The organism is Photobacterium sp. WH24, assembly GCF_019204055.1.
Lineage (GTDB): Bacteria > Pseudomonadota > Gammaproteobacteria > Enterobacterales > Vibrionaceae > Photobacterium > Photobacterium arenosum.
In genome coordinates this window covers 1-57274 of sequence record NZ_JAGSOZ010000010.1, presented here as the reverse complement: position 1 = coordinate 57274, position 57274 = coordinate 1, and the positions used below count along the sequence as shown (strand labels likewise).

55 protein-coding genes, 1 pseudogene and 1 riboswitch are annotated in these 57274 nt (G+C 48.5%); of the genes and pseudogenes, 33 read left to right on the top strand and 23 right to left on the bottom strand.

What is annotated here, in order from left to right; genetic code table 11:
* Positions 1-45: 45 nt before the first annotated feature.
* Together KCG43_RS13300 and KCG43_RS13295 are read left to right on the top strand one after the other, a co-directional pair.
* On the top strand, positions 46-951 hold the full coding sequence (locus KCG43_RS13300; protein ID WP_192013933.1) for a phosphotransferase: 906 nt from the start codon (positions 46-48) through the stop codon (positions 949-951).
* 148 nt (positions 952-1099) lie between these two features.
* Positions 1100-1648: a RimK/LysX family protein gene (locus tag KCG43_RS13295; RefSeq protein ID WP_311568221.1), complete on the top strand. Its 549-nt coding sequence runs from the start codon at positions 1100-1102 to the stop codon at positions 1646-1648.
* Positions 1649-1722: 74 nt separating this feature from the next.
* Here the strand turns inward: KCG43_RS13295 and KCG43_RS13290 are convergent, their stop codons facing one another.
* The 3 genes from KCG43_RS13290 to KCG43_RS13280 form a co-directional block, all read right to left on the bottom strand.
* Positions 1723-2544 carry a DUF2797 domain-containing protein gene (locus KCG43_RS13290; RefSeq protein WP_218385508.1) on the bottom strand — a complete coding sequence of 274 codons (822 nt, stop codon included), beginning with the start codon at positions 2542-2544 and terminating at the stop codon, positions 1723-1725.
* 165 nt (positions 2545-2709) lie between these two features.
* Positions 2710-5106 carry a fatty acid cis/trans isomerase gene (locus tag KCG43_RS13285; RefSeq protein ID WP_218385506.1) on the bottom strand — a complete coding sequence of 799 codons (2397 nt, stop codon included), beginning with the start codon at positions 5104-5106 and terminating at the stop codon, positions 2710-2712.
* Positions 5107-5268: 162 nt separating this feature from the next.
* Positions 5269-5721, bottom strand: coding sequence for a DUF3069 domain-containing protein (locus KCG43_RS13280; protein WP_192013929.1), 453 nt, complete (start codon positions 5719-5721; stop codon positions 5269-5271).
* Positions 5722-5987: 266 nt separating this feature from the next.
* Between KCG43_RS13280 and KCG43_RS13275 the strand changes: the two genes are divergently transcribed.
* The 5 genes from KCG43_RS13275 (at position 5988) to KCG43_RS13255 (ending at position 9167) form a co-directional block, all read left to right on the top strand.
* Positions 5988-6935 carry a diguanylate cyclase domain-containing protein gene (locus tag KCG43_RS13275; protein ID WP_192013927.1) on the top strand — a complete coding sequence of 316 codons (948 nt, stop codon included), beginning with the start codon at positions 5988-5990 and terminating at the stop codon, positions 6933-6935.
* A gap of 150 nt (positions 6936-7085) precedes the next feature.
* Positions 7086-7763, top strand: a complete 678-nt coding sequence (locus KCG43_RS13270; protein WP_218385504.1) for a YceH family protein — start codon at positions 7086-7088, stop codon at positions 7761-7763.
* The gene (locus tag KCG43_RS13265; protein ID WP_218385502.1) at positions 7756-8070 is read left to right on the top strand and encodes a GIY-YIG nuclease family protein; all 315 of its coding nucleotides are present in this window, start codon (positions 7756-7758) and stop codon (positions 8068-8070) included. Before KCG43_RS13270 ends, KCG43_RS13265 begins: the two co-directional genes overlap by 8 nt.
* Positions 8071-8121: 51 nt before the next feature.
* Positions 8122-8586, top strand: coding sequence for a hypothetical protein (locus KCG43_RS13260; RefSeq protein WP_192013923.1), 465 nt, complete (start codon positions 8122-8124; stop codon positions 8584-8586).
* Positions 8587-8621: 35 nt separating this feature from the next.
* A complete protein-coding gene (locus KCG43_RS13255; RefSeq protein ID WP_218385499.1) occupies positions 8622-9167 on the top strand; it encodes a YaeQ family protein in 546 nt (181 codons plus the stop codon).
* A gap of 150 nt (positions 9168-9317) precedes the next feature.
* Here KCG43_RS13255 and KCG43_RS13250 read toward each other — a convergent pair whose 3' ends face one another.
* The gene (locus KCG43_RS13250) at positions 9318-9932 is read right to left on the bottom strand and encodes a glutathione S-transferase family protein (protein ID WP_218385497.1); all 615 of its coding nucleotides are present in this window, start codon (positions 9930-9932) and stop codon (positions 9318-9320) included.
* 104 nt (positions 9933-10036) lie between these two features.
* Between KCG43_RS13250 and KCG43_RS13245 the strand changes: the two genes are divergently transcribed.
* Positions 10037-10639: a TetR/AcrR family transcriptional regulator gene (locus KCG43_RS13245; RefSeq protein WP_218385495.1), complete on the top strand. Its 603-nt coding sequence runs from the start codon at positions 10037-10039 to the stop codon at positions 10637-10639.
* On the opposite strand, the gene KCG43_RS13240 is transcribed toward KCG43_RS13245, so the two are convergent.
* The 7 genes and pseudogenes from KCG43_RS13240 to thiD form a co-directional block, all read right to left on the bottom strand.
* Positions 10636-12003: a TrkH family potassium uptake protein gene (locus tag KCG43_RS13240; RefSeq protein WP_218385493.1), complete on the bottom strand. Its 1368-nt coding sequence runs from the start codon at positions 12001-12003 to the stop codon at positions 10636-10638. The genes KCG43_RS13245 and KCG43_RS13240 overlap by 4 nt on opposite strands.
* Positions 12000-12662 carry a TrkA family potassium uptake protein gene (locus KCG43_RS13235; protein WP_192013911.1) on the bottom strand — a complete coding sequence of 221 codons (663 nt, stop codon included), beginning with the start codon at positions 12660-12662 and terminating at the stop codon, positions 12000-12002. The genes KCG43_RS13240 and KCG43_RS13235 overlap by 4 nt, the downstream gene beginning before the upstream one ends.
* Positions 12663-12839: 177 nt before the next feature.
* On the bottom strand, positions 12840-13502 hold the full coding sequence (tenA, locus tag KCG43_RS13230) for a thiaminase II (RefSeq protein ID WP_218385491.1): 663 nt from the start codon (positions 13500-13502) through the stop codon (positions 12840-12842).
* A gap of 42 nt (positions 13503-13544) precedes the next feature.
* On the bottom strand, positions 13545-14486 hold the full coding sequence (locus KCG43_RS13225; RefSeq protein WP_192013907.1) for an ABC transporter substrate-binding protein: 942 nt from the start codon (positions 14484-14486) through the stop codon (positions 13545-13547).
* 27 nt (positions 14487-14513) lie between these two features.
* Positions 14514-15260, bottom strand: a pseudogene (locus KCG43_RS13220) (ABC transporter permease); the annotation flags it as partial.
* 61 nt (positions 15261-15321) lie between these two features.
* Positions 15322-16113, bottom strand: a complete 792-nt coding sequence (locus KCG43_RS13215) for an ABC transporter ATP-binding protein (RefSeq protein ID WP_192014530.1) — start codon at positions 16111-16113, stop codon at positions 15322-15324.
* Entirely contained in the window at positions 16113-16994 is an 882-nt protein-coding gene (thiD, locus tag KCG43_RS13210; RefSeq protein WP_218385487.1) for a bifunctional hydroxymethylpyrimidine kinase/phosphomethylpyrimidine kinase, read from the bottom strand. The genes KCG43_RS13215 and thiD overlap by 1 nt, the downstream gene beginning before the upstream one ends.
* A 100-nt stretch (positions 16995-17094) precedes the next feature.
* Positions 17095-17192: riboswitch (TPP riboswitch) on the bottom strand.
* 193 nt (positions 17193-17385) lie between these two features.
* Here thiD and KCG43_RS13205 point away from each other — a divergent pair.
* A complete protein-coding gene (locus tag KCG43_RS13205; RefSeq protein ID WP_192013901.1) occupies positions 17386-17736 on the top strand; it encodes a VOC family protein in 351 nt (116 codons plus the stop codon).
* A 73-nt stretch (positions 17737-17809) separates the two neighbouring features.
* On the opposite strand, the gene KCG43_RS13200 is transcribed toward KCG43_RS13205, so the two are convergent.
* Positions 17810-20398 carry a family 20 glycosylhydrolase gene (locus KCG43_RS13200; RefSeq protein ID WP_218385485.1) on the bottom strand — a complete coding sequence of 863 codons (2589 nt, stop codon included), beginning with the start codon at positions 20396-20398 and terminating at the stop codon, positions 17810-17812.
* 613 nt (positions 20399-21011) lie between these two features.
* Here KCG43_RS13200 and KCG43_RS13195 point away from each other — a divergent pair.
* On the top strand, positions 21012-21500 hold the full coding sequence (locus tag KCG43_RS13195; RefSeq protein WP_192013897.1) for a hypothetical protein: 489 nt from the start codon (positions 21012-21014) through the stop codon (positions 21498-21500).
* Between the two features lie 306 nt (positions 21501-21806).
* On the opposite strand, the gene KCG43_RS13190 is transcribed toward KCG43_RS13195, so the two are convergent.
* Both KCG43_RS13190 and KCG43_RS13185 read right to left on the bottom strand, forming a co-directional pair.
* Positions 21807-22448: a hypothetical protein gene (locus KCG43_RS13190; protein WP_218385483.1), complete on the bottom strand. Its 642-nt coding sequence runs from the start codon at positions 22446-22448 to the stop codon at positions 21807-21809.
* A gap of 230 nt (positions 22449-22678) precedes the next feature.
* A complete protein-coding gene (locus KCG43_RS13185; RefSeq protein WP_225444991.1) occupies positions 22679-23140 on the bottom strand; it encodes a hypothetical protein in 462 nt (153 codons plus the stop codon).
* 250 nt (positions 23141-23390) lie between these two features.
* On the opposite strand from KCG43_RS13185, the gene KCG43_RS13180 reads away from it, so the two are divergent.
* The 7 genes from KCG43_RS13180 to KCG43_RS13150 all read left to right on the top strand — a co-directional run bounded on the left by KCG43_RS13180 (position 23391) and on the right by KCG43_RS13150 (position 28737).
* Positions 23391-24155: a DUF3450 domain-containing protein gene (locus tag KCG43_RS13180; protein ID WP_192013893.1), complete on the top strand. Its 765-nt coding sequence runs from the start codon at positions 23391-23393 to the stop codon at positions 24153-24155.
* Between the two features lies 1 nt (position 24156).
* Positions 24157-25491, top strand: coding sequence for a MotA/TolQ/ExbB proton channel family protein (locus KCG43_RS13175; RefSeq protein WP_218385481.1), 1335 nt, complete (start codon positions 24157-24159; stop codon positions 25489-25491).
* Positions 25491-26039, top strand: a complete 549-nt coding sequence (locus KCG43_RS13170) for a MotA/TolQ/ExbB proton channel family protein (protein WP_218385478.1) — start codon at positions 25491-25493, stop codon at positions 26037-26039. Before KCG43_RS13175 ends, KCG43_RS13170 begins: the two co-directional genes overlap by 1 nt.
* Positions 26036-26440, top strand: coding sequence for a biopolymer transporter ExbD (locus tag KCG43_RS13165; protein WP_027251132.1), 405 nt, complete (start codon positions 26036-26038; stop codon positions 26438-26440). The genes KCG43_RS13170 and KCG43_RS13165 overlap by 4 nt, the downstream gene beginning before the upstream one ends.
* Positions 26440-27060, top strand: coding sequence for an energy transducer TonB (locus tag KCG43_RS13160; protein WP_218385476.1), 621 nt, complete (start codon positions 26440-26442; stop codon positions 27058-27060). Before KCG43_RS13165 ends, KCG43_RS13160 begins: the two co-directional genes overlap by 1 nt.
* A complete protein-coding gene (locus KCG43_RS13155) occupies positions 27060-28220 on the top strand; it encodes a lipopolysaccharide assembly protein LapB (RefSeq protein ID WP_192013885.1) in 1161 nt (386 codons plus the stop codon). The genes KCG43_RS13160 and KCG43_RS13155 overlap by 1 nt, the downstream gene beginning before the upstream one ends.
* 169 nt (positions 28221-28389) lie before the next feature.
* Positions 28390-28737: a hypothetical protein gene (locus tag KCG43_RS13150; protein WP_192013883.1), complete on the top strand. Its 348-nt coding sequence runs from the start codon at positions 28390-28392 to the stop codon at positions 28735-28737.
* Positions 28738-28783: 46 nt separating this feature from the next.
* Here the strand turns inward: KCG43_RS13150 and KCG43_RS13145 are convergent, their stop codons facing one another.
* Complete coding sequence (locus tag KCG43_RS13145; protein ID WP_192013881.1) at positions 28784-29260, bottom strand: hypothetical protein; 477 nt, start codon at positions 29258-29260, stop codon at positions 28784-28786.
* Positions 29261-29575: 315 nt separating this feature from the next.
* The gene (locus KCG43_RS13140; RefSeq protein ID WP_192013879.1) at positions 29576-30244 is read right to left on the bottom strand and encodes a MaoC family dehydratase; all 669 of its coding nucleotides are present in this window, start codon (positions 30242-30244) and stop codon (positions 29576-29578) included.
* Positions 30245-30786: 542 nt separating this feature from the next.
* On the opposite strand from KCG43_RS13140, the gene KCG43_RS13135 reads away from it, so the two are divergent.
* From KCG43_RS13135 to KCG43_RS13110, 6 genes are all read left to right on the top strand, one after another.
* A complete protein-coding gene (locus tag KCG43_RS13135) occupies positions 30787-31839 on the top strand; it encodes a serine hydrolase (protein ID WP_237795923.1) in 1053 nt (350 codons plus the stop codon).
* Between the two features lie 120 nt (positions 31840-31959).
* Positions 31960-32175, top strand: a complete 216-nt coding sequence (locus KCG43_RS13130; protein ID WP_218385474.1) for an alternative ribosome-rescue factor A — start codon at positions 31960-31962, stop codon at positions 32173-32175.
* A 131-nt stretch (positions 32176-32306) separates the two neighbouring features.
* Positions 32307-33068 (top strand): molybdate ABC transporter substrate-binding protein, encoded by a 762-nt coding sequence (modA, locus tag KCG43_RS13125; RefSeq protein WP_192013874.1) that lies wholly within the window; start codon positions 32307-32309, stop codon positions 33066-33068.
* A 32-nt stretch (positions 33069-33100) separates the two neighbouring features.
* A complete protein-coding gene (modB, locus tag KCG43_RS13120) occupies positions 33101-33799 on the top strand; it encodes a molybdate ABC transporter permease subunit (protein WP_192013872.1) in 699 nt (232 codons plus the stop codon).
* Positions 33799-34884: a molybdenum ABC transporter ATP-binding protein ModC gene (gene modC / locus KCG43_RS13115; RefSeq protein ID WP_192013870.1), complete on the top strand. Its 1086-nt coding sequence runs from the start codon at positions 33799-33801 to the stop codon at positions 34882-34884. The genes modB and modC overlap by 1 nt, the downstream gene beginning before the upstream one ends.
* Before the next feature lie 416 nt (positions 34885-35300).
* On the top strand, positions 35301-35969 hold the full coding sequence (locus tag KCG43_RS13110; RefSeq protein ID WP_192013868.1) for a CAP domain-containing protein: 669 nt from the start codon (positions 35301-35303) through the stop codon (positions 35967-35969).
* A gap of 65 nt (positions 35970-36034) precedes the next feature.
* Here KCG43_RS13110 and KCG43_RS13105 read toward each other — a convergent pair whose 3' ends face one another.
* From KCG43_RS13105 to KCG43_RS13090, 4 genes are all read right to left on the bottom strand, one after another.
* Positions 36035-36622 (bottom strand): hypothetical protein, encoded by a 588-nt coding sequence (locus KCG43_RS13105; protein ID WP_218385472.1) that lies wholly within the window; start codon positions 36620-36622, stop codon positions 36035-36037.
* Between the two features lie 183 nt (positions 36623-36805).
* The gene (locus tag KCG43_RS13100; protein WP_218385470.1) at positions 36806-37594 is read right to left on the bottom strand and encodes an alpha/beta fold hydrolase; all 789 of its coding nucleotides are present in this window, start codon (positions 37592-37594) and stop codon (positions 36806-36808) included.
* Complete coding sequence (locus KCG43_RS13095) at positions 37591-38643, bottom strand: M14 family zinc carboxypeptidase (protein ID WP_218385468.1); 1053 nt, start codon at positions 38641-38643, stop codon at positions 37591-37593. Before KCG43_RS13095 ends, KCG43_RS13100 begins: the two co-directional genes overlap by 4 nt.
* 177 nt (positions 38644-38820) lie before the next feature.
* Complete coding sequence (locus tag KCG43_RS13090) at positions 38821-39501, bottom strand: DUF4336 domain-containing protein (RefSeq protein ID WP_218385466.1); 681 nt, start codon at positions 39499-39501, stop codon at positions 38821-38823.
* A 545-nt stretch (positions 39502-40046) separates the two neighbouring features.
* Here KCG43_RS13090 and KCG43_RS13085 point away from each other — a divergent pair.
* On the top strand, positions 40047-41168 hold the full coding sequence (locus KCG43_RS13085) for an efflux RND transporter periplasmic adaptor subunit (protein ID WP_218385462.1): 1122 nt from the start codon (positions 40047-40049) through the stop codon (positions 41166-41168).
* Between the two features lie 2 nt (positions 41169-41170).
* Positions 41171-44347 (top strand): efflux RND transporter permease subunit, encoded by a 3177-nt coding sequence (locus KCG43_RS13080; RefSeq protein WP_218385459.1) that lies wholly within the window; start codon positions 41171-41173, stop codon positions 44345-44347.
* A 95-nt stretch (positions 44348-44442) separates the two neighbouring features.
* On the opposite strand, the gene KCG43_RS13075 is transcribed toward KCG43_RS13080, so the two are convergent.
* Both KCG43_RS13075 and KCG43_RS13070 read right to left on the bottom strand, forming a co-directional pair.
* Complete coding sequence (locus tag KCG43_RS13075) at positions 44443-45918, bottom strand: Na+/H+ antiporter NhaC family protein (RefSeq protein WP_192013856.1); 1476 nt, start codon at positions 45916-45918, stop codon at positions 44443-44445.
* A gap of 26 nt (positions 45919-45944) precedes the next feature.
* A complete protein-coding gene (locus tag KCG43_RS13070; RefSeq protein WP_218385456.1) occupies positions 45945-47291 on the bottom strand; it encodes a glutamine synthetase family protein in 1347 nt (448 codons plus the stop codon).
* Between the two features lie 201 nt (positions 47292-47492).
* Here KCG43_RS13070 and KCG43_RS13065 point away from each other — a divergent pair, with 201 nt between their 5' ends.
* Genes KCG43_RS13065 through gabT form a run of 8 tightly spaced genes read left to right on the top strand, consistent with a single transcriptional unit; the run spans position 47493 to position 56376 of the window.
* Positions 47493-48257, top strand: a complete 765-nt coding sequence (locus KCG43_RS13065) for a gamma-glutamyl-gamma-aminobutyrate hydrolase family protein (protein WP_218385454.1) — start codon at positions 47493-47495, stop codon at positions 48255-48257.
* On the top strand, positions 48247-48801 hold the full coding sequence (gene puuR / locus KCG43_RS13060; RefSeq protein ID WP_027251152.1) for an HTH-type transcriptional regulator PuuR: 555 nt from the start codon (positions 48247-48249) through the stop codon (positions 48799-48801). The genes KCG43_RS13065 and puuR overlap by 11 nt, the downstream gene beginning before the upstream one ends.
* A gap of 24 nt (positions 48802-48825) precedes the next feature.
* The gene (locus KCG43_RS13055) at positions 48826-50313 is read left to right on the top strand and encodes an aldehyde dehydrogenase (RefSeq protein WP_218385451.1); all 1488 of its coding nucleotides are present in this window, start codon (positions 48826-48828) and stop codon (positions 50311-50313) included.
* 12 nt (positions 50314-50325) lie between these two features.
* Positions 50326-51603 (top strand): FAD-binding oxidoreductase, encoded by a 1278-nt coding sequence (locus KCG43_RS13050; protein WP_192013849.1) that lies wholly within the window; start codon positions 50326-50328, stop codon positions 51601-51603.
* Between the two features lie 22 nt (positions 51604-51625).
* Entirely contained in the window at positions 51626-52495 is an 870-nt protein-coding gene (aguB, locus tag KCG43_RS13045) for an N-carbamoylputrescine amidase (protein WP_218385448.1), read from the top strand.
* Between the two features lie 30 nt (positions 52496-52525).
* Positions 52526-53629: an agmatine deiminase gene (gene aguA / locus KCG43_RS13040; RefSeq protein WP_218385445.1), complete on the top strand. Its 1104-nt coding sequence runs from the start codon at positions 52526-52528 to the stop codon at positions 53627-53629.
* Positions 53630-53658: 29 nt separating this feature from the next.
* Positions 53659-55092 carry an NAD-dependent succinate-semialdehyde dehydrogenase gene (locus KCG43_RS13035; protein WP_218385442.1) on the top strand — a complete coding sequence of 478 codons (1434 nt, stop codon included), beginning with the start codon at positions 53659-53661 and terminating at the stop codon, positions 55090-55092.
* Positions 55093-55104: 12 nt separating this feature from the next.
* Positions 55105-56376 carry a 4-aminobutyrate--2-oxoglutarate transaminase gene (gene gabT / locus KCG43_RS13030; protein ID WP_192013841.1) on the top strand — a complete coding sequence of 424 codons (1272 nt, stop codon included), beginning with the start codon at positions 55105-55107 and terminating at the stop codon, positions 56374-56376.
* A gap of 142 nt (positions 56377-56518) precedes the next feature.
* Here the strand turns inward: gabT and KCG43_RS13025 are convergent, their stop codons facing one another.
* Positions 56519-56974, bottom strand: coding sequence for a hypothetical protein (locus KCG43_RS13025; protein WP_192013839.1), 456 nt, complete (start codon positions 56972-56974; stop codon positions 56519-56521).
* Positions 56975-57274: the final 300 nt, after the last annotated feature.

Below are 57274 nucleotides of genomic sequence, written 5' to 3'. Positions count from 1 at the left end.
TTGCAGATTAGCTATTTATTGATGTGGCTATAAGAAAGGATATCTATGCAAGAACCTCAACTTAACAGAATTGCGGTTAACGCTTTTCGTGCTCTGTTTAGCAGTTGCCCTGATTTTTGTAACCTGCAATCTACTTTTTATGGTTGGGTTGCATTTCTTGCTACAGAGAAACGACGAGTGGTTATCAAATTTTGCCGGCAGGCTGGCCGGCTGAGTCAGGAAATTAATTCTCTTAATCGCTTAAGATCAATGGTCGATTGTAAAGTGCCTGAAATTTTATTTTTTGGCTGTGAAGAAGGGCATGAATTTATTGTTATGGAGTGGGTGGAGGGTGTCCCGGCAAATGAACTACCGAATGAAGCACATGCACTGAAGGTATTTTCTGAACATTTTACAGACATTCTTATTAATATGCACAATCAACCCCATGATGAGGGGTTTGAAATAGCAGAGAATAAGTATGATTCCCAGATAATACCTGCATTTGAAATATGGATGGACCCGGTATTTCAGTACGTATTAGACAGAGAATCCCCTTTCTCAGCGGAGCTGAAAAATCATTTCGAAAAACTCTGGGATGACCGTCAGCATGTATTGGAACCCATGAATGAAAAGCCATCTTTTGTGCATGATGATTGTCATTTAGCGAATGTCCTTTTTGATGCAAAGACGTTTAAAGTGGCGGCAATTCTTGATCCTGCCGATGCCGGCATAAAGCATCGGGAGTTTGATGTGTTCCATTTAAATGATATTCGTCCTGAATTGGATCTCATTGCTCGTTATGTGGCGAAATATCCCCTTGCCGAAGGTTATGAAATGCGGCGCTGGTATTTAAGCCTCTGGGACGATGCAAAACATGCATCAAATATCGGCTGGTATGATGAGCAAAGCTTCATGTATAAACTGCAGGAATACCATGTCTTATCTAAAAGGACTGGCAGGATATTTTGAGAGATGTCGCCAAATTGTTTACAATATGCGCGTATTCTCGACCTTTAGTGGCAGCCGTATGAAAAAATTGCTCTTTTTGTTTGTAATATCTCTTCTGTCGGGTTGTGTGTCTTCTCCTTCGACTCAGACCTCAGATCAGAGTGTGGACGTGGCTCAAACTGATAAATCCATAACGTCAGTGCCGGAGAAGCAATCTGAATCAGCTAAGGTGGTTCCGTCCGCACCGGTTGTTGTCACGCCTGCGGAAACCACGCCTCAAACAGCTAACACTCAGCCCCCTGCCGTTAAGGCGCAGCCAAAGAAAGTGAAAACGCGCGATGGCAAGTTGATCCTGGGTCAGCACGAGTGGGTGTGGCTGAGTCCGGCAAAGCAGTTCGTGAAAGTACGGATTAACCAGGAACAAAAAGCATCGACTCTTGGTGTGACCTCACTGGTTCCTTTCGAGCGTGATGGCAATGAATGGGTCAAATTTACTGCTCGCGGTATGGACTTCGAATTACCCGTGACCCGGTGGTCGGGAAAAGAGGACACTAAATCAGCCATTGTCCAGGTAAGAACCATTCTGGGTGATCTTAACGCACTAACCGATTTTGCATTAGTGGAAGGCAAAGATGTTGTGCTTGGTGAGAATTTCACAAAAGACGTGGCGATTGTCGATTCAACCCGTGACTTTGTTCAGCCTAAAAAGAAGAAATGAAGATGTGCGGTTAGACACAGTCTTGATGACAGTGAGCCAGGCAGCCATACCATAAACTGCCTGGCTCAGTGCGATTACGCAGATCTTGTCTGAACTGAGACTTCATAGCTGGTGAATTTACGCACATTGATAACACCAGTGTCGAATATCAGATATTGCCCTTTGATACCAAGTAAAATCCCTTCAACAACAGGTTCTTTGTCGAAATTGTGCGACTGTATTTTCTTTGGATACAAGCTCACCGGGTAAGCAATCTCGACTATGTCCTGATTAAGACGTTCAATGGAATCTGCTCCAAAATGCAGTAACAAATTCTGTAGCTTTTCCTCAATCGCTGGCAGCAGTTTTTCTGCTTCCGCGGTCAAATCGATCGACGCTGCATCTCCTTTCAGCATTGCTCGCCAGTTGGTTTTATCGGCAATAAATTCAGCTAAGGCAACTTCAGCTAACCCGGAAAGATGACGGTTTTTCACTTTTAGTATAGGTAAAGCCTGTGTGGCCCCCTGATCAATCCAACGGGTCGGAATTTGGCTATGACGGGTGATCCCAACTTTAAGGCCTGAAGTATTGGACAGGTAAACATAGTGAGGCACCATACAGTGTGAATCACCCCATTCAGGCTCCCGGCATGTGCCTTGCGCATAGTGGCAGGTTTCAGGCTTCATTACACACATGTCACAGCGAGCCAGTTTTTTCATACACGGAAAGCAATGGCCTTGCGAATAGCTCTTTTTCGTCTTTCTTCCGCAGGCATCACAGAAAATATTGCCGCTGAACGTGAGTTGCAGGTGCTGACCAATCAACGGGTTCAGGTCGAGGGTTTGGTCTCCAACCAGCAGTTGATAACTGACGACATCGCCAAGCGATGAACGCATTTTACTTAATGTACCTTGCATGATAATTCTCTGCTTACATTGCTTAATATGGGATCTTTGCCCCTGTAGGGTGAGTGTACCATTTCAGGCTTCAACAAGAAAAACCGGCCCAGGTGAAGTGAGCCTGCAGCGTTGTGGATCAACGTTAGGGCGCTTCACTTGGGCCGGTTCAGAAACCGTATTGAATTAACGGTTTTCCAGGCGGTTATAGTCCAGCAAGCCACTTTCAATTGGCCTGTACTGGCGATTGATTTGATTTAACTTATCGCTGAATGCCCAGAAGGCAGGATTAGTTCGACGTACGGCGACGTTATTCAACAGTGCCCGGTAATCCTGCTCACTGTAGATTCTCTTCGCTTGCGAAACAATATCCGGCAGATCGGTTTCTCTGATATGCCAGAAAGCGCTTGGATAACTGCCAAGCAAACCGTTAACCAGTGTCAGATTATCGTTAGACGGTAATCGGTTTTTCTCCTCGTCGAACAGACTTGAAATGTTTTTGTGCGCGCTGTTACGCACAAGGGTCAGCAACTGCGGTGGTGTATTTGGCTCTGCTGGCTCAATCATGATAAAGGTCAGTTCAGGAAATAGCGTGGCCTGGCGACCTTGTATCCGGGCTAAAGCACGTAACTGATTGAGACTCACTTTACTGAGTTGCACATTGTCCAGTGAATAACGGGTGTTATTCTGATCGACATCTTTGAGCTTGGTCTGCAGCATTCCCAACAGCTCGGCTTTGGGATTTGACGTTTTATACTCAATACCCGACGGCTGTGAGAAGTCGTTGATATCACCTTCAAGATAATGCAACAGGCTCTGGTTCGAATCCTGATACCAGTTGGCAAGTTCCGCACGACGCGTTGCAGGAGGGAGGAGCGACAGGAAGTTTGACTCACCTTCCATACGCAGGAAATCCATATACATCCTGGTCAGTAACTGGTGGCCAAAATTGCCGTACACATCAAACCCGGCAACGAGAAGATAATGGATACGCTCAATCAGTGAATAGTCAAGCACCCAAGCGGTTTTGGGTTGTTCACCCACCAAGCCTTTAACTACGGTTGCGCTGTCAAAATGGCGGAAAATAGTAAGGGCAGCATTGTCGTTGGTGCCATCTCCATTCCAGATCAAATCGGTCGTCAGATGCTGGCCATTTTTCAAAGCATCATTGAGATAGGCATTTTTTGCCTTAAGAAACCGTCCTTGTTGCTTTGAGTATGTCACCCAATTATGCAGTGGCAGGGTGGTGCTGTTTTTCTCTGCCGGCAAGCGAAGATTATCGGCCTGAGTGGCATAAAAGGCTGCCACTTGCGGTGAGTCAGCGATATCTGGATCGACGAAGACAACCCAGAACCTGTCATTGATGACATTCAGAGCTAATTGACCCCGACAGACAGGACCTTTGATAAACCCCATGATAGTGTGCTGAGCATTGTCGATCATATACCGGTAACGGGCACCAACAGGCAACTGCTCAAAGGCGAGCAAGGGGTTAGCAGCAAGCTCCGGGGTATAACCGGGCAAGGCGCTCACTGTATAGTCTGGTTTAATGAAGTGTGCTTTCAGGCGAGCCATACGTTCGCCGGTAAGGGCAAATGGCATATGGGTTTTGTCTATAATGGTTTCCCGAACCGGCAGGATTCGATAATAAACGCGCTTAACGCCAGGATCATCAAAGGGACGACGGGTGGCTATGATATCTACCGGTTTTCCTGGTGCTGTGCGTGAACGTACAATCCTGAAAAATGGGGGGTGCTCAGCTGATTGCTCAGCATCGGGAAAATAGAGATGCGAAACAAACCAGTGCTCATACAGATAGCGCGCGGTAAGCTGATGTTTTAAATCATCTGCATTGAGAAAAGCTTCCCACTCCGTTATTTGAGGTTTTACTGCCTGAGGCGTCTCATATTGCGTTGCCATCGGCGCACCGGCAGCAATCCAGTCCATAAGAATCTGGTTTTCATCATCTGCTAGCTTAGGTAGCCCGTACGGCATGCCCCATAGAGGATAACTCTGCTCGTAAGCTGACATTTCTTCAATGGTCGGACATTGCTCATTTCTGTCCAGGGAGAAATCCCAGTTGCCAGACAGTACCTGCTCATCAGGCAGGGGATGGGTTTGTTTCAGCATTAACATTCTGGAGATTACACTGAGCTGCGTATTGGCCTCTGAGCTTTGCACTCTTTCGTTAAGTACTGCTGTAAATCCTTTCCTGCGCCATTCTTCAGTGCTGTGGGCGTCCACGAACATACGGGTTGTGTTAGCAGCAATCAGACGGGTGCCCTGATAGACTTTTTCTTTGTTTGCCCCTCTGTTTATGCCTTCGGCGGAGGACATTTTTAACTGGCAGGGCGCATCGTAACAGGCATGGCAAACTACGCAGCGATTCTCCACCAAAGGTTTGACTTCATTGAGATACCGTTGAGCCAGGCTTGTTTCAGCAGGCAGAATTCTTTTCTGAGGCGCAGGCTTGCCGTACATCTGGTCGAGATTAAACCCGGCATAGGTTGCACAACCGGATACGATCAACCCCAGGAGAAGTAACAACGGACGTCGGGTCAGTTTGGATAAATGAACAGTCATATGAGATAAATATCTGCCATAAAAGCAATAAGTATAAGCAAAGAGTCGGTTATCTCAAGAACTCATATAAACAACGTTCGATTGATAAGGCTGTTGATGGCCGTCAGTTTTGCACTTTCTGGGAGAACAGGAAAGGGCAGGGAGCATGATGCTCCCTGAATGTTACTGATTGAAAATAGCTTGGAACTCTTTTTTCATTGGCGGATGACGGCGAGCCTGTTTTAATTGCTTGCACAGGTCTTTAACACAATTGCGCAGCACTTTATCAAGAAGCACTGCTTTGTATTCACTTTGCTCTTCTTCGCTCATGTGATCCGGCAACTGTGTTTCTTGCATTTCGGTCAGAAAATCAACACCGGCATAGCTTTGGCTTAATGCAACAAGCGCATGAAATTGTTCAAAGTTGTCTAAAATATTTTGCGCGCTGCCAGGCAGCTCATCCCACGCTTCACGTGATGTCGTCTCTGAGACTTTATACACATTGATCAGCATGTTGAGCAGTTCGTCAGGCACTTTTTCGAATTCAACAACCTGACGCAGTTCAGGTGAACAATCGTCCAGTGTATATTCTGTGTTTTCAACCTGATCCAGGTCTTGTTTTTCAATCTCAGACATACAAATTCCTAAGCATGTAAAAAGTAAAGGAAGCGAATCCTAATGACATGGCACCAAAAGTCAATATAGATGACTTTTTCCTGTTGGATGTAGAGATACTGACCAAGGTATTTACAATGTGATGTTAAGGCCAAAACTGGCAAGCACAGATGCGGAAGTAAATTGAGAGGTTGTGACCGGTGTTGAGTAATGATAAATCACGCAGCCAACTCTGTGTGCTATAAATGGATAAAGCCAATGCTAAATAAATTCAATAGGATAACCTGATGGATGCAATGCGGATATTGCTGGTGGATGATGTTCAGGTTGAGCGCCTGCAATTGGCAATACGTTTGCAACGACTTGGCCATAGCGTGGAAGCCGTTGGGTCTGGTGTCGAAGCGATTGCGCGCTATCCTGCTTTTGAACCTGATCTGGTACTGATGGATATCAGCATGCCCGATATGGATGGGGTGGAGGTTGTCAGGCAGCTTCGTATTCAGCATACCGAATGGGTGCCGATTATTTTTTTGAGTGGTCATGAAGAACCTGAAATGATTGCAAAAGCCATTGACATGGGGGGAGATGATTACTTGGTGAAGCCAGTCGATAAAACCGTACTGGTCTCGAAACTCAAAGCTATGCAACGTATTGCGAATATGCGGCATCAGTTGAAATCAGCGTCTGAACAACTCAGGCTGGCAAATGAAAAACTGTCTGAACAAGTTAATGAAGACGGGCTGACTAAGATTGCTAATCGCCGGTACCTCGATCAGAAACTGGCCGAATTTATTGCGCTGCATGGCCGAAATAATCAAGCGCTGACCATGATTATGATCGATGTCGATCACTTCAAATCTTATAACGACCACTATGGGCATTTAGAAGGCGATCGCTGTCTGCAGTTAGTTGCGAAAGAGCTTAAAGACAACTTTAGCCGGGCAGGTGAGCTGGTTGCCCGTTATGGCGGTGAAGAGTTTGTTGTTTTATTGAGTCATTGTGAGCAGTCTCGGGCAGTGAAAGAATGCGAACGGCTGAAACAATGTATAGAAAGTTTGGAAATTCCGCATCAGTATTCCCCGACAGCAAAGATAATCACAGTCAGCCAGGGTATGGCTTCCTGGACGCCAACCGGGCTGGAGTCACCTGAATATGTTTATCAAATTGTTGATAAAGTTCTTTATCAGGCAAAAGAGCAAGGCCGAAATTGTTACATTGCCGCTGAATTTACCTGATCATGCAACGGCTAACACATTGACTCTGGTCACCATCTGACCTGATGGCGACGTTTCCGCTTGTCGGATTATTTGACCATGCTAATCTCTCTTCACATCATGCCTGTCGGCATAGTTGCCAGATATTGATAAGAAGAAAGGATAAAAAGTATGGATATGTCTCTTACCCACATTGAAGCCCGAGTGATTGGCTGTCTGCTGGAAAAAGAAGTCACAACACCGGATCAGTATCCATTAACCCTGAATGCGCTTACGACTGCCTGCAATCAAAAAAGCAATCGTGACCCTGTCATGTCGCTTGATGAAGCAGTGGTCATGGACACGCTTGAGAGTCTGAAATCAAAGCGTTTAATTCAGGAAATAACAGGGTTTGGCAGCCGTGTGGCTAAATACCAGCACCGATTTTGCAATACTGAATTCAGCACACTGCAGTTCTCTGAACAAGAAAAGGGCATTATCTGTGTGTTGCTGTTGAGAGGTCCGCAGACGGCAGGAGAAATTCGCACCCGCACTAATCGCTTATGCCACTTTGCTGATGTGAAGGAAGCTGAGAATGTGCTTACTGCGCTGGCTGAAGGTGGTAAAGGGCCTTTTGTACACAGGTTGCCACGTGAAGCCGGGAAGCGCGATAGCCGATACATGCACCTGTTTAGTGGTGATGACTTTGTGGGTGTCTCTTCCGATGTCGCAGACAGCGTTGATCATGTGTCGGACAGTTCATACAGTGATGTTGTAGAAGACAGGCTAGCGTTGCTGGAGAGCGAAGTTGTCGCATTGAGAGAAGAAGTATCAGCACTGAAAGATAAAATCAGAGAGTTATGTGAATAAGCGTGATCCTGCACCAATCTGGTCTGTCTATTTAATACGTACACGCTGTAATCGCCTATATTGTGGAGTAACGACGGATGTTTTCCGTCGTTACTCCGAACACCAATCCGGTAAGAAAGGGGCGCGTTTCCTTAAAGGAAAAGGCCCCTTGACACTTGCCTGGTACTCACGGGTTGGGGATAAACGCAATGCGATGCAGCTTGAATATAAAATAAAGCAATTGCCTAAATCGACGAAAGAGGCGCTGGCTGCTGAAAAAATCGCCATTGCTGAGCTATTCCCCGACTACTTTGTTGGTGCGCTCTGATTAAAAGAGCGTGCCGAGATTATTGTCATTGCGTAGAAGTAGGGGATTTTCGTGAAATCATCATGGATTTATCATAGATTGCTGGGCGTCAGCCTGCTGACGGCAACCATTACTGTTCCTTCCTATGCGGCAGGTATTACCGCACATCCGGTACCTGGCCAGCCACTGAGCGAAAATGCACAACGTTTAATCAATTTGTACACGACTTTTATGTTAAAAGACGCAGTGTTGCAAGCATGCACTCGGAGCATGGAACAAACGCGAACGCAGGTTAATCATCAATACATTGAATATTCCCGCCTTGCCTTAGAATATATTCAGGCCGGGCGATTAGTAGTGAAAAAGCAACTACCTAAAGTCGATTTGATTGCCTGGCAATCGAAACTGGCCAATTCGCAAGAATATTATGTAAATGGGTTTAGTGAATTCTCTGATGAACGTGTAACATTGGAATGTCAACAGGTTGCCAATGCCCTTGAAGCGATGAATCAACGCTTTGCAGCATTGCGATACTGAATATTTCATTTTGATTTTTACTGAGAAGCCCAAATATGGCTCTGAAAGCCACCATTTACAAAGCACATATCAATGTCGCCGATCTCGATCGGGGTCGTTATCTCGACGGTTCGCATACGCTGGCCTGCCATCCTTCAGAAACGTTGCAACGCTTAATGCTGCGTTTAGTGGCGTGGGGTTTACATGCCGATGAGGCGTTGGTTTTTACAAAAGGCTTATGTGACACAGATGAACCCGATCTATGGGTAAAAAACCTGCATGACGGCATTGAGCTTTGGCTCGAACTCGGGTTGCCTGATGAAAAAAGGCTTCGCCGTGCCTCGCAGAAAGCAGATCAGGTTGTGATTTACGCTTATGGTGATAACGCTGCCCCTGTCTGGTGGCAGTCGATGAAATCCAAGGCGGCCCAATTAAAAAATGTATCCGTGGTTTTCATTGAAGATGACGTACTCGAATGCCTGGAAGGCATGGTAGAACGAACCATGCAGCTCCAGCTAACCATCGAAGGTGAGCTCTGCTGGCTGTCGAGTGAAACAGCCAACTGTACAATAGTACCGCAGTGGTGGCAGCGCGGGGAATGAACCTGCTGACGAGCAATGAGTGGCACTTCGCCACTCATTGCTCGGCATAAGAACAGGTACGTTCTCATACGTCGATTTCAACTCTTTCCAAGTGATGCTGACTTGTACGTTAGTTGTGCTGGCGGCAGAAAGCCCAATGATAACCGTCTCTTATTGCTGGCTCACAGAAGGCCGCTGGCTCACTGCCTGCAACCAGGCCTGTATGTGCGGTAGGGAACCATCCACGGTAATATGTAATTTTTCCATGAAGTGACACATAACGAATGCCGTAATGTCGGCAATGGAAAATCTCTCTCCGGCAACAAACGCCGACTCAGACAGCCGTTTATCCAGTACAGGCAGAAATGCGATTAACCGCTGACGTGATACCTCTCCCCATGATTCCACACAGGTCTCTCTGTCCTTGTAGACGCCGGTAATATTTCTGAAAGCTTGCAGGGCAACAAACAAGCCCTTCAATTCCACGATTCTTTGCCACATTTCCACTTGCGCTTTTTCCAGCGGGGTATTGCCAAACAATGAATTTTCGCTGGGATGAGTTTCATCGAAGTACCGGCAAATGGCGACGGACTCGCTAATCGTGGTGCCGTCATCGAGTTCAAGAACAGGTATCAGTCCATTCTGACTCTTAGCCTGAAAAGCGTCCGATAAGTTTTCACCGCCGCGAATATCAATTGAAATCCGTTCAACGTCAATGCCCATTTCCGCAAGGAAAATACTGACACGGCGAGCACTTGGGGATGGGGCTAGTTCATAGATTTTCATGGTTTTTCCTTTAACGGAATGATCAGTTAGAATAGAATCTAAGTTATTGAAGTGCTTTACGTCAAGTGTGACAGTACAAAAATAGCACCCTGAGAGATAAGAAGATGGCTAGGACCAAAAATTTTGATAGAGAAGAGAAGCTTATTCAGGCCATGGAGCTTTTTTGGCTGAAAGGCTATGCGGATACATCCGTATCGGATCTGGTTGAGTGTCTGGGAATTAACCGGTTCAGTCTCTACAACACTTATACAGATAAAGCGAGTTTATTCAGTGAAGCATTAGAATATTACCTGAAGAAAGTGTCATTTCCTCCACTTCATAAACTGCTGCATGAAAATGCAGGGTATGAGGACATTGTGGCTTACCTGAAGCGGTTTGCGTCATTGCAGCGCGAGCAGACTTGCGGTTGCTTTATGCAAAATGCCTTACTCGAACGTGCGCACTGCGATGAGACTGTACTGGCAACGGGCGGAGTCTTGTTCAATACACTGGCCGGGCGGTTTCAGACTGCTATTCAAAACGCGCAGGAACAGGGCGAATGGAGCATGAGCACAGATGCGAAGCAATTCAGCCATTTTCTGGTGATGCAAATGCAGGGTATCCGTGTATTGGGGAAAGCCCGTCAGTATGAGCTGGTTGATAACGGCGTCAGTGTGCTGCTTGGTCTGCTGACATTGCAGAATCAGGCAGGTAACAAATACCATTAACCCGCATAGACGTTATCTTCCGGGTATTTCAGTTGTGTTGTCGTCGGTCTTGCAAGCAGATAAGCCAGCGTAAGCGGACCGATACGGCCAGTTATCATCACAACAACCATAATGACCTTCCCCGGTTCCGACAGTGATCCGCTCAGTCCTGCGCTTAACCCCGCGGTTGAGAAAGCAGAAATTGTTTCAAACATTACCCGATCAAAGGAAGCCTTCTCAGTCAGCATTAGTAAAAACATGGCAAGTATGAGTATTAAGCCGCTGACAACAATGATCGCCAGGCATTTGAGTACTGTGCTCCAGGCAATTGTTCGTTTAAACAGTACAACATTGTTCTGCTGACGCAGAAAGGTGATCGTCGCCACTATAGCCACGACGAAAGTGGATACTTTGATCCCCCCGCCTGTTGATGTCGACCCGGCGCCAATCAACATCAAGGCCATCATGACCAAAAGTGCTGGTTGCGAAAAGTGCGAGATGTCCACAGAGTTAAATCCGGCTGTTCTGGCGGTTGCTGACTGGAAGAATGCATTCATCCACTGCAAACCGGTTGGTAAGTGACCCAGTGTGGCGGGATTATTCTTTTCAAGTAGCCAGAACAACATTGTACCGGACAAAAGCAGAGTCGGGGTCGCAACCAGCATGAGTTTAGAATGCAAACGCAGCTTGTGATGTCGTGTTTTTGACCACCTGAACAAGTCAGCAACCACAGTGAAACCCAGGCCACCACAGATAAACAGCAGAGAGACAGTCATCAGAAGCAGGGTATCGTTCTGATACCTTGTCATGCTGTCAGGAAACAGTGAAAAGCCGGCATTGTTAAATGCAGAAATGGTATGAAATACAGCAGTAAAAAGCCCTTCGGACCAACCAAATTCAGGCACCCATCTGATAGCCAGAATGAGGGTTCCTACCGTTTCAGCAACTAACGTAAAAAGTATGATGAGGATGACCAGACGACGAATATTGATCGAGCTTTCTTGTCCTAAAGCGCCTTTAGTGACAGCTTGCTGTTTGAGACTGAGTCGCGCGCCGAACAGGTAAAGCAACACGGCTGACAAGGTCATCTGTCCCAGTCCCCCGATCTGCATCAGAATCATCAGCAGCACTTTTCCACTGTGCGTGAAATGCGTACCGGTATCGACAACGCCTAACCCTGTGACACTGATGGCTGACGTTGCGGTAAACAGCGCATCGACAAAACTTAATCCTGTCTGAGAAAAGAGGGGTAATGTCAGCAATACCGAGGCAGGCAGCAGGATTGAAAGAAAGCTGACAATAATTATTCTAGGTTCAGACCAGGGTGATTGCTTATGCGGTGTTTTAAGGTGAAATATCCCGCCTTTGCCAGCAAAGCCCTTCATATGCGTTTAAACAATTCGCTGAGTTCTGATTCAGGACCAGCGATGATCAGAATATCGCCGATTTCCATTCTGGTGTCTTTCTCAGGCTGAGGGCGAAGTTCTGGTCCTCGTTTTAATGCCAAAAGGTGAGTGTGTTGTCCCTGGCAGCAGGGGTGGGAAGAAAGCGGATGTCCCATCATAGTGGTTAGCACCACAACTTCGGCAATGGCCAGTCCGCTGCCCAGTTCGAGGTAATGGAAAATACGGGTATCAAGCATTATACGGGCAATGCGTTGCCCCATTTCTGTTTCCGGCATAACGACACGGTCTGCGCCAATCTTATGCAGAATTTTTGCGTGATACCTGTCTTTCGCTTTGACCCAAACCAGCTTAACGCCAGATTCTTTCAAAATCAGAGTCGTCAGAATACTGGCGTTAACGTTATCTCCAATAGCCACCATAGCGATATCGTAATCATCCAGTTTGAGCTCAGAAACTGTATCTTCATTAGAGCAATCGGCGACGATAGCTTGAGTGACATGATCAGCGGCTTTACGCACGAGATCTTCATTAATGTCGATAGCCAGAACTTCAGCACCTTGCTGATTGAGTTCATAGCAAAGCGCCATACCAAACCGGCCTAGTCCGATGACTGCGACTTGCTTACTTTCTGCTGCCATGCTGCTGCCCTGCAAATAGTGTGTTCACGGAAACAAAGCATGTATACAAGATAGGCCAGATCTGTGAATCCAGCCGTCTTGTAATCTGAATTTAAAAGAGAAATTGTCGTGAAACCGAATATCCTTCACACGAGTGCATGAAAAAGGGATCGATACCAATCCCTTCCACAAACTGAGTTAGACGGCGTCCAGACCTTGTTGCCAGAAAGCAATTTCCATCCGGGTGGCCGTTCGGAAAATGTTGATGAGTTGCTGGCCTCGAGGACTTGACAGTGGTACTGGCTCAAGCAGGTTGTTCAGGTGCCGGATACTGGTTTGCACATCTTGCTGGAAGCTATCGCCACCATATAACTGAATCCAGCTGGCGTATGGGTTGTCCTGAATACGGGTGTCTGGATCTTGTATCAGCCTTTCGCCAATCATGGCATAGCCGATCGCGCACGGGGCCAGCGCAGTAAATAAATCTGTAAGATCACCGGCCATACCTGTGTCTAATACATACCGTGTGTAGGCCACTGTTCCTACATCTTCAGCTTCGGCTTCCATGTCAGACTCAGTTAACCCCCACTGCTGGCAATAGGTCACATGGTGATGCATTTCACTGCCGATAAGCGCCTGTAAACTGGGCAGAGGACGGCGCATTTCTTCCAGTGTCGTTGCTTTATAAATGGCAAGGGCATAAGCACGGGCATAATGTTTCAGGAACAGGAAGTCCTGTTTCAAATAATGTAAATAGGCCGCCGAATCTAACGACCCTTGTGCCAGTTGTGCCACGAAGTGGTGGTGAGTGTATGCTTGCCAGTCATCCTGGCAGGCTTGAATTAAATCTTGATATTTCATCTGTTATTCCATCCCTGTCAATAAGTCCGGGTAAAGGCTGAATCAAAAGGCGGGCACAAAGTCTTTTGCTGCCGGTGCATTGTCGATAATTTTGTGTTTATACATAAACGCGGAGAACTGGTTGTAGCGCTCCTGATCCACGGCAGCAGGGCGGAGAGCAAAGCGAGGTAACGTATCGCGCCAGGCCAGTTTGTTTAACTCGTTATTCAGTGTGTCAGGAGAATAGGAAATGAAAGTTTTCCAGGCTTTATCAGGGTGGTTGATGAGATATTGTGTGGCTTTCTCTATGGCGAGATTAAACTTTTTCAGATCTTCTGCGTTGTACTGGTTTTTATTGGCAACCACCACCAGTTCGTCGTAGGGAGGTACACCATGTTCTTCCGGGAAGAAAGATTTGGCTTTATATCCTTCCAGTGCCAGCTGGTTAGATTCAAAATTGCGTAATCCGCCCCATATAGCGTCAACTTTACCGGAGGCGAGCGATGAGGAAAGTGCCCATCCGACGTTAACGATTTTAACGTCAGTGAAGTTGACGCCTGCTGTTTTCAGCATAGTGCCGACGGTTGCCTCTTCATTACCGGCAATGGCGATACCAATCGTTTTCCCTTTCAAATCAGCCATGGTATTGATCTTGTTATTATCAAGTACCATCAAAGTGTTCAGCGGCGTTGCGATTAACGTTGACGCTCTGATTAGCGGCAGCCCTGCAGCCACATCAATCGTCAGGCTGGTTTGGTAAGATATCGCCAAATCCACTTTTCCTGCTGCGACCAGTTTGGCCGGCATGGAAGGGTCTGCGGGTTCCTGAATCTTAATGTTTAAACCTTGCTCTTCAAACAAACCGTTTTTTTGCGCAATAATGATAGGGCCGTGATTCGGGTTGACAAACCAGTCCAGCATTAAGGTCATTTCTTTTGCCTGAGCCTGGCTGGCAAAACTGGCAATGGCGAGCGCAATTGCACTTCGGGCAGGTAAGTTGGTCATTAATTTTTTCCTTATCTAATGCGAAATTTATTGTGACTGGCCATTCTCTGGCAGCCAGGGGATAGCGCGTTTAAGCAGGTAATCTGTCGCAAAATACAGCGACACAGAGAGCCCGGCTAAAATCAGCAAGGCGGCAAACATTTCATCAATCATCATGCGGGCGTTGGCTTGCAGCATCAGGTAGCCGAGTCCTTCGCTGGCGCCAACCCATTCACCGACAACAGCGCCAATGGGGGCAACCACCACGGCAACCCGTATACCCGATGCCAGGGCAGGCAGAGCCGCCGGCAGCCTGATATGCCACAACATTTGCCATGTTGTGGCATTCATTGTTTTCGCGAGATCTAAGTAGCCCTGAGGTGTGTGTCGCAAGCCGTCGTAACAACAAGTTGTAACCGGAAAGAAAATAATAATGGCCGCCATCACCACTTTGGATGCAATGCCATAGCCCAGCCAGAGCATAAGAATAGGGGCGATAGCAAAAACGGGAATGGCCTGACTGGCGATCAGCAGAGGTAACAGCCAGCGTTTAACCGGATTAAAAAGAAGCATCAATAGCGCGCAGACAAGACCAATGCCAAGCCCGAAAGCTAACCCCAGGATAATTTCGCTGATAGTGACACTGGCATGGCTGAGCAGAACATCATGGCGCTGAATTAATTTGCGAAATACGGCGAGCGGTTCAGGAAGAATAAAGCCGGGAAGCTGAAACAGGCTGACAATACCTTGCCAGAAACCGATCAGAAACACAGAGCTGATTGCCAGACGGCTCAGGGAATGATGAAAAAAGGGGCGGATATTCATCATTGCTACAGCAGGTTTCTCTGCGAGTTCTTTAGACATAGCGCTCACCCAGACCGGAAAGTTGCTCGATAATGGCCTGTTGTTTTACAGCCAACTCTGCATTGATTGCTCTCGGCGGTGTGCCTTCGGGAACGGACAAGCGCGTTAACCGGCCCGGTTTGCCTTGCATTAAAAAGAGGTGATGACCCAGCCTTAGTGCTTCCTGAGGGTCATGGGTAATAAGCAGCACAGTACGCTGAGCCAGCAACTCAGCGGCGAGATCCTGGAGTTTATATCTTGTCACGGCGTCCAGGGCGGAAAACGGCTCATCCATTAGAACCAGTGGCTTGTCCTGAATTAAGGTGCGTACAAGCGCGACGCGTTGTCGCATTCCCCCTGACAGTTGTGATGGACGGGCGTGCAGCTTTTCACCTAACCCGACCTGCTGGAGAAGCTGGATTGCACGCTCCTGCACGGCTTCACTGGCTTTACCTTGTTTAAGCCTGAAACTGAAGCAGACATTATCGAGTACATTTAACCAGGGCAGCAGCAGATCCTGTTGCGCCATATAGGCGACGCGATCACTCATACTCCGGGCATCCGATGTGAAGAGTTCGCCCTGCCATGCCACATCTTGAGGTAACAGATCGGCGAGAAGCCGCAGTAGTGTGGTTTTACCGCAGCCACTCCGCCCAAGAATACAATGCCATTCTCCGGCCTGAAGTGTTAAATCCAGCTGACTGAATAAAGGGGCAGTTTGACCTGAAAAAGACAATGTCAGCTGTTTTACCCTGACACCCAGGCAATGAGGCTGAGTGTCAGGTGAGGGCTTCGCTGTATTCATCATTTATTCCTTGACGGATGAAGTGCGTAGAAGTGATGGACTGGCCCATGTCCCTGACCAATGCTGAGCTGATCGGCATGGCACAGTGCTTGGGTTAGGTACTCTTTACCTTTATGGACGGCTTCAGAGAGGGGGCAGCCTTGTGCGAGGTAGGAGGCGATAGCGGCGGATAAAGTGCACCCTGTTCCATGGGTGTTTCGGGTCGCGATGCGCTTGGCTGAGATAGTGACGGTGTCACTGGTTGTGATCAAATAATCGGTACTGAATGAGTCCTGTTCCCAGTGTCCGCCTTTCAGCAATACAGCATTGCTGCTGATGGTTTTGAGCTGCTCGATAAGCAGTTCTTTATCGGTATGCTGCAGGGCTGATGTGTTGATATGCCGGCCTGTCGATCGGGTGAGTGTGACGGCTTCTGGGAGGTTGGGGGTTATCAGAGTGGCTAAAGGTATCAGTTCATTTTTCAGTGTGCTGATAGCGTCTTCTTCCAGTAAAAGATCCCCGCTGGTGGCCACCATGACAGGATCCAGAACGATAAATTCAGGCTGGTACTGGCGAAGTTTGTTTGCGACTGCCCGAATGATGCCAGCATCGCTCAGCATACCTATTTTGACGGCCCGGATGTCGAGATCACTGAAAACGGCATCCAATTGCTGTTCAACGAACGCTGGACTGACAGGAAAGATGCCGGATACACCCAGTGTATTTTGCGCCGTCAGCGCAGTAATGACGGAACAGGCATAGCCACCTGTTGCTGAAATCGCTTTAATGTCTGCCTGAATGCCCGCTCCGCCACCGCTGTCTGAACCGGCAATGGTCAGTGTAATTGGAGTACGTGCAGGATTATCTGACTGAGAAAGTTTGGTTATTGTGGACGTGTTCATCGGCATCCCTTGCTATCAAAATCTTCGCTTGATTACGCAGGGGTGACGAACAGTCGCCGGATTTCACTTCGCGAGCATCCTGGTCAGGATGAGAAGGTGACAGGCAATTCTGCTAGTTCCCTACGCCAGTATTAACTGGATCAGGTTCAACGGGTCCCACAGTGTGGTCTCAGCCTTACGGCTCCCCGACTAACGTATCTCTAAATCTGATGCGATGTGCTGAAGCTATACATTTAAGCACTTTTTCGCGCTGGTCATTCTAACCTTGTTGTTTCTCAGAAAGCAAAAGAATTACACCAATTTGATGACAAGCGAGTTGACCGATGCAAACTCAGCTAAGATTTCGTTGTAGATTATGTATATTGAAATCAGCTATAAAGGAGCAAAGCCAGTGAAAAAGCACCATCAAATCAACTATGTTGAATTTCCAGCCAGTCATATACCCAATACAAAGGCATTTTTTGAGCGCGTTTTTGGCTGGTCATTCATGGATTATGGTGATGAATACGCCGCATTTTCAGAACAGGGGCTGGATGGGGGATTTTATGCCGCGCCATTGTCTTCTCAGGTTGAGAAAGGTGCCGCGCTGATTGTTATTTACAGCGATAATTTAGAAGCCACCGAACAGGCTGTGATCGCTGCGGGTGGGGTGATTGTGAAACCTGTTTTTTCTTTTCCGGGCGGCAGGCGTTTTCACTTCACTGAACCAAGCGGTAATGAACTGGCGGTATGGTCAGAATAAGATTAGAGCCAGATCGTCAGCATTGAAATGAAACAGAGCTCCCGAAGGAGCTCTGTGTGTCGGTTGTATGGTCTTAGTTAACCGTTGTTACCCGGCTGGTTCGCTGACCTGAAACGGTTCTCAGTTGGGCACCTGCCGCGACAGCGGGTGGGTTGAGATGGTCGTACGACTGCCAGCTCGTGCCTTGATCTGTAGAGTACTCAATAGTCAGACCCGGGAAAGTCGAATTAGCTTGAAGTACACCATTCTCAATAACACCGCCTGGAACCGGCAGGTTAAACGCGATACCAGCTTGCTCCAGTTTAGGCAGCACTTTCTGGCCCAGCAGGTTGGCGAAATGGTTGTAATCGGCGTTGCGTCCGGTTTCATCCAGTGCAATGCCTGCGTTGTCATTAGCTTCCCATGTCGCAGTGTGCCATGCGCGTTCAGCCAAACCCAGCACGCGAGGGAAGATCATTCCTTCAAACTGGTCTTCGGTACGGACTGTTTCGGCCCAGAGCGATCCCTGAAGGCCCAGAACATTCTCAGGCTTGAGCAGCTTTTTCACACCCGCCGAAGCAACCACTTCTGCTTTGGTGATTGGTGCACCAGCGCGAGTGAAGTCAGCATTGGCGAAGACGTCGTCAGGCATGAAACCAAAGGTTTTACGAGTGTCGGTAAAACGTGGTGCCCAGTAGTAGCCGCGCTCGTTTGGATCGGGCTCATACGGGTGGTCAAAGTACAGGTGGGTTGCATGGTTATAGACGACCTTATAGTCGTTATTGGCCAGATTATATGCGCGATCCGCGACACCCCATTCCCAGATATTCTGCCATGCGTTACCCCAAAGCTGGTTGTTTGCCATTTGTGAGCGAGGATAAACCTGACCATCGTGCATCAGCCCGTCTTCCCAGCCAGCCATATCCAGACCATAGTTGGCAGTTATCACAGAAATACGTTCGACAAAGTAACGGCTCAGATCCGATACGCTGTTGACTCCATCAGTATTATTGGCAATGAAATCCTGACAGGCCGGGGAGTTAATCCATGCTCCTGCAATCTCGTCACCGCCGAAATGGAACGTTTTGAGTGGCTGAACTCCCTGATGCAGGCTGACGAGGCCGCTAACCACTGCATCAACAAAGTTATAAGACGATTCCATACACACATTGATGGCGTTGTCTGTGAACATCTGAACCGACAGATACTGAGTGGTATCGTTAAAGTCGGTCAGGAGGTATTTGTTCGCTTCTGCCATGTTCCCCTGAGCCGCGTAGTGATCATAGCGGGCTTCCATCGCCTTGATTGCGGCGTGTGCATGGCCGGGAATGTCGATCTCAGGCACGACTTCAATATTCAGGGCTGCGGCATGGCTAAGAATGTCCTGATAGTCCGTGGCAGTGTAATAGCCGTTGGATTCAGGTGAACCATCCGGACCGGCACCCAGGAAAGGTAAAATACAGGCTTTCTCTTCCGGATCATGGCAGCGTGTTGCGCCAACATCTGTCAGTTCAGGCAGGCCTGCAATTTCTATGCGCCAGCCTTCGTCGTCAGCCAGACGCAGATGGAGTTTGTTCAGTTTGAATGCGGCCATTTGATCGAGCAACTGAATAATCGCATCTTTAGTACGGAAATTTCGGACGGCATCAACGGAAAAACCACGGTAAGCAAAACGAGGCGCATCAGTAATCTGCACCTCAGGGACTTTATTACCGTCGACTAATTGCAATAAAGACTGGGAAGCATACAGTGCACCTGCTGCATCCGCCGCCCCTATGGTGATGATCTCGTTCGCGGCGTCGACGTTAAGGCTGTAAGCCTCTTCCCATTTTTGCACGCCATTGATGTTGATCTGGCTCCAGCCCATATTGATACGTTTTTGCGTCGTGGGCGACCAGGGTACTGCAGTTACACCTAACTGACTAGCCAGGAACATAGCCTGATCTTCATAACCATTGCCATAGACGATAACCCAGGTCGAGTCCAGTGTGACATTACCGGTGCCAAGCGTCAGTTCGGCTGGAGTAGGAATAACGCCGCTGGCATTGTTGATGACATTGAGATCAGCATTACGCTGGTATCTGTCTTGTGCGGTAAAAGGATCGTAAAAGTCGGTTATGGCAGCACTTCCATAACGTTTCCATTGCTGTGGCGTTGAAAAATCAGCCACGAATGGGAGTTCTTCTGATGGCTTGGTGGGTACCAGACCATTAACACGGTTACTGGTGCTGGTGATCAGTGATGTGATGTTCTGTCCCTGATCTTCAGACACAAAATACCAGTTCGGCATAACGTCAGTTTTTGCTACCTGCCAGTTTGCAGCGTCAAACTCAATGGCAAGCGATTGTCCAGGCGCCAGAGGCACAAAGTTTGCGGTTGGCTCGATCTTAAACATATCACCATTGACATGGCTGATTTTCACCTGGTCGGTTAAGACACTTTCAACCATACGGATATGGCTGAAGTAAATTGACCAACCTGTCGCTGGCAATGTTTTACTGCTCTGGTTTGTGAAATCGATTTTAGCGCGGAAAGTGACCCAGTCATCCTGAGTGTTATCCAAAACGGTGTAAGTCACATCCAATCCCTGGCCAAGCTGGTCCAGGTCTGCAGCAGGAATAGCCATCGCAGGTGCAGCAAATACAGCTGACAATGCAAGTGCTAATACTGACGTTTTTATCATCTTAGGTTCCTTTTTTTGATGAGCGAAATAAACAATTTCTAGCCTAACCATAAGATCTGACAGATAAAAATATCAATAGTGGTTAATTCAAAAAAAGATAGTAAAACTGGCAGCAATGCCTAATAAAGCATACTTTTTGTACATAAATTAAACAGCTATTCGTGATGGAGATTTTATTTCAAGCGGAGCGGGAGCTATTGACTGTTTCGGCAGGGCATTTCTGGCAGTTGAAATATCAGTGTGATGAGTGGTTATTGCGCGCCATAAAATATTACTCGCTTGTATCAAACTGATAAGAGATTCATTCAACAGAGTAATCATGCTGGCACATAAAATGGTACAAACTTTCGGCAAAATCATCATGATATTCGGAGATATATAACGACTCTGACGTTTGGCGAAATGTATTAGACAGCCATTTCACTATGGTACTAGCAAGATGCGGTTAATAAAAGCGACAACTTACAGGTAACATTTAAATCCATTCAGGTAACAAATCAATCGCCTTGTAAAAATGGCAGCCAGCTATCAGTTTCGCGATTAGAAGTGGATTTCCGCTCATCTGTAGAAGATACTCTCCCGGCAACAACCTGATACGACAAAGGATAATAAAATGACAAGAGCAGCAGTACTTTTATGCTCATTACTGGCCCTGGCCGGCTGTGATGAAGAAACAATTGAAAATTTGGTCGAGGGCAAGGTCGAAGTCTTTACGATTCATAGTGCCAGCACGACCAACCTGACCGGTGTACCTGATGGTTACCACACATGGGCAGAACTGCAAGATCTCAATGTAGATTTACCTGCGAATGCACCTTTTGGCACTCGTGATGATCTGGTCAATGCTGTTGGATCTGTGACTGATTCAGGCTGCGCAAAAATTCCGGAAACATCGGGAGTTTGCTTTAAAGAAGGCGATACATCCAGTTGCCTTCCCACTGAGCTTACAGAGATTGGCCTGAAAACATATAAAATTGATTTAAGCAGTATTGAAGATGCAATCAATGCCGGTTTCTACCCAACAGCAGTGCAGTATCTTGATCAATTTGGTCTGAACTCGAATTTGAGCATTGAAGATGCAGAATGCTCAGCAATTGAATAAACCCAATTGCGGATAATGAACACGAAGGCCAGACACGACGTCTGGCCTTTTTGTACCAGTTTGCTTTGAAAGTACACACTGTAAACGCTTGATGTTTAAATCTCGAATCGTTATCCACAAAAGCTGTGCATAACTCTGTGGGAAATGGCCGGACCCCAGAACCTGTATCGTCTTGGACAATGTCAAGCATTCAATGTGGTTTTTTTGTGGTAATTTTTTGTCCTGAATATGAGCAAAGGGCTGCAAGTAACATATTGTATTTAAAGGTAATAATTGTTTAAAAAGGAAAGAGGTTACAAGTAAGGTTTAGCTTTCTGGCCCGGACTGCGGCTGAAATTTTAAGAGCTGAGAATGGCTTACTTTTAAAGTCACAGTGTTGAAATGCTTTCCGGAGAGTTCAGGGTGACGCTCGTAGAAAAAGTGACGGTCTCTTTCTATTGCATAGCTATGCGTAAGATAACCCCTTCCGTTGGGATAATCAGTGTTCCAGAGTGAACTTCTGGACACTTTACTGCTGGCAATAAACTCACCCAGGTAAGTGACTTCACCTGGCTGGATAGAAAACGTTAAGTCCAGTCGTTTATCGGTTTGGGTATGGATAGTTTTTCGGCCGTCAGTGCCAATAAAGGTAATTGTATGTAGCAGATAGTTTCCTGACGGCAGGGGGACAGAAAATAAAGAGCTTGTCGTCGTGGGGCTGCGAAAATCACTGGAATCATTGTTGTTAGAAACAGTGATATCTTGCTCTGTGTCGGCTCGACTAAAATACAGTGTTGTTTTTAAGTTTTCACCTGTAGACGGCCAGATAGTTGATGCGCCAATGCTACCTACTAAGAAACCGGTATCCGGCAATTCGGTAGATTGTAAGTTTTCAGGAATAGATACCAGTACGCCCTTGCTACATCCAGCCAGGGACAAACCGATCAGACTGTAAACCAAAGGCTTCATGCTTTATTCCTTCCTATTAATCGTTAACTGTTGATAAATATCTAAAAACTAGCCTATACGCAGATGCAGATAAACTGAGCCACAAAGCACATTTATGCCACACAACGCACAAAATCTCATGGATTAACGTTAAAAAGTCAGGTGAATAATAAAACTTTGAGCATTAGCTCAAAGTTTTACTGAATATTCACTGAAGAGGGAAAGGCACCAGAGCAGGCCAACCCGTTATACTATTTGGCAGCGATAACGTTTTTGAACTTGCTTGCTTTACTGAAGAGATAGTCAACATCTGGCGGAAAGTCTTTATTAGACTTTGCATGGTTCATCATGTCGAAGACAGTGAACTCAGTGAGTATCGCAAACTGATAGGAAGTGAAGTTGCCGTTTGCCTGTAACGTTGGGTCGAAATACAGATCCCCTGAGCGAATGATCGCATGATCAACGATTGGATCTTCACAGCGAAATCCAAGCACGTAGCGCTCTCCCTTACCATAAATGACATTCATGTAAGAGTTATAAAAACATTCGTTTTCTTGGGTTGTGCAAGTTTCTAATAACTCTGAGGTCATTGCTGAAACCGTCACGATTCTGATCCCTTCCGGGCGGAAGCCTAAGTCAGACAGTTGTTGTTGAATCGATTCAATGGAGAGATTGGACACTTTACTTTCCGAATAACTGATAATCCGGCGCATTATATCTTCCTCGTTTCTTCAGGTCACTGTCTTCGATTCGGATTGTCTTTAATGCATGATTCGGCTTGATCTGATCCGTGCTGCTATGGGCTTAGCGGAAGCAAAATTTCCGGATTTTATAGTTTAAATGAGATTTGTTTTCAACTAAGATGTGTGACCAGTCACTCAGCTTAATGCGTAATTGACTAGTTATGGGAAGTTGGCTCAATGGCTTGCTTTTTGAACAGATACTTAAGGTAACTGCTCCAAGATGAACATGATGAAATCCAGTCTGGCCGTGATTGCACTCGGCCTGAGCATAAATGCGGGGGCCAGTACACTCGATGCGGCCCGCAATATTGAGAGCAAAATCAATCAGTCTGCCGAACAAAGCCAGAATAAGATTGATAAAAGTGCAGATGCAACGCTTTCAATGAAGGCTGAAATTGAAGCCCTTCAGGAAGAAGTGAAAAACCTCCTTGTCTATCGGGATCATCTGGCTCGCTTGGTTGATAGTCAGGAATCAGAAAAAAGCAGCTTAAGTGAACAGATTTCAGGCATTAAAGAAACTCGCCAGGGTGTAGTGCCATTGATGTATAAGATGATAGATGGTCTGAAATCTGTGGTTGAAGATGACAAACCTATCAAACGTGATCAACGGTTGGCACGGATTGCCAAACTGGAGTTCATGATGGCTCAGGCCGATATCAGTGATGCCGAAAAGTATCGTCGTATTTTGGAGGCTTACCAGATTGAAATGGACTACGGTACTAAACTCGGTGTCTATCAGGGTAAATTGGCCCTGAGTACCACGGAAAATATTGAAGCCGATCTGCTGTATCTCGGGCGTGTGGCTTTTGTGGCGCGTAGCCTCGACGGTCAGCGCTACTGGGCCTGGAATGACGGTGCTCATCAATGGCAATCATTAGAGCCTCAGGCTGGTACTGAGTTGGATAAAGCCTTTGCAATGGCGTCGAAACAAATCGCTCCCGGTCTGATCTCTCTTCCTGTATCTGTCAATCTGGAGGCTAACTGATATGAAACTTAAAACGTTAGCACTCGCGCTTACCCTGTTTTCAGTGTCGACTTCCGTACTGGCTGTTGATGGCCTGGTGGAAAAGACCCGGCAGGAACAAAAATCCGAGCAAGCCCACAATCAAACCCGCGAAGCTGGGTTTAAGCAAACAGAAGCAGAAATACGTGCACAAAAAGATGCGCTGTTGGCAACGCGTGAATCGCTGAATACAGAGATTGATAACCTGAGCAGCACTTTTAGTACAAATGAAAAATCGCTGGCTCAACTGGAAGAAGAGTTAAGGCTTGAGTCTGGCAGTTTGGGCGAATTGTTTGGCGTGGTTCGCCAGACGGCCAAAGACTTGCAAGCGGAGCTGGAAACGTCAGTCACCAGCGCTGATCGTCATCAGTATACCGCTGTTGTAAACGATATCGTTGACGCTAAGGCACTGCCTTCGCTTAAGCAGCTGAACGGGCTGTGGCAGGGAATGAACGAGCAAATCTTGGCCAGCTCGGAAATGCGCAAAGTCTCTGTCTCTTATATCAATGGAGAAGGGTATCAATCCACTGTGGATGCTTACCGTCTTGGCAGCATTGGTTTGATTGGTGAACAGGGTTATCTGGCCTGGAATGGCATTCGCCAAGTGGCGACACCGTATTTGAAGCAGCCAGAAAATGGCCCGGTAGCCAGTCAGATAGCGTCGTTACAGCAAGCAGGTTTGCAAATGGCTATTGTTGACCCGTCTCGCGGCAAAATGCTGGAGCAGTTGGCGCATGCCCCCTCCTTGACAGAACGCCTCTCCCAGGGCGGGGTGGTGGGTAAAATTATTCTTGGACTGTTGGCGATCGGCATCATCATCGCTCTGTACCGTGGCTGCAAGTTGATCTGGATCCGCCAGCAAATTAATGCCCAGCTGAAGAAACCAGAAAACCCGGGCAACAATCCGCTTGGTCGTGTTCTGAGTGTTTACGACACCGATCAAAAACGCTCTGTTGAAGCCTTGGAATTGCGATTACTGGAAACCATTGTCGATGAACAGCAGGGGCTGGAACGTGGTTTATCCATGCTGAAACTTCTCGCGGCGCTGGCACCTATGCTGGGCCTGCTAGGAACAGTCACCGGTATGATTGAAACCTTCCAGGTGATTACTCAGTTTGGTAATGGCGATCCTAAAGTGATGGCGGGAGGGATATCCATGGCACTGGTGACAACCGTATTGGGCCTGGTATCAGCAATGCCTTTACTGCTTGCACATAATCTGCTGAGTGCGCAGGCAGATGCGATCCGAAGCATTCTTGAGAAGCAGGGGATCAGTCTTGTCGCAGCAGAAGCTGAGAAAACAGGAAGCACTGCGTAATGGATGTGACACTGTTCAGTAGCGAATTTGCCGAAACCTGGTGGATCTCCCTGCAGCAGTTCATGCAACAGGGAGGACAAATACTGTGGTGGCTTGCCGTTGTGGTGTTGTTCTCCTGGTTGCTGGTCGCTGAGCGTCTGCTGTATCTGGTGTTCACTTATCCCAAGCAAAAGCAGCGGTGGCTGGCAATGTGGTACGCCAGAGAAGATCAAACCTCCTGGTATGCTCATGCCATACGATCCGGCTGGCTCAGTGAAGCGCATCTTGCCTTATCTCAGAATCTGAATGTGATTAAAGTCCTGGTGGCTATTTGTCCGATGCTGGGACTGCTGGGAACAGTGACCGGAATGATCTCAGTATTTGATGTCATGGACAACCAGGGCAGCAGCCAGCCAAAACTGATGGCTTCGGGTATCTCGCTCGCTACATTGCCAACAATGGCGGGTATGGTTGCCGCACTGGCAGGCATGTTTATTCATGCCCGTCTTGCAAAAGCGTGCAAGATGCGAGAGCAAAAACTAGAAAAATTGATGAGGAGTCAACGATGAGGTTAAGTCGCCCATCCGTCGCTCGGGAAGAAGCCCAGATTGATCTGACTTCTATGCTGGATATCGTGTTTATCATGTTGATTTTTTTCATCGTGACCAGCTCTTTTGTTCGTGAGTCCGGCGTTGAAGTGAATCGTCCCCAAGCCAGCAATGTGGTCAGTCAGAAAGATGCAGGCATCTTTGTGGCGATTACTTCGGCAAACGATGTGTATATCGATAAGCGTGTTGTGGATGTTGAACGCGTACAGGCAACACTGGAAACCTTGCTGCTCGATCAGCCTGATGCCTCTCTGGTTATTCAGGCTGATGAGCACGCCTACAGTGGTACTGTGGTAAAAGTCATGGATGCAGCCAAAGGCGCCGGAGTCAAAAATATTGCCTTGGCGGCGGAGAAGCGCTGATGTTCAGGCTCATAGTAGCTGCTCCGTTAGCACTGCTGATTACGGGTGGCTTGTTTACTTTTATGGCCTGGATGGTTGATGACGGTAACCGTCAGTTGCCGGAAGCAAAAGAATCGCTGGCGTTTAACATGGTGATGGTTGAGCAGGAGCGTGAAGCGCAGCGTCGGCAACGCACAGTACCTGAGAAACCGGAAACACCTGAGCCGCCACCGCAGGCCATACCGAAAAGTGCCCAGGCAAGCGCCGTGACGCCTTTGGTTTCACCTACTATGCCATCAATTGCTATGGATGCTTCCGTGAAAGGCCTGGCAATCAGCTTGCCGGCCGTTTCAGATGTGGGACGGGATCAGCAGGCCATGCCGCTCTATCGCGTTGAGCCCAAATATCCTGCCCGGGCTTTAAAAAGAAGCATTGAAGGGTATGTGGTGCTGTCGTTTACGATTGACCCGCAAGGCAGGCCAACAGATATCAAGATTGTTGACGCGCAGCCTAATCGTGTATTTGACCGTGAAGCGATACGTGCTTTAAAGAATTGGAAATACCAACCAAAGATTGAAGGTGGTAAAGCGCTATCCCAGCATGGTCAGCAAGTAAAAGTGGAATTTAATCTGAGTAAGTGATGAAAACATTAGCTTTTATAGTGGCGATCTTGTTTGCGCCTGTCGCGCTGTCGGCACAACTGTCTCAGTATACCGCCGGCAAAGTGCAGCAGGCACAGAAGCTTCAATTGGAAGACAAGGTCAGTGCAGCCATTGTCTTGCTCAGGGAGATGGATATTTCCCGTGCCTATGATAAAGCGTTTGTTAACCGTATGCTGGGTGTGTATTACTGGCAGGACGGCAAGCCGGCTTTATCTATTCAGCGGTTGGCTCAGGCCATTGAAAGCGGGCAGCTTGATGACGAGTATCTGAGATCCACACAACGTATGCTGGCCGATATATTGTTATCCCAGGCGCAATATCAAAAAGCACTCAACTATTACTATCAACTCAGTAAGTCGATTCCCGCAACTGAAAAAGCCGATGAGCTCTGGCTGAGAATCGCCCAGGCCAATTATCAGCTTGAAGAATGGCGTTCGGTGCTGTCAGCTATTCAGCAGTATGAGCGTGTTCATAAACAAAAAGAAGTGCAACCCTTATCACTAAAGTTGGGTGCTCAGTTACAGCTCCAGCAGTATAAGTCAGCGCTCCCAACCTTAAATAGCCTTATTACACTGGAGCCGCAAAAAGTCGTGTGGTGGCGACAACTGGCGGGCATTGAAATGCGGTTGGAGAGAAGAAAACAGGCGATTGAAACGTTAGCGTTGGCAAAACGCCAGGGAGTCGCCTTATCTCAGCAGGATCTGAAAACTCTGGGCCAGCTTTACGCCCAGGAGGGGATTCCTGAGAAAGCTGCTCGCATTTTTGCTTCATTGGAAAACAGCGACAGTAATCTTGATTTATTGATTTCTCAGGCAACCTACTGGCAAATGGCGAAAGAGTGGGAGCAGGCGATAGAAACGTGGCGAAAAGTCGTTGAGTTAGATGCGCAGTATCGCTGGCAGCTTTCGACGCTTTTATTACAGGAAGGCCACTATCAACTTGCGCTCAATGAACTGGATAAATTACAGATCAAAGGTAAGCAAGCGGATATTGAGCTGGCTAAAGTGCGCGCCTATTACAAATTACAAAACCTTGAACAGGCGATTGTGCATGCGAAGAAAGCAGATAATTTACAATCGTCAAAGGCTTCACAAAGCTGGATTAAGTATCTGAATCAATTGCGTGATATGGAAAGTTAAGTTCAAGCAATGACCGCAGAGATGAAACGGCGCATTGCGTCGTTTTTTGTTGCTGAGCATCTGAAATTCAGTCCAACTCAAATGTGTGTACTTGCATATTAATACAAAGTCATTAAAGTGGGCTCGCACGAAATAAACCGTTTTTTATGTCGCATAATTTAATGAGAAGATGCTGAATTTTCTGAAATACGTATTGCTGAGTAATTTACTGGCAGCTGGTGCGGTATGGGTTGGCCATAAATTTTTCGAGCAGCCATTCAGTGTTAGTGGTGATGTTCTGTTTTATATGTTCGCACTTCAATGGGCACTGGCTGGCATTGTCTGGAATGGTGGCAAAGAGAGCCAATCTTTTGATGGTGATCGAGCTGCTATCAAAGCGGCATCAATGTTGTCGGATCATGAGATAGAAGCAGGTAAGCAAAGAGACATTAAAGCAAACTACCATTTTGGCTTTACCTTCTTTTTATCGGGACTATTTCCTTTATTTGCCTGCATTTTATTATCGGTATTTAACTGAGAAGCTACCCGCTTCGCAGCGGGCAGCTAAAGCGCTGGGGGATAAATTATGCGGAATACGGCAGGTAACCGGTAAAGCCACAGATTTTCCAGCCTGTATTTGTGCGTTTAAGGTAGTAGAGTGACTGCCATAGCAGTTCATCAGCACCGCCATCAGCACGCTGGATACTGCCGCAAAATTGTTTACGGGCAATCGCTCGTCCATTCTCTATGGTAATTTCATTCAAGCTGGTTGCAGCATGAACCGCCAGCTCTAACGGTTCGCTGTACACAGTTTCCTGCGCGAGCATTGCCTGACGCAGCCACTCTTCCTGGTAGTCTGCCAGAGAGGAAAAAGCGAAAGTCCACGCTGCCGGGTTATCTGACTTGTTGGCATTGATGGCATAAAACTCATCTTCAATGAAGTCTTCGGCCACTTGTGACCAGTCTGCCTCGCAGTAAGCTTTGATGTCACGCGTGACAAGCATATCCCAGATAGCAGCGCGATCCCTGTCAGTGTCAGTAAACGGGTTGGATTTAATCATAGTGACTCTCCCTAAAAATCAGTCCCAATATGGGATGCCATTCATACGTGAATAGCCAAACAAACTGACGAACATCAAACTGGAAATAGCACGTGAATTAAACTGATAGAGTTTAAGGTTGGGATCTTGGACAACAAAAAGCCCCTGATATTAAGGGAATATACGAAATAGGCATGTGTCAATGTAAGCAGGGGGTACTGTCCGCATTGCGGCCTTGTCACTGTCTGGCGTTGGCTTCTGAAAGGAAAAACGGCGGTCTTGTGCCTTACCGCTCAAACTGAGTGAAAGTTTGAGCGTTAAGGCATGAGATATCGATCAGAAATACAGCCGAACGACTGATTCTGCTACGCAGCCAGGGCGGCGGCATCCTTCGATTTCTACGGAAATTTCCTGCACAATTTCCAATCCACGTTTTACAGGCGTGACAGACTGGATTTTTGTACGGGCTCGCACCCGGCTACCTTCTTTAACCGGGTAGGGGAAACGTACCTGATTTAAACCGTAGTTAACGGTCATTTTTGCGGTAGGAAATTTCTGGTTGTTGGGATCGACGCTATCTGTCAGCACAGAGAGCAGCGACAGCGTAAGAAATCCGTGCGCAATTGTTGTTTTAAAAGGTGACTCAAGCTCAGCGCGTTCCGGATCCGTGTGGATCCACTGATGATCATCCGTGACATCGGCAAATCGGTTAATACGATCCTGATCGACAATCAGCCAGTTACCCACGTGAATCTCTTCACCCAGCGATGCGAGCAGTTCTTCCATTAGTTTGGCGGCTTCAGGATGGATCTCGATAGCTGCCGTTTTCTGTACAGATTCGCCATTTGAGGCAATATTCTCAGCTTTAGCCCAACCTGTGACATGTGCCTTGTTCAGGAATTCAATCCAATAGTCACGAATTGACGGCGACAGCCAGTCTTTCAGCTCAAATGGGTGCTTGGCCAAGATTTCACTTTTCTGTTTGAGAAAGTCGACCACTTTCATGCTTACCAACCTTTATCGTTTTTTCTTAGTATGATTGAGGCGGCATATTGAATCCTGGCTTAGCAGCAGCAGGATTAAAATGTGCCCTTGATCTCAAATAACTCATCGGATGAGTGCTCATTATTATAAATCAAATTGATGCCGTCACTGTAAAGTGTGCGTCAAATCATACTTTACCATCAAAGTGTGATATTGGTCACCTTGTTGCGATGTGAAGATACGTCTTGAGTACAGCTAACTTCATGGCTACAGCTTCTGGTGTCGATTGCTCAGTGACAGTTAATCTGGCTGATGGTAACAGCCCTTTCGTCATACCTGTGATTATAGATTGTCGCAGGAAAAAGAAGTGAATAGTGTGCGATTGATACCTGTTTTTAACTTCTTAGATTATACCTACCCTATTACCTGCTTGTGCAGGGGAGAGGGTGTCAGGTGGGATTGTGTGCTGTCGAACCTGGTTGTGGTGCTGTATTTTCGTCTTAGGCATTCGGGGTGCATGTGCAGCCCCTGGTGATGAAATTGTTTTTGCGCTGGATAAATTTGTGAATCAAGCCGTGACAAGCTCAATCCCTGGCGCGTCACTGGCTGTACTCGTCAATGGTGAGATCCGCTTATTACGTGGTTACGGTGTCACGAAGGTGGGGGGCGCTAAAAAAATAGATTCTGCCACTGTGTTTCCTCTGGCATCCATTTCTAAAACTTTTGCTTCAGCCGCAACGGCGCTGCTGGTTGACCGTGGTTTGATTGAATGGGATACACATGTTATCCCGTATCTTGAAGATGTTAAATTCAGCGATCCGGATTTAGGTAAAGTCGTCACGTTGCGAAATGTCTTGTCGCATACCACAGGTCTGGTGCCTCAGGCGTACTCTGATCTGCTTGAAAATGATGTGAGTTATCAGCGGATTCTTTCGATATTAAACCGGGTAAAGTTTGTTTGCGATCCCGGTGAATGTTACGGCTACCAGAACATTGTTTATAACCTGAGTGCTGACATGATTTCACTGGCATCTGGCATGGAATACAGCCAGTTTGTGACAGAGCATATTTTTATTCCGCTTCATATGCACAGTGCAACCTTTGGCCTGGAGCGCTTTCTGAATGCCGATGACAGGGTTGTCCCGCATGTCAGAACCAAGTCAGGCTATGCGGCAGTTAAACCTGCTCCTTACTATTATGGCGTACCAGCGGCGGCTGGTGTCAATGCCAGCGCACAGGATCTTGCGCAGTGGATGCTGGCTCAGTTTGGCCAATATCCTGAAGTCCTCAGTGAAGACAACCTAACTTTGTTACATAAGCCATTGATAAGGGCTAATCAGTATCGGTACCGGGCGAAGCTGAGTAATGTGTATTACGGTTTAGGGTGGCGAACATTTGACTATCAGGGGATTACCGGCTTTGTTCATCACGGTGGCTGGGTCAAAGGGATAAGAACAGAAATGGTTTTTAACCCGATCACTCAGACAGGTATGGTTTTTTTGACCAATTGCGAAACAGACGTGGCAAGAGAAGTCGTATTAGAATTCCTGGATTTGTATAAACAGTATATTGACCCCGGTGTTTCTGGCGGTGAAGTAGCAACGTCAGGAAATTAAAGCGCTTTTTTGAAATCTGATGACTAAAATTTATCTTGGCAATCTCTTGTATTTTTAACTGTCAGGCGTACACTTCGCTTGAAATTTGCCGGTAATTACTGATTAACCAAGGAGCATATAATGGCAAAGAAAAAGTGCTGCCAGCACACAGAGCAGGCCACAAATACTGGTTTTGAAACTGATCATGGTCGCGGAACAATCATGGACAATGCCCTTAAAGCCGTCGTCACCAGTAAAGTTTTCCGCAGCAGAGTTGAAAAAGCCCGAAAAGGCAAAGGCAGTTTTCAGCGCAAAGCAAAACACGTCGGGCGAGAGTCCTGGCCAATCGCTGCTTAGTGTAAGCATGATTGCCCAGGGCTCTTTTTTTGGTAATTTTTTATTTTCTGACTTAAAGGTCAGAAAATAATTGTCAGGTATAGTCTTGCAATTTACTATCTCTGACTCATTGATTGGAATGGAGTCTGGTAATGAAAAAGCTTTGGTTCGTGTTATTTTCTCTGTGTCTGTTTAACCTGCCTCAGGCTACTGCACAGGAAAAAGTGCTGGTTTTTGCTGCGTCTTCGCTCACCAATGCGTTGAATGAATTGGCGGAAAGTTATGAGCATGCCAGTGGCAATGAGGTTGTACTCTCGTTTGCCTCGTCGTCAACGCTTGCCCGCCAGTTAGCTCAAGGTGCACCAGCAGATTTGTATTTATCAGCAAATACAAAATGGATGGATTATGCGGCAGAGCAGAAAGTGATCAATAGCGAATCACGCAAAGATTTACTACATAATCGATTAGTCTTGGTTACGCATAAATCTGAATCGGTGAATTCAGTACCGCTAAATGCCTCGTGGGACATCACGAAGACATTGAATGGCAGCCGACTGGTTGTTGGCGATCCGAATCATGTACCGGCAGGCATTTATGCCAAAGAGGCCCTGGAGTCTCTGGGGCTCTGGCAGCGGGCAGAACCTTTGCTGGCGAGAGCAAACAATGTTCGTGCTGCGCTTTTGTTGGTGGAAAGACAGGAAGCGAAGTTTGGTATTGTTTACCAGACAGATGCTCAGGTAGCACAAGACGTCAAAATTGTTGCCCAGTTCCCTGAGCGAAGCCATCAGCCCATCACCTATCCGGTTGCGCTAACCCGGCAGGCCCCATCGAAAGCGGCACAGGGATTTTATGATTACCTGCAGTCGTCTGATGCAACCGAAGTGTTCGAACGCTACGGCTTTTCAGTCAATTAACCAACGGGAAGTGTGTCATTCTGAATTTTCCCATGGATACCTTTACCTTAACCGACTACGAAGTCACCGCACTGCAGCTGAGTTTGAAAGTCGCATTCACTGCTGTGATTGTCAGTCTGCCGGCAGGAATTGGCTGTGCCTGGTTGCTGGCAAGAGGGCAGTTTTGGGGCAAATCCCTGTTAGATGGCCTGGTACATTTGCCGCTGGTTCTTCCTCCTGTCGTGGTCGGCTACTTGCTGTTAGTCATGATGGGGCGCCAGGGTATGATTGGCGCTTATCTGTACGATTGGTTTGGCATCACGTTTGGGTTTAGCTGGCGTGGTGCTGTTCTGGCTGTCGCTGTGGTGGCTTTTCCGTTAATGGTAAGAGCAATACGGCTTGCGCTGGAAAATGTTGATCCTAAACTGGAGCAGGCGGCCCGCACGCTCGGGGCCAGTCCGGTTAAAGTCTTTTTTACCATCACATTACCGCTTATGTTACCCGGTATACTTACCGGTACCGTACTTGCCTTCGCCCGGGCGTTGGGCGAATTCGGCGCAACCATCACCTTTGTCTCGAATATACCGGGCGAAACGCAAACTATCCCTCTGGCTATGTTTTCATTCATAGAGACACCGGGGGCCGAAGTGGAAGCTGCCCGCTTGTGCGTGATTGCCATTATTATTGCTTTGCTGTCTCTGGTAATCGCAGAGTGGCTGGCTCGTATAGCGCGAAACAGGCTGGGTAACTGATGTTAGAGTTGAACTTTGTCAAGCAACTTGGACAAATGCGACTGGATGTCGACTTGCGCTTACCCGAATCGGGTATCATTGCCATTTTTGGCCGTTCTGGTGCAGGAAAAACCTCTTTTATTAATATCGTCAGCGGGTTAAGTAAGCCGGATGAAGGCCACATCGCATTTGGCAAGCATGTGCTTTGTGATACTTGGCAGGGCATTGATTTACCACCGGAAAAGCGCCGTATTGGGTATGTTTTTCAGGATGCCAGATTGTTTCCGCATTATAAGGTGAGAGGTAATCTGCTTTACGGAAACCACAGCAAACCAGACCCGGAACTGTTCAGTGAAGTCGTTCAACTTCTGGATATATCGCATTTATTAGGTCGTTATCCTGCCAGTTTATCTGGCGGAGAGAAGCAGCGTGTTGCCATTGGCCGCGCGTTACTGAGTAAACCCGATATGTTGTTGATGGATGAGCCCTTAGCCTCGCTGGATTTACCGCGCAAGCAAGAGCTGATGCCTTATCTGGAATCGTTAGCTAAAAGTGTCAGTATTCCTGTGCTTTATGTCAGTCACAGCCTGGATGAGATACTTCGCCTGGCAGATCACATGGTTGTGCTGGATCAGGGGAAAGTGATTGGAAATGGCGCACTGACAGATGTGTGGGCCTCCTCTGTGATGCGTCCCTGGCTCAGCGCCAGAGAACAAAGCTCAGTGTTGCAGCTAAAAGTAACTGAACACCATCCTTCCTATCCGTTGACCCAGCTTTGTATCGGGCCAGATCTGCCGTTGTGGGTCAGCAGAGTGCGCCGGCCAGTCGGGGAAATGGTCAGGGTGAGAATTCACGCGAATGACATTTCCGTCACCCGAATCAAACCCGCGCAGACCAGTATACGGAATGTGTTGCCCGCGACCGTCGAAGGCATAGAGCAGCATAAATATCACTCTGATATCGTGGTGCTCCGTTTAGCTGTTGGCACGTCAATCCTGACGGCCAATATCACGCCCTGGGCAGCAGATGAACTGCACCTCCATGTCGGCGATAACCTGTATGCGCAAATCAAAGGCGTAAGCCTCAGCCAGCAGGATTTGGCCTGAGTGGCCAGATCCTTGGTGTCCTAACCTTCTTCTCATTCTCCTTGTTGATATCTTGCTTGCATCAATGTCACTGTGTGTGATTTTTGTTAAAATCGAACAAAAAACAACCTAATCCTTCTGTGTGAATTTTGAACAATGTACGGGTGGTTTATCTGCTTGTTTCGTTGAGATTAAGTTCTGCCTTGTGCTCAAAAACTGGCAAATTTTTGTGTCAAATGATTGTCAGGATGCGCATTTTTTAAACGTCAGCTATTGCTAGCAGATGTTTGCAGTCAGTATATTCCTCTCCCGTTGTTGGCTGATTTTATCTTTGCAGCTGTAAAGGTTGCACATTGCAGAGACTTATCCCTGGCTACTGATTGTTCTGGCCTCTGCGTTATAAATCAGGATCTTATTATTATTAAGTGGATGTACCCATGCGAATTCTTACAGTATTGATTTTATCTATGTTTGCCCTTGTCGGGTGTGGCGGTTCAGACGGCGGTTCAGGTGACAGCTCTACTTCTCATAACGGCTCTTCAGTATCTAATGGTGGCTCTTCTGAGCGACCAACGACCGGCGGTGGTGATCAAACGACAGGCGGAAGCACAGGCTCTGGCTCCGACGGAACCGGCACTGGCTCAAATACAGGCGGCTCAGATCAAACCGGCTCTGGCAGCTCAAATCAATCTATGGCTGATGAAATGCTGGCAGCGGTGAATGCTGCACGGGCACAGGGCCAGGACTGTGGCGGAACCTGGATGCCGGCAGTTGCTCCTCTGACATGGGATTCCACTTTAGAACAAACGGCATTCCTGCACTCGAGCGATATGGCCAATTATGACTATTTCAGTCATACCGGTTTGGATGGCTCATCACCGAGTCAGCGTGTAACAGCACAGGGTTACAGCTGGAAAACCGTAGGTGAGAATATTGCGGCAGGCCAGAAGACGGTATCTGCTGTGATGCAAGGCTGGTTAGAAAGTCCTGGGCATTGCAGAAATATCATGAACGGCAGTTTCACGCAGATGGGCGCAGCTTCTGATACCAACTCAGGCAGTACCTACGGCATTTACTGGACCCAGGTGTTTGCCTCGCCTAAGTAAGCTCAGAGCTTAAGCCAAACTTTGCCTGGTGGTTGCCGGGCAAAGTTTAGCGCTATCAGAGGATGTTATTGATGCCATTGCTGATAAGCATCAATACAGCGAATCTGAGGAAGTTTTTGTTTTAGCACATTATCCAAGCCGCTTTGTTTATAATTTCTTAGCTCAACATTGTATTTGGCTGTGGCTAAATCATAGTTGTTGGAATGAAGAATAGAACCGGCACAGGTTTTTTTATACTGATCCCAGTCACTGTAGTATTTCACATAAAAAGTCTGGATCCATGCGCCACCAGAATTGTCTTCGCCGCCTGTCACTTTGTTGTTGATAATACGCTCGGCATAATATTCCCAAGTGCCATCATCAAAAATCGTAAACTGAGCCGGGTTGTCATACTCTAAATTTTCGCGGAAATAGGCCACATTGGTGAACTGGAAAACCGGATTTTTAGTGTTGGGTTTTTTATCCGTTCTTGCCGGTAAATAGATGTTCATCGTTTTATCGATGGGCGAGGCGGTGGGGGCTTGTGTGCTGGTTTCGTCGTCACCGGAACTGCAGCCCTGCAGTAATACCAGGCTCAGAGCGGTAACAGATGTGATGAAAATACTGCGATTGTAAGACATGAAAATTCTCCTACGATGATTATGCACCTGCATAAATCTCAACGTATGCAATGTCATCTTTGAGAATATCGGTAACGCTTCTTTTGTGACGTATCAACACTGAGACGTCACGGACTTCTTCTTGTTACAACCAAGAAGTGTGTGGCTTTACAATGAGCTGAACAAACTGGCTGCTGAGTAAACTTCGCAATCAAGCTGGCTTTATGCAATCTGGTTTCATTTTGCATTCTGCCAGAATGCCAGTGAGTAACGGCACACCCAGTCGGGGTCATCAAGTGGTAAGTCATGGCCGGCACTGGGGTGAATGTGTATAGGGCACTGCCAGTGGTGGGCAAGCGTTTGGCTGCAAGAAACATCGACCAGCTCGTCATGTTGCGAAGCAAGCAGTAATACGGGTTTATCCGGAACATCTTTATATCTGAAAGTCATTGCGGCGTTCAGTTGCCGAAGCAGATTACTCCTTTGGATAGGACATTCTTTGCGCCATCGAATCCATGTTTTCAGTATGTCAGGATCTCCGGGATACATGTTTGAGGTCATATGAAGAATGAATTTTTCCTGCTCTTTGGGTTTGCTCATCAGCAACCTGATGATATTGGGATACTGCCGCCACCGTAATCGTTTATAAAAGGGGGATTGTTTGCCATCACTGGTATTGAGCAGTACCAGCGACTTCACTTCCTCCGGGTACAATCTTGCCCACTCAAGCGCAATCATCCCTCCCATAGAAATCGCCAGCAGATCATAGGTACCTGCTTCTATTTTATTTTCCGTGTCGAGTTCGCGGGCATGCAAAAAATGTAACTGCTGATGGAGGTCATCAACCATGGCACTGACGGTGGAGGGTGATGTCTCCAGAAACCGTTGACCGTTACCGGCGAGATCCAAAGCGATCACCTTTCGGAAAGGAAAATGCGACCTTAGCTGTTGGGTGAAATTGCCCCAGTGCCTTTGCTCGCGAAGTAATCCTCGCAAAAGGATAATAGGTCGTTGGCAGTGAGTCATGAGCGGTTATCCTGATGGTTTGATGAATACCAGAGCAACATTGCCTGGTGCCAGTCGGCCATCTCTTCGTTGTGACTGAACCAGTTGGTATAAGCTTCGGTTGCATTTATCAGAAAGTCTAACAGAACGAGATGCTTGCGGAGTGTCCGTTGTACTCTGTGCTTTTTAATGGGATGGAATAAGCCCAGTGGATGCCAGAGTTGCAACGGGTTTTTTCTCACCCAAAGCCAGGAGCCCATTTCCAGCGTGAGCGGTAGCAGCGGATTTCCCTGAGCTTCAGCTTCATCATACAAAAAGTCCCACAAGTCGCCGTGGCAGGTGTAGTGTTTTGTCTGTGGCTCGAACACATAGTTTTGATGAGGGTAAGCCTGAAAAAACATTTCCCGCACCCGAAACAGACTGCCGAGTCGTGAGACTGGCTGCCGGGTACTTTTGGCATAAGGGAACCAGATTCTGTCTCTGAGCCCGAAGCCAGAATGGCAATCCAGCGCCATGGTAAACGGGCTTTGCCGGGTCTGCTTTAGCACCTGATCAACCAGCAGCTGTGCTTCCGCTTCCATTGGACGCCCTGCCGGACCGCGGTACCACGGCAGACAAGGGCTGATTCTGTGGCCACCGACCAGCCATGCTGTACGCTCCTGGCTTTCGACAGGGGCATTGCGCATCAGATCAACATGTCTGGCGTTCGAGCGGCGCTGCATGGCCATACCCACCGGATTAAGCAGCGGAATCGCCACTATCTGCATGTTCTCAAGCGTGCGTTGCAGGTTATTATCCCAAGCCAGACGCTGACACAGGCTGGTCAGCAGAGAGAGCAAAACCTGAGTCCCAATGCGCTCAAGGCCATGCACTCCGCCAACCAGAAACAGGCAGGGCAGGCCGGGGGCGGGATTGCCTAAACGGCACTCATAAATGGGGAGATGCTGCTCATGGAAAGGTAACCGGATTAACTCACTGGCTTGCAGGCTAATCCGGTTCTTGATTTTCGCTTCGCTTTCAATCAGTGCTTCAAGTTGTATCAGTTCAGGCAAACGCTCGGTAATAGTCACATTGAATCCCTGTTTTCATCATCACTATACCTGTCCTACTTGAAGCTGCAGCGGTGTTGGCTACATTCATTCACTTGCCGCCTACCTGCATCATCAAGTAGTTTAGGTATACACTTATCATGGTTCATAGTGGAGTGAAAAGCTGACAGCTTTATTGCAACTGAGCGCGTTATTTTTCTAGGCCAGTGCCCAGCGAAAAGCCTGAGAAAAGATATGTTTGCCGTTCTCGGGTATCACTTGCCCATGGGCAAACAGGATTCTGTCAAATGGCCAGGTCAGCATTTCCTGTAAAGACTGGCGTAACCGGGTTTTGTTGTGGAAGCTATGACGCCAGTAGAGTGGCATTGCCGGATGAAAATAGCAGCCATTGGCTAAGGCTAAGGCCACGGTGGCCGGGTTGTGGCTGTTTCGCAGCCAGGCCATGGCATCGCCAAGGATCAGTGTTTGTGATTCGGGATCGCAAAACACCACTTCTTCAACATGATCGCTGCCTCTTAACAGCGTCTGCAATAATTGTCCTCGCCACAGCGCAGGCGTTTCGGCACCCAGTGCATCATCAAAAACCAGATCTGTGCGCTTGAACTGAAGCCCCGGAGGGGCAAAAAAGGTCGCCTGAGAGTAGGCGAGCCACCACTCGGACAAAAAGAGATGATGATTCAGGTTAGGCGTCACTATGGCTGTGACACGGCCAAGTTTTGCTAACCGGAGCTGAATATCAGTAGTGAGCTGAACCGGGGAATGGACAAGAAGATTATCATTTTTGAGCCGTATCACTGTCATGCGGCAGCCAACAGGCACGCCATAACGTTTCCACGGCATATCCTGATACCAGATTCGATCTTTACTCCATTCGATCATCGCTTTATTCCTTAAAGCACCACCTGTATTTTCGGCGGAGTGTATCAGAGAAAAGTCTGCTTATATATAGAGTTAACAACAGATAAATTAACCCCAACTGATGTGGCGAATTGCATAACAGCATGAATAAAAAAGTAAACAATTCGCCAGATTTTGGTTGTTCTCGCCATGCTCTGAGTTTGGGTTTTCTGTAGCTTATTGAATTATAGTATAAATATTTTTTGGTATGTGACTTGCTACAGACGTGTACCGACTATGAATAAGGTATATTGCAAATGGGTTAATTCATAAAGTACAGACACGTTAATAATCCCGTTTTTCATCAGAGTTAACATATTCAGAACAATACAGTTGAAACAAGTAAGCTCTGCTTTTTATCTCACAGACACATAAGTAGAATTCAGCTTGATTTATTCGTTACTTTTAAATGTTAAAGCTCACAGTTGCAGTTTCATTTTATGGGGCAATAACAAAATGAATCCAGAAAAATTGCATTAGACTTGAGTGGTAGCGTTTAGTGACGTTTCGTCATAAAAAAGGAGAATATGATGAGAGGACTACACACCGTGTTACGGTGGTTGGCGGCCAGGCCTTATATATATGCCATTGGTATTACCGTTCTGATTCTTGGCTGGATGCTGTCTGGTGGTCAGTCTCAGGAAGACAGCACAGCAATGCAGGCGCCGGGTAATGAAAACAGTGTGCCTGTTCAGTCTCAGGATAAGGCGCCGGTCCCTAAAGTCAGAATCACCACCTTCGCTGCCGAGCCGGTATTTCGTAGTCTGACCTTATACGGTAAAACAGAACCCAGCCGGCAGGCGACAATCAAAGCCGAAGTGGCTGGACGAGTCGTTGATGTGATTGCGCAGCGTGGCTCGTTAGTGAAGGAAGGACAAATCATTGCCCGTCTGGCTCAGGATGACTGGCCGGAGCAGTTAAAGCGGGCGAAAGCCGTGCTCAAACAGCGGCAGATTGAATACGACGGTGCGAAGCGACTGAATGAAAAAGGCTTTCAGGGGCGTGTTCTGTTAGCTCAAACCGAAGCTGACCTTGTTGATGCGCAAACGACCATAGCAACCTTGACGCTGAAGCTGGAAAAAACCACCATCCGGGCTCCATTGAGCGGTATCTTGAATGAGCGAATGGTAGAAGTAGGCGATTATGTTCAGGTGGGCGATCCGGTCGGTAATATTGCGGATATCAATCCGCTGATTGTCCGGGCTGATGTCACCGAAACGGATATTCAGCATATTCGTTTGGGCCAGGAAGCGGAGGCAAGATTGACAGGAAACCATGCTGCCACAGGCAAGGTTCGCTACCTTTCGAAAGTGGCAAATGAAACCACAAATACTTTCCGTATCGAGGTCGCTTTCGACAATGATGAGCTGCACTTGCTGGCAGGGACCAGTGCTGAGCTGGTGGTACCGATTGAAGAAACGGAAGCCATTAAAGTCACGCCTGCCGTACTGGCTCTGGATGAGGCCGGGAATCTTGGTGTTAAAACAGTAGAGAAAGATCATGTGGTCTTTACTCCGGTGCGTGTCGTGAAAAGTGATGGTGACGGTACCTGGCTGGGTGGATTTTCAGGCGTGGTGGATGTGATCACCGTTGGTCAGGGTTTCGTCCGGCCGGGTGATCGTGTTGAAGCTATCAGGATGGAGAACTGAGAATGCTTGGGATGATAGATGCCGCATTGCATCGTACCCGTACCGTTGTCCTTATTCTGCTGCTTCTTTTGGTTGCCGGGTATATGAGTTACCAGAGTATTCCTAAAGAAGCGGAACCGGATATTACCATTCCCTTTATTTACGTCTCGATTTCCCATAGCGGTATTTCACCGGAAGATGCTGAACGCTTGTTGCTGCGACCCATGGAGAAGGAATTGCGCGGCTTAGATGGCGTGAAAGAAATGACCTCAACCGCCAGTGAAGGGCATGGTTCGGTGTTACTGGAATTTGTGGCAGGGGCCGATACCAACAGTGCCTTAGCGGATGTGCGCGAGAAAGTGAGTCTGGCAAAGGCGAAATTGCCGGACGGCACAGACGAGCCGACGGTTAATGAAGTCACTATGGCCTCTGAAAACCCGGCCATCACAGTTATGTTGTCGGGCACTGCGCCAGAAAGAGCACTGATTACCATCGCTCGTGATCTTAAAGATAAGCTGGAAAGCATGCGGGAAGTGCTGGAAGTGGATATCGGTGGGGATCGGGAAGACATGATTGAGATTCTGGTTGATCCGCTGCTGATGGAAAGCTACGACCTGGATCAGCAAGATATTTATAACCTGATATCCCGTAATAACCGGCTTGTGGCGGCAGGTACACTCGACAGCGGGCAGGGGCGTTTTCCGATCAAGCTGCCTTCTGTCTTCGACAATATTAAAGATGTCATGGAAATGCCGGTTAAGGTGTCTGGCGATAAAGTGATTACCTTTGGTGATGTCGCTACTGTTCGCAGGACGTTTCAGGATGCCGAGTCTTATGCGCGCGTGAATGGTAAGCCTGCGGTATCACTGGAAGTCAAAAAGCGGCCTGGTGAAAATATCATCCAGACGGTCGAAGGTGTGAAAGCACTGATTGAAAAAGAGCGCGAATTCTGGCCGCCAACCATCGCGGTGGATTACACCGGTGATCAGTCAAAACATGTCAAAACCATGTTGAACGACCTGCAAAATAACGTGCTGTCTGCCATTTTGCTGGTGGTCATTGTGATTATCGCTATTCTTGGTGCGCGTACGGCATTGCTGGTGGGAATTGCCATTCCAGGCTCGTTTCTCACCGGGATTCTGGCATTGGCCGTGCTGGGTTATACGGTCAACATGGTAGTGCTATTTGCTCTGATCATGGCCGTTGGTATGCTGGTAGACGGTGCCATTGTGGTCACTGAATACGCCGACCGCGAAATGAGTGAAGGCACGCCGCGCTATGAAGCCTACAAAAAAGCCTCGAAGCGTATGGCCTGGCCGATTATTGCCTCCACAGCAACGACGTTGGCAGCTTTTGGCCCGTTACTCTTCTGGCCGGGTATCATGGGCGAGTTCATGAAATTCCTGCCATTGACGCTGATCATGACCTTAGTTGCCTCTTTGGCGATGGCATTGATTTTTGTGCCGACATTAGGTGGCTTGTTTGGTAAGCCGCGGCCCATCTCTGCTGAAAAACGTCAGCAACTGATTGAAGCTGAAGAGGGCGATATTGAGCACCTGCCAGGTTTCACCGGCAATTATGTCCGGGTACTGAAAGCGGCGGTCAAACGGCCATGGAAGGTGTTATTCGGCGCGTTGTTGTTTTCGCTGGCGGTTATCCTGCTGTACGGCAAAGCCGGTAACGGGACGGAATTTTTCCCTGAGGTGGAGCCGGAAGGGTTTAATATCGTTGTTCGATCTCAGGGCGATTTATCTATTGAAGAGAAAGATCGTCTGATCAAAGAGGTGGAACGCCAACTATTGAACCTACCTGAGGTAGAAACCCTGTATGCGCGCTCGGGAGGCGATGACCGAATTGGTATGCTTAGGGTTAACCTGATTGACTGGCAAGACAGACGTCCGGCGGCGGAAACGATTGAAGAGATTAAGCAGCGCACCGCCGGGCTTGCCGGGCTGGAAATTGAAGTGCGGCAGGATCAGGCTGGGCCACCAACGGGCGATAAAGATGTCAACCTGCAAATCAGTTCACGTTTTCCTGCACTGCTGAAAGACTCAGTTGCGAAAGTCCGTAAGGAACTGGAATCTAACCCTGCCTTCACCAACATTGATGATACCGGCCCTAAACCGGGTATCGAATGGCAGATAAAAGTTGATCGGGCCGATGCCGCGCGGTTTGGCGCAGATGCCACTTTGGTCGGAAATAATGTCCAGTTTGTCACAACAGGGTTAACGCTCGGCGAATACCGGGCTGATGACGTTGATGATGAAATGGATATCCGTGTGCGGTTCCCGGAACAGTACCGGCATATTACCCGCCTTGAAGAGCTACGGCTGAAAACGGCGCAGGGGCAGATTCCGCTCAGTAACTTCAGTACTTTAGAAGCCGCCAACAAGCTGGATACCATCAAAAAAGTGGATGGACGTCAGGCGCTGTCGGTAACGGCTGACATGGCGCCCGGTTATAATCTGAGTAAAGTCATTCCTGAAGTCATGGCGCGTTTACCCGAACTGGGGCTGGATCCCAGGGTCCAGATTACGCTCCGAGGGGAAAACGAAGAGCAGGAGAAAGCGTCGGCTTTCCTGAGTAAAGCCTTCCTGGTTGCGATGGCTGTGATGGCGATTATTCTGGTCACCCAGTTTAATTCTTTCTATCAGGCTTTTCTGATCCTGACAGCTGTTCTGTTCTCAACGGTCGGCGTACTGCTTGGGATGCTGGTGTTCAATCAGCCGTTTGGCATAGTGATGTCCGGGATTGGTATCATCTCGCTGGCCGGGATAGTCGTGAATAACAATATCGTTCTGATTGATACCTATAACGTGCTCAGAAACCAGGGCATGGAGCCGATTGAGGCGATTCTTCGCACCGGCGCCCAGCGCTTACGTCCTGTAATGATGACCACAGTCACCACCATTTTAGGCTTGATGCCAATGGTACTGATGGTGAATGTGGATCTGATACAGCGCAAAGTGGAATTTGGCGCCCCGTCTACGCAAATGTGGGCACAACTTGCCACAGCCGTGGCGGGTGGGCTGGCCTTTGCAACGGTTCTGACGCTGGTGATAACCCCTTGTATGCTGGCGCTGGGCGTGCATCGTCAGCAGCGTAAAAAACAGAAAGCAAAAAGCACGCATTCACCGCATCTGATCGATGAAGCAATGCTTGATGATGAAGAGGTGAAATCGCTGGAAAAAGTCAGTTAACGATCTGGCTTGTTCTGTACCGATCTGAACCATAAAAAGAACCGCCACCTTTTTCAAGGTGGCGGTTTTTCTTGGGCTAGGGTGTTGCATGGTTATCAGGCGATAACCAGAAAGAACACTGCGGTTGCAACAATACCAATCAGTGCATAAGGGATTTGAGTCAGGGCGTGCTGCATAGCGGTACAGCCACTGCCTTGTGCAGACAGTACTGTGGAGTCACTGAAGAAGCATGAGTGACTGCCGGCCGCAGACGCTGACAACAGCGCGCCGATAGTGATAGAGACAGGTACACCCAGGTGCGCACCCAGCGGGAATACAATCGGCATGGCTACCGCAAACAATCCCCAGGATGAGGCGGTCGCAAAGACCAGCGCGGCCATCACAAGGAAGATGATTGCAGGGAACATTTGTGCCGACAGGTAAGGCGAAACAGTTTCGATAACATACTGTGTCAGACCCAACTGATCATTGACGTTTTTCAGCATGAAACCGGCGATGACAGTTGCCAGAGGTAACATCATGATTTTGATACCGTCATAGACAGCCTCAAACATGGTGTTCACCGGCATCAGACGCTGTACGCCGTAAAGGAACATGGTGAAAATCATGGCAACGAAGACGCCAGCCAGCAAATCAATATCGAAATACCAGCTTGCGGCAACCAGCACTATCATAGGCAGGGCAAAGTTCAGTACACCAATGGTTGAGTTTGGATGCGCTTTCACATCTTCACCCAGTGCAATGTCAACGCCACCGTCAGGCTGCACCTGACCATTCTGTGCACGTTTCTCTGCCGCTTTCATCGCACCCAGGTCAGGGATTTTTCCAGTGGCTACCAGGAACACAACCAGCAGTGTTACCCAGCCGTATGCCATATAGGGAATCGCATCAATATAGGCACTGATCCCTTTGCCGGATGCGGCAATGTCGTTATCTTCCAGCAGCGAGCTGAAGAATATAGCCCAGGTGGAAATAGGCAGCAGGATACAAACCGGTGCGGCGGTGGAATCGACCAGATAAGCCAGTTTCTCACGAGAGATTTTGTAGCTGTCTGTAATGCGCTTCATCGATGACGAAATCGCAATCGCATTCAGGTAGTCATCAATGAAGACCAGAATACCCAGCACGAAAGTCAGTACCATTGACTGGCGTTTGCTTTTGACTTTAGTGACCAAAGCTTCACTGAAACTCAGGATACTGCCGCCTTTTTCCAGTATGGTGATCAATCCGCCCATTAAGCCGCAGACCAGAATCAGCCAGGCAATGGTTTCATCCATCATGACTGTCATCGACACATCGACGACATTCCCGACGATCTGCTGAGGATCTATCATAATCAGGCCGACGATAGCGCCACTGAACAGGGCCTCGACGGTTCGGTGAGTTAACAACGCCACGGCCAGAACGAAAATGGTCGGTAACAAACTGTACCAGCCATAGGGCGTTCCTGATTCATGGGTGTTACCAATAATGGCAAAAGTCCCGATGATCCCGGCAATTGCCAGAATAACCGACATGCTCTTCGCATTTGGCTTCTGCGGCGCATCTAATGCAGGTGTTTTCACTGTCATACAAGAATTCCTTTCCTATCTTTCAGTTACGCTGAATGAAGCATCCACTCAATTTCCAGTGGCGTGACGGCTTTTTCAAAGTCCGCCAGTTCACGTTGCTTGCATGCTAGATAAAGCGAGATAAATGATTGCGGTAGGTACATCGACATTAGCTCGCTTGATGCAAGCTTTATTAGTGCGTCCGGCATGCGAAGAGGTAACTCTACCGCATTGTCGGCCAGTTGTGGTGGGCATTGCTCAAAAGTAAAACGTTCGCTGGCAAGCAAGCCAGCCAAGAGCACTGAAGCAAGCACATACGGGTTGACATCTGCTCCAGCGATACGATGTTCAATACGGCGGTTATGGCTGTCACTCATTGGTATTCTGAGTGCAACCCCGCGGTGATTTTCTCCCCAGTTGGCATGGGTGGGCGTGTACATAGAAGCCGAGAAGCGGCGGTATGAATTCACGTTAGGGCAAAGCAGTGCCATGGAATCCGGCATCATGGCCAGCATGGCAGCCAGCGTCTGGTAATAGAAGGGGCTGGCTTCGTCTTCCTTATCGGAAAACAGGTTCTTGCCGTCTTTATCTACCACGCTCAGATGCATGTGTTTGCCGTTACCGGCTTCGTCAGCATAGGGTTTAGCCATGAAAGTGACATCGAAATCATGGGCCTGAGCAACCTGGCGAATTAACCGCTTAGCCAGAATGACCTGATCACAAGCATTAACAACATCTTGCTGGTGGTTAAAGTTGATCTCGAACTGACCAGGCGCCGATTCAGACAGTGCGCCTGACGTATTCAGTCCCTGAGCAACGGCAGCGTCATTCAGATCGCGTAAAAACGCGGAATAATCATCAAGATTCTCTACGTTGTACACATCTGAACGGTACTCTCTGTCATGGTGGATGGGATTGAGAGGCGGTTGGATAGCGCCCTTAACCCCGCGGTTTTTATCCAGCAGATAAAACTCAAGCTCAATCGCGACAACCGGAAACTGCTCGCGTTGGTGAAGCTGCTCAAGCAGGCTCACCAGAACAGAGCGGATACAAAGGTCTGTCGGCTGGCTGCCTGACTCATCCATCATGGTCAGCATGACCTGGCCGACTTCAGGATTAAAGGTGGTGGTCAATGTGCCTGGAACCGGGTAACAGATATGATCTGGTTCACCCAGTGCCTCGCCGAGTCCCGCTTCTTCAACCACATTCCCTTCAATGCTCAGCGAGATAGTAGAGAGAGGTAAGTAAACGCCTTTCTCTATTTTTTCAACCGCTTCGACTGGAATACGTTTGCCTCTCGGGGTTGCGTTGATGTCGGTAAAGAGCAAATCAACGAACCTGATCTCTGGCCACTTTTGTTTAAAATTTTTAACTTCTTCTTTAAATCCGTTCATTCACGAAACACCTCGTGTGGATACATCCTGTAACTTATATTTAACAGAAGAACGCCAAATGGCAATAATTGTGTTCAAAATGTTCGAAATATCGAACGTTGATCAAATTTTAGTAACATTATTGTAAATTGCAGGTTGATTTCCCTTAGTGCTCTAAGCTAGGTTTGTTCAATAAATCGAACACTGATGGCAGGAGAGACCATGATGAACTCAACAAAAGCTGGACCGGTAATTGGCGTTGTATGCTGTAAAAAATCACTGGAAGGCTATGGCATTCAAAGTGTTAATGAGTTCTATCTCCATGCGATAAAGCAGTTTGGTGCCAACCCGGTTCTGTTCCCGTCGGGCTCTACGGCTGAAGAAATTAAGCAACTGATTGGATTGGTCGACGGCGTGCTGCTGACCGGCAGCCATTCGAATGTTGCGCCTGCCCGTTACGGTGCAGAACATGATGAACCGAAAAAAGATGAAGGCCGTGATGCTCTGTCATTTGCACTGATAGATACCTGTATCAAAGAGAACGTGCCTATTCTCGGTATCTGCCGCGGATTTCAGGAAATGAATGTTGCGCTTGGTGGATCACTGCACCCGAAAGTGCATGTAGTTGAAGGCTTTAACGATCACAGGGAAAGCCCGCTTAATGACATGGTCCTCAAGTATTCACCGGCTCATCCGGTAAATATTTCTGACAACGGCATCTTTGCCGACTGGCTGGCGCCGCTGGACAACATTGAAGTGAATTCTCTGCACGGCCAGGGTGTTAATCAATTAGCACCAGGTCTTACCGTGGAAGCCGTTGCACCGGATGGTTTGATTGAAGCCTTTAGTTTACAGGCGCATCCATTCTTTATTGGTGTGCAGTGGCACCCAGAGTGGCAAGCGACTGAAAACCATTTTTCACGAATTTTGTTTGATCAGTTTATGATATCGGCTTCAAAACGAAGGAGCCTCCATGATGGAAACTGACTCAATTGGTAAAAAAATCGCACAGCTTAGAAAAGAATACAAATTGTCTCAGCGTGAACTGGCAGAAAAAGCCGATATCACCCACAGCGCTATCTCATCAATCGAGAACAGCAAGGTGAGTCCGTCGGTCAGTTCATTACACAAGATAGTGAAAGTGTTCGATATGTCCTTGTCTGAGTTTTTTACACAAGATCAGGCATTTGATGAGCGTCCGGTGGTGATTAAGCCTGATCAGCTCATTGAAATGGGCAACGAACAAGTTTCAATGAAACTGGTCTGCGATGGCCGCAAAGACAGACAAATGGGCTTTTTGATTGAGGTATACCAGCCTCATTCAAGCACAGGACTGATAAGCATTAAACACGAAGGTGAGGAAAGCGGAACGGTACTGGAAGGTGAAATAGAACTGGCGCTGGGTGACAAAACCTATGTTATCGGCGAAGGGGAAAGTTACCTGTTTGATACCAGTATTCCTCACAAGTTTACCAACAGAACGGACAAACTTTGCCGGATTGTCAGCGCACATACCCCGGCTAGTTTCTGACGTCCACACCCAAAAGGAAGGCGTATGAACACTCAACAGCAATGGACAGCACTAAAACAGCAGATAGAAATTGAAGCCAGGGCATTCATTCACGGTGAATACCAGCATGCCCAGAGTGGTAACACCTTTGCTGTGATCAACCCTGCGACAGACGAGCATCTTGTTGATGTTGCCCGCTGTGACGCAAAGGATGCAGCAATTGCTGTTGAGATGGCCAGAAGTGCCTTTAATCGCGGAGACTGGCAGGATCAGAGCCCGGCACAGAGAAAAGCTGTGTTACTGGCGTTTGCCGACCTGATCGATCAGGAGCGGGAAACCCTGGCCCTGCTGGAAACCCTGGATACCGGTAAACCTATCAGTCACAGTTTCAGTACTGATATTCCCGGCGCTGCCGCGGCCATTCGCTGGTACGCCGAAGCGATTGATAAAACCTATGGCGAAGTAGCGCCCACTGAAGTCAATGTGCATGCCTATATCACGCATCAGCCCATTGGTGTCGTTGCGGCCATAGTGCCCTGGAACTTTCCACTATGGCTCGCGTGCTGGAAATTAGGACCAGCGCTGGCGGCCGGAAACAGTGTGATTCTCAAACCCTCTGAAAAGTCACCGTTAACCGCGATCCATCTTGGCAAACTGGCCAAACAGGCTGGTATCCCGGACGGTGTGTTTCAGGTATTGCCTGGATTCGGGCATGAAGTGGGGGATGCGCTCGCCCGTCATGATGATGTGGATTGCATCACCTTCACCGGCTCAACCCGGGTAGCCCGTCAACTGATGGTGTGTTCGGGCGAATCCAATATGAAACGTGTCTGGGCCGAAGCGGGCGGTAAAAATGCCAATATCGTGTTCGCGGATTACAAGAATCTGGACAAGGCAGCGGCGGAAACCGCAGCGGGCTGTTTCTATAACCAGGGCGAAGTGTGCGTGGCAGCCACCCGCTTGCTGGTACATGAAAGCATCAAAGATGCGTTTGTCGCCAAAGTCATCGCGGCATCACACACCTTTACTCCGAAAGATCCGCTCGATCCTGCTTCGTCAATGGGCGCACTGATCGATCAGGATCACAAAGCCAAAGTGCTGGATTATGTCGCCAAAGGGGAAGCGGCCGGTGCCAAAGTGCTGTGCGGCGGTGATGTCGCAGGGCAAGGTGCCTTTGTTGCCCCGGTGGTGTTAGGTGATGTCAGCAATGACATGGCTGTTGCCCGTGAAGAAATTTTTGGTCCTGTGTTGTGCGTGATCCCGTTCAGCACAGAAGAAGAAGCGATTGCGATCGCCAACGATTCCCCCTATGGGCTGGGTGCCGCGTTATGGACGTCCGATCTGGACCGTGCACACCGGGTTGCCCGTCAGCTTCAGGCGGGTTCGGTCTGGATTAATAACTACAACGAAGGTGACATGACAGTTCCGTTTGGCGGCTTTAAACAAAGCGGCAATGGTCGGGATAAATCACTGCATGCCCTGGAGAAGTTCACAGAGGTGAAAACCACTTGGCTTCGTCTTGAGTCGTACTAAAAGGAGTTTACTGTGATTAATCATACCGGTTCTTTCTACGCCGCTACGGCGAACTATACGCGAGAGTTTCGCACCCTGACCGATAACATCGAGTGCGATGTATGTATCGTGGGTGCGGGTTTCAGCGGTCTGTCATCGGCGCTGCACCTGGCGAAAAAAGGCTTTAAGGTTGTGGTCCTCGAAAGTGCCAAAGTGGGTTTTGGCGCGACGGGCCGTAACGGCGGACAAATTGTCAACAGCTACAGCCGCGATGTCGATGTCATCGAGAAACGTTACGATAAAAAGACCTCAGATGCGCTGTGCAGCATGATTTTTGAAGGTGGCGATATTATTCGCGGCCTGATAGAAGAATTTAACATTGACTGTGATCATCGTCAGGGCGGCCTGTTTACTGCGGTGAACAACAAGCAGTTAGAAGGGCTGAAGCACCATAAAGCCAACTGGGAGCGCTACGGCAATAAAGAGATGACACTGCTCGATAAAGCTGAGCTGCAAACTATGGTGGGCACTGACGTCTACGAAGGCGGTTTGCTGGACATGCGTGGCGGCCATATTCATTCACTGAACCTGGCGCTGGGCGAAGCCGAAGCCATTATTCAGATGGGCGGACAGATTTTTGAACAGTCAGCCGTTACCCGGATTGAAAAAGGCGCCAAACCTGTTGCTCACACCAGCCAGGGCTCAGTCAAAGCGCAATATATGGTACTGGCCGGCAATGCTTATCTGGGTGGTCTGGCGCCGAATATCAGCAATAAAGCCATTCCATGCGGCACACAGGTGGTGACGACAGAACAATTGTCAGATGCACTGTGCGATGAGCTGCTGCCGCAACGTTACTGCGTAGAAGACTGCAATTACCTGCTGGATTACTTCCGTATTACCGGCGACAACCGGATGCTGTTTGGCGGCGGTGTGGTATACGGCGCACGTGATCCGGCCAACGTAGAGAAACTGATCCGTCCGAAGATGGAGAAAGTCTTCCCTCAGCTAAAAGGCGTGAAGCTGGACTTTGCCTGGACCGGTAACTTCCTGCTGACCTATTCACGTATGCCGCAATTTGGCAGTTTTGCTGACAACATTTACTACCTGCAAGGATACAGCGGCCATGGCATTACCTGTACGCATCTTGCCGGCAAACTGCTGGCTGAAGCGCTGACCGGACATGCTGAGCGTTTTGATGCATTTGCGTCTCTGCGTCATTACGCCTTCCCGGGCGGGCGCCATTTCCAGGTGCCGTTTACGGCGCTTGGGGCCGCTTACTACAACTTACGCGACAAGCTCGCTATCTAAGGATCGGAAAAGGAAGAGAACAATGTCAAAGACAGTGACTTTTGCTTCAGTGCAGCTTTCGATGTCGTGGGATATCGATAATAACCTGAAAAAGATCAGCCAGGCGGTGAAAGAAGCCGCTGACAATGGCGCGAACGTTGTGGTGCTGCAAGAACTCTTTGCTGCTCCTTACTTCTGTAAAGAACAGGTAGCCAAGTATTTCGAGCTGGCTGAAGAAACCGACAACAGCCCGTTGATTGATCACATGAGCCAGCTGGCGCGTGAATTCAATGTTGTGATACCGGTGAGTTACTTTGAGCGTTCAGGCAACAGCTTTTTTAACTCTCTGGTGATGATCGACGCTGACGGCACTGTGATGGACAACTACCGTAAGTCACACATTCCTGATGGTCCGGGTTATAGCGAGAAATTCTACTTCAGCCCTGGTGATACCGGCTTCAAAGTCTGGCAAACCCGGTTTGGCAAGTTTGGGGTTGGGATCTGCTGGGATCAGTGGTTCCCGGAGCTGGCACGCTGTCTGGCGCTGGCGGGCGCAGAAGCGATTTTCTATCCGACTGCCATTGGCTCTGAGCCTCAGGATCCAACGCTGGACTCACGCGATCACTGGCAGCGCACTATGCAGGGGCATTCTGCTGCCAACCTGATCCCTGTGATCGCCGCCAACCGCACCGGTGTAGAAACCGACGATGGCATTGAAACCACCTTCTATGGCTCGTCGTTTATTACCGATCATACCGGCAAGAAACTGGCTGAAGCGGGCCGTGATGAAGAAACCATCATTTATGCTGCTATAGATTTGGAAGCAACAGCCAAAGCGCGTTACAGCTGGGGTCTGTTCCGTGACCGACGTCCTGATTTGTACACACGCATCAACTCCCTGACGGGTAAGTAATACACTCGGAACATAGAAAGGAAGACTGCCATGGAACGACAGGGCACCCCTTCAGAGCACGGCTATTATTTCCCTGCGGAGTTTGCTCCGCAGGAACAGGTTTGGCTGGCATGGCCGGAGCGGCCTGATAACTGGCGTGAGACTGCGAAGCCAGCGCAGCACGCTTTTACTCAGGTTGCGACGGCCATCAGCCAACATACTAAGGTCTGCGTGGCTGTCAGCCCCAATCAGTACCTGACGGCAACGCTCATGTTGCCAGAAGAGATTGAGATCGTTGAAATGCCGCTCAATGACGCCTGGATGAGAGACATCGGCCCGACAGTCGTGGTGAACGATAGCGGTGATCGTCGTGGCATCAGCTGGCAGTTCAATGCATGGGGCGGAGAAGTTGATGGCTTGTATGCCCCCTGGAATGACGACGATCAGGTGGCGGCGACAATTTGCGAACACCTCGGGCTGGATTACTATCGCGCACCTTTTGTACTGGAAGGGGGAGCGATTCACACTGACGGTGAAGGCACCCTGTATACCACGGAAGAATGCCTGCTGTCTGCCGGGCGTAATCCGCATCTCAGCAAAGCAGAGATCGAAGCGTGTCTGGCCGATTACCTGTCAGTCAGCAAGGTGATCTGGCTGCCGGATGGCTTGTTTAATGATGAGACCAATGGTCATGTCGATAATCTGCTGCACGTGATTGCGCCAGGTGAAGTGGTCTTAAGCTGGTGTGATGATCCTGACGATCCGCAGTATGCGATTTCCCGCCGGGCACTGGATGTGCTGAAGAACAGCACGGATGCGAAAGGCCGGCGTATCAGGGTGCACAAGCTGCCGATCCCGGGTCCGCTATATTTAACACAAGAGGAAGCGGCCGGTATTGAGCCATCAGGTGGAATGAAACGCGAAGCGGGCGAACGTTTGGGCGGCTCATATGCCAACTTCCTGATGTGTAACAAAAACGTGTTTTTACCCTTGCTGGACTCAGCCAGTGATCAGCAAGCCATGGATATTCTGCAAGCGGCGCTGCCGGACTATCAGATTATCGGTATACCGACCCGGGAAGTGCTGCTTGGCGGCGGCAATATCCATTGTATTACTCAGCAGATCCCTGACGCACTTGCCTGCAAACAGGGCTGACAGGTCTGGTCAAATGAAAAGGTTTTATTATGCAGCAAATTAAGAACCGCACTTTGCTCGCCTTTGTGTGCGAGCCATCCGACACCTCTCTGGCTGTGACCAATCCGGCTGACGGTGAAGTGTTGTGTCATATTCCGACTCAGAATGAAGCGGAAATTGCTTCTGCCATTGAACGCGCCAATACCGCGCAAAAAGCCTGGGCGAAAACCAGTGCCAAAGAGCGTGCGGTGATCCTGCGTCGCTGGTTTGATCTGATTATGCAAAACCAGGACGATCTCGGCCGTCTGATGACCCTGGAACAGGGCAAGCCGCTGGCCGAAGCCAAAGGCGAAGTGGCCTACGGTGCCAGCTTTATTGAGTGGTTCTCGGAAGAAGCGAAACGTACCTATGGCGATTCCATTCCTGGCCCGACGACAGATAAACGCATCGTGACGATCAAGCAGCCCATCGGTGTGGCCTGTGCCATCACTCCCTGGAACTTCCCGATTGCGATGATCACCCGTAAAGCTGCGCCTGCACTGGCGGCGGGCTGTACCTTTATCTGCAAACCCGCCAATCAGACGCCTTTGTCAGCCTATGCGGTGGCTGAATTAGGCTATCAGGCCGGTATCCCGCGCGACGCGCTTCAATTGGTCGTGAATGCCTCGTCCAGCATGGTGGGCAAGGTGTTCACCGGCAGTTCGCTGATCCGTAAGTTGTCTTTTACCGGTTCTACCGGTGTAGGACGGCTGCTGATGGCGCAATGCGCCGACAGCATTAAGCGGACTTCGATGGAGCTGGGCGGCAACGCGCCATTCATCGTGTTTGATGATGCCGATATCGATCTGGCAGTGAAAGGCGCGCTGGCCTCTAAATTCCGTAATGCCGGCCAAACCTGCGTGTGTGCCAACCGCTTCTACGTGCAAGACGGTGTTTACGATGCCTTCGTTGCCAAATTCAAAGCGGAAGTTGAAAAGCTGAAAGTGGGCAACGGGCTGGATGAAGGCGTGACTATCGGTCCTGTGATCGATGCGTCGGCCAAAGAGAAGATCATGCACTTAACGGATCACACCGTTGCTCAGGGCGCAAGACTGGTGACGGGTGGACAGCAGCTTGACGGCCTGTTTGTCCAGCCGACGATTCTGGCGGATGTCACGCACGACATGGATATCGTGCAGGAGGAAATCTTTGGCCCGATTGCACCTGTCATCCGGTTCAGCACTGATGACGAGCTGATCGACATGGCCAACGACACGATTTATGGCCTCGCTTCTTACTTCTACAGCCAGAACATCAACCGGATCTGGAAAGTGGCGGAAGCACTGGAATACGGCATGGTGGGGATCAATGAAGGCATGATTTCAACCGAAGTTGCCCCGTTTGGCGGGGTGAAACAATCCGGTATCGGACGTGAAGGTGCCAAGCAAGGCATCGACGAATACATGGACATTAAATACCTCTGTTTTGGCGGCATTCAAGCATAAGGAAGGGAAGTGATGAGCAATCAAGTATGGCAAGCACGTAAGCAACAAGTTATCGCACAGGGAATGGGCAACCTGAATCCGCTGTATGTAGAAACTGCAAAGAATGCCGAAATCTGGGATATCGAAGGTAATCGCTATATTGATTTTGGTTCGGGTATCGCGGTGAACAACACAGGCCATTCGCACCCGCGTATTGTCGAAGCGGTGAAAGCGCAGCTGGATAATTTTTCCCATACCTGTGCCATGGTGACGCCGTATACGTCCTTCGTGGAACTGGCGGAACAACTGACAGCACGCGCCCCTGGTAACACAGCGAAAAAAGCCGTCTTTCTGACCACAGGTGCAGAAGCGGTCGAAAACGCCATCAAAGTTGCCCGTGCGCACACCAAACGCAGTGGCGTGATTGCGTTTAAAGGCGGTTTCCACGGTCGGACCAATATGACCATGGGGCTGACCGGTAAAGTGGCACCTTACAAAGCGGGTTTCGGTCCCTTCCCGGGCGAAATCTATCATGCCCCTTATCCGAATGCGTTCCACGGCATCAGCATTGAAGACAGTCTGCAGGCGATTGACGATCTGTTCGCCTGTGACATTGAACCGTCACGTGTTGCCGCCATTATTTTTGAGCCGGTTCAGGGTGAAGGGGGCTTTTATCAGGCGCCGCCTGCGTTTGCTCAGGCGCTGCGTGAACTGTGTGACAAACACGGTATCCTGCTGATTGCCGATGAAATTCAAACCGGTTTTGCCCGTACCGGCAAAATGTTCGCTACTGAGTACTTGGGTATTGAACCGGACATGATGACCATGGCGAAAGGGATTGCCGGTGGTTTCCCAATCTCAGCCCTGGTGGGTAAAGCCAATATCATGGACGCTGCTGGCCCCGGTGGTTTGGGCGGGACTTATGCCGGCTCACCTCTGGGTTGTGCCGCAGGTTTGGAAGTGCTGAAGATCATTGATGAAGAGCAGCTGTGTGAGAAAGCCCTGAAAATTGGCGAAGTGATGACCAGCCATTTCCGTGCGCTTCAGTCTGATTTCCCTGTGATTGGCGAGGTACGTAATCTGGGCGCGATGATCGCCGTCGAGTTTGTCGATCCTCAGTCCGGTGCCCCAATGGCTGATCTGACCAAATCGCTGGTGGCTCAGGCGCGGGAAGAAGGTGTTATTCTGTTGTCTTGTGGTGTGAAAGGGAACGTTATCCGTTTCCTGCCTGCCCTGACGATTGAAGATGAGATCCTAGCCGAAGGCATCGAGAAAGTGAAAAAAGCACTGGCAGCCTTGGTTTAAAAACGAGGTTCAGTACTGGTTTCATGGATGCCAGCTGCACAAAAAATAAAAGGGCATACGATGTGATGCCCTTTATTTTTTAAATTGAATCTGTCGTATTCCATTGTTTATTTTTGATGATTCAGACACATGGCTGAATACGTTAGACTGCGGTCACCAATACACCAATGGCGTTTTGTTCGTGATAAATCGAGTGGTGAGCCGGGTCATTAGCATAGTCCTGAAGGGCATGTCTTGCCGTCGCGCTATATCCGATCGCGACAACCCATCTTGAGCCGGGGTTCGGCGCCGGATAATGTACGATTTTATTCATGTCCTGCTGAGCCGAGGCAAGGAGGACGGCACCTGCGTTCGTTGCACTTTCAACTTTAAGTTCAATCGCATACCTCCCATCATTATCCTGAGCCAGTGCATCTAAGCGCCAGTTTCCATTCGGCGGCGGATAAGGCACTTCACGAGTGGCTTGTATCCCTGCCTGACGGAAAAGAAGAATCAGTTCGACTTGCATCCATATTTCCCAGGCAGCACCGGTTGTAATGGCTTCTGTGATTCGTGCTGAATCATTGAGAATCATATAAGCTAAATTTTGGTTATTCATGATTTACCCTTCCTGATAATTGAATGGAAAGCGGTTCATTCTGACTTATTGGTTCAGTGCTATGAACACGCACAGGGTAAGAATATGCTTTCTCCTAAAAGCCGCCTTTTATAGGCTCACAGAAAACTTTCTCAGAATCATTGAATAAAAAGGGGAGCAAGAACAGCTCACCAGAATGGACTGAAAGGGTTGTCAGCGCAGGGCGAGAGCACGTATGCTCATTTTTTATCCAAACCTTGGATTCCCGCCAATATTACTTGCTCCAAATAGGCAATATTCATGGCAGCTATTTTCTGCTTG

What these genes read in the sequence shown, in the direction of transcription:
- KCG43_RS13300 (WP_192013933.1), top strand. Translation starts at nt 46, where the DNA reads ATGCAAGAACCTCAACTTAACAGAATTGCGGTTAACGCTTTTCGTGCT.
- KCG43_RS13290 (WP_218385508.1), bottom strand. Translation starts at nt 2,544, where the DNA reads ATGCAAGGTACATTAAGTAAAATGCGTTCATCGCTTGGCGATGTCGTC.
- KCG43_RS13285 (WP_218385506.1), bottom strand. Translation starts at nt 5,106, where the DNA reads ATGACTGTTCATTTATCCAAACTGACCCGACGTCCGTTGTTACTTCTC.
- KCG43_RS13280 (WP_192013929.1), bottom strand. Translation starts at nt 5,721, where the DNA reads ATGTCTGAGATTGAAAAACAAGACCTGGATCAGGTTGAAAACACAGAA.
- KCG43_RS13275 (WP_192013927.1), top strand. Translation starts at nt 5,988, where the DNA reads ATGGATGCAATGCGGATATTGCTGGTGGATGATGTTCAGGTTGAGCGC.
- KCG43_RS13270 (WP_218385504.1), top strand. Translation starts at nt 7,086, where the DNA reads ATGGATATGTCTCTTACCCACATTGAAGCCCGAGTGATTGGCTGTCTG.
- KCG43_RS13255 (WP_218385499.1), top strand. Translation starts at nt 8,622, where the DNA reads ATGGCTCTGAAAGCCACCATTTACAAAGCACATATCAATGTCGCCGAT.
- KCG43_RS13250 (WP_218385497.1), bottom strand. Translation starts at nt 9,932, where the DNA reads ATGAAAATCTATGAACTAGCCCCATCCCCAAGTGCTCGCCGTGTCAGT.
- KCG43_RS13245 (WP_218385495.1), top strand. Translation starts at nt 10,037, where the DNA reads ATGGCTAGGACCAAAAATTTTGATAGAGAAGAGAAGCTTATTCAGGCC.
- KCG43_RS13240 (WP_218385493.1), bottom strand. Translation starts at nt 12,003, where the DNA reads ATGAAGGGCTTTGCTGGCAAAGGCGGGATATTTCACCTTAAAACACCG.
- KCG43_RS13235 (WP_192013911.1), bottom strand. Translation starts at nt 12,662, where the DNA reads ATGGCAGCAGAAAGTAAGCAAGTCGCAGTCATCGGACTAGGCCGGTTT.
- tenA (WP_218385491.1), bottom strand. Translation starts at nt 13,502, where the DNA reads ATGAAATATCAAGATTTAATTCAAGCCTGCCAGGATGACTGGCAAGCA.
- KCG43_RS13225 (WP_192013907.1), bottom strand. Translation starts at nt 14,486, where the DNA reads ATGACCAACTTACCTGCCCGAAGTGCAATTGCGCTCGCCATTGCCAGT.
- KCG43_RS13215 (WP_192014530.1), bottom strand. Translation starts at nt 16,113, where the DNA reads ATGAATACAGCGAAGCCCTCACCTGACACTCAGCCTCATTGCCTGGGT.
- thiD (WP_218385487.1), bottom strand. Translation starts at nt 16,994, where the DNA reads ATGAACACGTCCACAATAACCAAACTTTCTCAGTCAGATAATCCTGCA.
- KCG43_RS13200 (WP_218385485.1), bottom strand. Translation starts at nt 20,398, where the DNA reads ATGATAAAAACGTCAGTATTAGCACTTGCATTGTCAGCTGTATTTGCT.
- KCG43_RS13195 (WP_192013897.1), top strand. Translation starts at nt 21,012, where the DNA reads ATGACAAGAGCAGCAGTACTTTTATGCTCATTACTGGCCCTGGCCGGC.
- KCG43_RS13190 (WP_218385483.1), bottom strand. Translation starts at nt 22,448, where the DNA reads ATGAAGCCTTTGGTTTACAGTCTGATCGGTTTGTCCCTGGCTGGATGT.
- KCG43_RS13185 (WP_225444991.1), bottom strand. Translation starts at nt 23,140, where the DNA reads ATGCGCCGGATTATCAGTTATTCGGAAAGTAAAGTGTCCAATCTCTCC.
- KCG43_RS13180 (WP_192013893.1), top strand. Translation starts at nt 23,391, where the DNA reads ATGAACATGATGAAATCCAGTCTGGCCGTGATTGCACTCGGCCTGAGC.
- KCG43_RS13175 (WP_218385481.1), top strand. Translation starts at nt 24,157, where the DNA reads ATGAAACTTAAAACGTTAGCACTCGCGCTTACCCTGTTTTCAGTGTCG.
- KCG43_RS13170 (WP_218385478.1), top strand. Translation starts at nt 25,491, where the DNA reads ATGGATGTGACACTGTTCAGTAGCGAATTTGCCGAAACCTGGTGGATC.
- KCG43_RS13165 (WP_027251132.1), top strand. Translation starts at nt 26,036, where the DNA reads ATGAGGTTAAGTCGCCCATCCGTCGCTCGGGAAGAAGCCCAGATTGAT.
- KCG43_RS13160 (WP_218385476.1), top strand. Translation starts at nt 26,440, where the DNA reads ATGTTCAGGCTCATAGTAGCTGCTCCGTTAGCACTGCTGATTACGGGT.
- KCG43_RS13155 (WP_192013885.1), top strand. Translation starts at nt 27,060, where the DNA reads ATGAAAACATTAGCTTTTATAGTGGCGATCTTGTTTGCGCCTGTCGCG.
- KCG43_RS13150 (WP_192013883.1), top strand. Translation starts at nt 28,390, where the DNA reads ATGCTGAATTTTCTGAAATACGTATTGCTGAGTAATTTACTGGCAGCT.
- KCG43_RS13145 (WP_192013881.1), bottom strand. Translation starts at nt 29,260, where the DNA reads ATGATTAAATCCAACCCGTTTACTGACACTGACAGGGATCGCGCTGCT.
- KCG43_RS13140 (WP_192013879.1), bottom strand. Translation starts at nt 30,244, where the DNA reads ATGAAAGTGGTCGACTTTCTCAAACAGAAAAGTGAAATCTTGGCCAAG.
- KCG43_RS13130 (WP_218385474.1), top strand. Translation starts at nt 31,960, where the DNA reads ATGGCAAAGAAAAAGTGCTGCCAGCACACAGAGCAGGCCACAAATACT.
- modA (WP_192013874.1), top strand. Translation starts at nt 32,307, where the DNA reads ATGAAAAAGCTTTGGTTCGTGTTATTTTCTCTGTGTCTGTTTAACCTG.
- modB (WP_192013872.1), top strand. Translation starts at nt 33,101, where the DNA reads ATGGATACCTTTACCTTAACCGACTACGAAGTCACCGCACTGCAGCTG.
- modC (WP_192013870.1), top strand. Translation starts at nt 33,799, where the DNA reads ATGTTAGAGTTGAACTTTGTCAAGCAACTTGGACAAATGCGACTGGAT.
- KCG43_RS13110 (WP_192013868.1), top strand. Translation starts at nt 35,301, where the DNA reads ATGCGAATTCTTACAGTATTGATTTTATCTATGTTTGCCCTTGTCGGG.
- KCG43_RS13105 (WP_218385472.1), bottom strand. Translation starts at nt 36,622, where the DNA reads ATGCAGGTGCATAATCATCGTAGGAGAATTTTCATGTCTTACAATCGC.
- KCG43_RS13100 (WP_218385470.1), bottom strand. Translation starts at nt 37,594, where the DNA reads ATGACTCACTGCCAACGACCTATTATCCTTTTGCGAGGATTACTTCGC.
- KCG43_RS13090 (WP_218385466.1), bottom strand. Translation starts at nt 39,501, where the DNA reads ATGATCGAATGGAGTAAAGATCGAATCTGGTATCAGGATATGCCGTGG.
- KCG43_RS13085 (WP_218385462.1), top strand. Translation starts at nt 40,047, where the DNA reads ATGATGAGAGGACTACACACCGTGTTACGGTGGTTGGCGGCCAGGCCT.
- KCG43_RS13080 (WP_218385459.1), top strand. Translation starts at nt 41,171, where the DNA reads ATGCTTGGGATGATAGATGCCGCATTGCATCGTACCCGTACCGTTGTC.
- KCG43_RS13075 (WP_192013856.1), bottom strand. Translation starts at nt 45,918, where the DNA reads ATGACAGTGAAAACACCTGCATTAGATGCGCCGCAGAAGCCAAATGCG.
- KCG43_RS13070 (WP_218385456.1), bottom strand. Translation starts at nt 47,291, where the DNA reads ATGAACGGATTTAAAGAAGAAGTTAAAAATTTTAAACAAAAGTGGCCA.
- KCG43_RS13065 (WP_218385454.1), top strand. Translation starts at nt 47,493, where the DNA reads ATGATGAACTCAACAAAAGCTGGACCGGTAATTGGCGTTGTATGCTGT.
- puuR (WP_027251152.1), top strand. Translation starts at nt 48,247, where the DNA reads ATGGAAACTGACTCAATTGGTAAAAAAATCGCACAGCTTAGAAAAGAA.
- KCG43_RS13055 (WP_218385451.1), top strand. Translation starts at nt 48,826, where the DNA reads ATGAACACTCAACAGCAATGGACAGCACTAAAACAGCAGATAGAAATT.
- aguB (WP_218385448.1), top strand. Translation starts at nt 51,626, where the DNA reads ATGTCAAAGACAGTGACTTTTGCTTCAGTGCAGCTTTCGATGTCGTGG.
- aguA (WP_218385445.1), top strand. Translation starts at nt 52,526, where the DNA reads ATGGAACGACAGGGCACCCCTTCAGAGCACGGCTATTATTTCCCTGCG.
- KCG43_RS13035 (WP_218385442.1), top strand. Translation starts at nt 53,659, where the DNA reads ATGCAGCAAATTAAGAACCGCACTTTGCTCGCCTTTGTGTGCGAGCCA.
- gabT (WP_192013841.1), top strand. Translation starts at nt 55,105, where the DNA reads ATGAGCAATCAAGTATGGCAAGCACGTAAGCAACAAGTTATCGCACAG.
- KCG43_RS13025 (WP_192013839.1), bottom strand. Translation starts at nt 56,974, where the DNA reads ATGAATAACCAAAATTTAGCTTATATGATTCTCAATGATTCAGCACGA.